The sequence below is a fragment of the Streptomyces sp. NPDC002742 genome (assembly GCF_042888885.1).
Taxonomy (GTDB): Bacteria; Actinomycetota; Actinomycetes; order Streptomycetales; family Streptomycetaceae; genus Streptomyces.
Genome location: NZ_JBIAQF010000038.1, coordinates 1 through 57,013 on the forward strand (window position 1 = coordinate 1; position 57,013 = coordinate 57,013).

The 57,013-nt window shown below is 71.1% G+C and carries 46 protein-coding genes and 3 pseudogenes; 16 read left to right on the top strand and 33 right to left on the bottom strand.

Annotated elements, in window-relative coordinates; genetic code table 11:
• Positions 1–180: 180 nt before the first annotated feature.
• The 5 genes and pseudogenes from ACFYW8_RS39945 to ACFYW8_RS39965 form a co-directional block, all read right to left on the bottom strand.
• Complete coding sequence (locus ACFYW8_RS39945; RefSeq protein WP_365878575.1) at positions 181–354, bottom strand: hypothetical protein; 174 nt, start codon at positions 352–354, stop codon at positions 181–183.
• 26 nt (positions 355–380) lie between these two features.
• Positions 381–737 carry a PRC-barrel domain-containing protein gene (locus tag ACFYW8_RS39950; RefSeq protein ID WP_365878677.1) on the bottom strand — a complete coding sequence of 119 codons (357 nt, stop codon included), beginning with the start codon at positions 735–737 and terminating at the stop codon, positions 381–383.
• Positions 738–848: 111 nt separating this feature from the next.
• A pseudogene (locus ACFYW8_RS39955) lies at positions 849–1,043 on the bottom strand (aminoglycoside phosphotransferase family protein); the annotation flags it as partial.
• A 105-nt stretch (positions 1,044–1,148) separates the two neighbouring features.
• Positions 1,149–1,595, bottom strand: a complete 447-nt coding sequence (locus ACFYW8_RS39960; RefSeq protein ID WP_389090678.1) for a GNAT family N-acetyltransferase — start codon at positions 1,593–1,595, stop codon at positions 1,149–1,151.
• 143 nt (positions 1,596–1,738) lie between these two features.
• Positions 1,739–2,665, bottom strand: a complete 927-nt coding sequence (locus ACFYW8_RS39965; protein ID WP_389090683.1) for a helix-turn-helix transcriptional regulator — start codon at positions 2,663–2,665, stop codon at positions 1,739–1,741.
• 699 nt (positions 2,666–3,364) lie between these two features.
• Between ACFYW8_RS39965 and ACFYW8_RS39970 the strand changes: the two genes are divergently transcribed.
• Together ACFYW8_RS39970 and ACFYW8_RS39975 are read left to right on the top strand one after the other, a co-directional pair.
• Positions 3,365–4,216 carry an aldo/keto reductase gene (locus tag ACFYW8_RS39970; RefSeq protein ID WP_365878679.1) on the top strand — a complete coding sequence of 284 codons (852 nt, stop codon included), beginning with the start codon at positions 3,365–3,367 and terminating at the stop codon, positions 4,214–4,216.
• Positions 4,217–4,248: 32 nt separating this feature from the next.
• A complete protein-coding gene (locus ACFYW8_RS39975; RefSeq protein ID WP_389090689.1) occupies positions 4,249–5,148 on the top strand; it encodes a DUF427 domain-containing protein in 900 nt (299 codons plus the stop codon).
• Here the strand turns inward: ACFYW8_RS39975 and ACFYW8_RS39980 are convergent.
• The 5 genes from ACFYW8_RS39980 to ACFYW8_RS40000 all read right to left on the bottom strand — a co-directional run bounded on the left by ACFYW8_RS39980 (position 5,073) and on the right by ACFYW8_RS40000 (position 11,948).
• Complete coding sequence (locus tag ACFYW8_RS39980) at positions 5,073–6,473, bottom strand: FAD-dependent oxidoreductase (protein ID WP_389090694.1); 1,401 nt, start codon at positions 6,471–6,473, stop codon at positions 5,073–5,075. The two genes, ACFYW8_RS39975 and ACFYW8_RS39980, sit on opposite strands and share 76 nt — an antisense overlap.
• 258 nt (positions 6,474–6,731) lie before the next feature.
• Positions 6,732–8,042, bottom strand: a complete 1,311-nt coding sequence (locus tag ACFYW8_RS39985; RefSeq protein ID WP_389090699.1) for a DUF6545 domain-containing protein — start codon at positions 8,040–8,042, stop codon at positions 6,732–6,734.
• 223 nt (positions 8,043–8,265) lie between these two features.
• Positions 8,266–9,444, bottom strand: coding sequence for an MAB_1171c family putative transporter (locus ACFYW8_RS39990; RefSeq protein WP_389090704.1), 1,179 nt, complete (start codon positions 9,442–9,444; stop codon positions 8,266–8,268).
• 3 nt (positions 9,445–9,447) lie between these two features.
• On the bottom strand, positions 9,448–10,002 hold the full coding sequence (locus ACFYW8_RS39995; RefSeq protein ID WP_389090708.1) for a toxin-antitoxin system, toxin component: 555 nt from the start codon (positions 10,000–10,002) through the stop codon (positions 9,448–9,450).
• Between the two features lie 377 nt (positions 10,003–10,379).
• Positions 10,380–11,948 carry an alpha/beta fold hydrolase gene (locus ACFYW8_RS40000; RefSeq protein WP_389090710.1) on the bottom strand — a complete coding sequence of 523 codons (1,569 nt, stop codon included), beginning with the start codon at positions 11,946–11,948 and terminating at the stop codon, positions 10,380–10,382.
• Positions 11,949–12,047: 99 nt separating this feature from the next.
• On the opposite strand from ACFYW8_RS40000, the gene ACFYW8_RS40005 reads away from it, so the two are divergent.
• Positions 12,048–12,962 carry a MerR family transcriptional regulator gene (locus ACFYW8_RS40005; RefSeq protein WP_365878587.1) on the top strand — a complete coding sequence of 305 codons (915 nt, stop codon included), beginning with the start codon at positions 12,048–12,050 and terminating at the stop codon, positions 12,960–12,962.
• Positions 12,963–13,060: 98 nt separating this feature from the next.
• Here ACFYW8_RS40005 and ACFYW8_RS40010 read toward each other — a convergent pair whose 3' ends face one another.
• From ACFYW8_RS40010 to ACFYW8_RS40020, 3 genes are all read right to left on the bottom strand, one after another.
• A complete protein-coding gene (locus tag ACFYW8_RS40010; RefSeq protein WP_389090716.1) occupies positions 13,061–13,618 on the bottom strand; it encodes a pyridoxamine 5'-phosphate oxidase family protein in 558 nt (185 codons plus the stop codon).
• 221 nt (positions 13,619–13,839) lie between these two features.
• Positions 13,840–14,097: a hypothetical protein gene (locus ACFYW8_RS40015; protein ID WP_365878590.1), complete on the bottom strand. Its 258-nt coding sequence runs from the start codon at positions 14,095–14,097 to the stop codon at positions 13,840–13,842.
• A 10-nt stretch (positions 14,098–14,107) separates the two neighbouring features.
• Complete coding sequence (locus tag ACFYW8_RS40020) at positions 14,108–14,347, bottom strand: hypothetical protein (protein ID WP_365878592.1); 240 nt, start codon at positions 14,345–14,347, stop codon at positions 14,108–14,110.
• A 336-nt stretch (positions 14,348–14,683) separates the two neighbouring features.
• On the opposite strand from ACFYW8_RS40020, the gene ACFYW8_RS40025 reads away from it, so the two are divergent.
• On the top strand, positions 14,684–15,451 hold the full coding sequence (locus tag ACFYW8_RS40025) for a hypothetical protein (RefSeq protein WP_389090724.1): 768 nt from the start codon (positions 14,684–14,686) through the stop codon (positions 15,449–15,451).
• A 235-nt stretch (positions 15,452–15,686) separates the two neighbouring features.
• Here the strand turns inward: ACFYW8_RS40025 and ACFYW8_RS40030 are convergent, their stop codons facing one another.
• Together ACFYW8_RS40030 and ACFYW8_RS40035 are read right to left on the bottom strand one after the other, a co-directional pair.
• Positions 15,687–16,946 carry an MFS transporter gene (locus ACFYW8_RS40030; RefSeq protein ID WP_389090727.1) on the bottom strand — a complete coding sequence of 420 codons (1,260 nt, stop codon included), beginning with the start codon at positions 16,944–16,946 and terminating at the stop codon, positions 15,687–15,689.
• A 172-nt stretch (positions 16,947–17,118) separates the two neighbouring features.
• Positions 17,119–17,270 (bottom strand): annotated as a pseudogene (locus ACFYW8_RS40035) (RNA polymerase subunit sigma-24); the annotation flags it as partial.
• 320 nt (positions 17,271–17,590) lie between these two features.
• On the opposite strand from ACFYW8_RS40035, the gene ACFYW8_RS40040 reads away from it, so the two are divergent.
• The 4 genes from ACFYW8_RS40040 to ACFYW8_RS40055 all read left to right on the top strand — a co-directional run bounded on the left by ACFYW8_RS40040 (position 17,591) and on the right by ACFYW8_RS40055 (position 21,503).
• Positions 17,591–18,430 carry a hypothetical protein gene (locus tag ACFYW8_RS40040; RefSeq protein ID WP_389090732.1) on the top strand — a complete coding sequence of 280 codons (840 nt, stop codon included), beginning with the start codon at positions 17,591–17,593 and terminating at the stop codon, positions 18,428–18,430.
• Between the two features lie 448 nt (positions 18,431–18,878).
• The gene (locus ACFYW8_RS40045; protein ID WP_389090736.1) at positions 18,879–19,931 is read left to right on the top strand and encodes a hypothetical protein; all 1,053 of its coding nucleotides are present in this window, start codon (positions 18,879–18,881) and stop codon (positions 19,929–19,931) included.
• A 178-nt stretch (positions 19,932–20,109) separates the two neighbouring features.
• A complete protein-coding gene (locus ACFYW8_RS40050) occupies positions 20,110–20,610 on the top strand; it encodes a GNAT family N-acetyltransferase (protein ID WP_389090740.1) in 501 nt (166 codons plus the stop codon).
• Positions 20,611–21,071: 461 nt separating this feature from the next.
• Entirely contained in the window at positions 21,072–21,503 is a 432-nt protein-coding gene (locus ACFYW8_RS40055) for a hypothetical protein (protein WP_365878604.1), read from the top strand.
• Between the two features lie 111 nt (positions 21,504–21,614).
• Here the strand turns inward: ACFYW8_RS40055 and ACFYW8_RS40060 are convergent, their stop codons facing one another.
• Positions 21,615–22,220 (bottom strand): hypothetical protein, encoded by a 606-nt coding sequence (locus ACFYW8_RS40060; protein ID WP_389090746.1) that lies wholly within the window; start codon positions 22,218–22,220, stop codon positions 21,615–21,617.
• A gap of 367 nt (positions 22,221–22,587) precedes the next feature.
• Complete coding sequence (locus ACFYW8_RS40065) at positions 22,588–23,550, bottom strand: NAD(P)H-dependent flavin oxidoreductase (protein ID WP_389090750.1); 963 nt, start codon at positions 23,548–23,550, stop codon at positions 22,588–22,590.
• A 222-nt stretch (positions 23,551–23,772) separates the two neighbouring features.
• Between ACFYW8_RS40065 and ACFYW8_RS40070 the strand changes: the two genes are divergently transcribed.
• Positions 23,773–23,898: a hypothetical protein gene (locus ACFYW8_RS40070; protein ID WP_389090754.1), complete on the top strand. Its 126-nt coding sequence runs from the start codon at positions 23,773–23,775 to the stop codon at positions 23,896–23,898.
• Between the two features lie 48 nt (positions 23,899–23,946).
• Entirely contained in the window at positions 23,947–24,738 is a 792-nt protein-coding gene (locus ACFYW8_RS40075) for an SMI1/KNR4 family protein (RefSeq protein ID WP_389090759.1), read from the top strand.
• A gap of 173 nt (positions 24,739–24,911) precedes the next feature.
• Here ACFYW8_RS40075 and ACFYW8_RS40080 read toward each other — a convergent pair whose 3' ends face one another.
• The gene (locus tag ACFYW8_RS40080) at positions 24,912–25,529 is read right to left on the bottom strand and encodes a TOPRIM nucleotidyl transferase/hydrolase domain-containing protein (protein WP_389090763.1); all 618 of its coding nucleotides are present in this window, start codon (positions 25,527–25,529) and stop codon (positions 24,912–24,914) included.
• A 556-nt stretch (positions 25,530–26,085) separates the two neighbouring features.
• Between ACFYW8_RS40080 and ACFYW8_RS40085 the strand changes: the two genes are divergently transcribed.
• Entirely contained in the window at positions 26,086–27,984 is a 1,899-nt protein-coding gene (locus tag ACFYW8_RS40085; RefSeq protein WP_389090766.1) for an N-acetylmuramoyl-L-alanine amidase, read from the top strand.
• A gap of 560 nt (positions 27,985–28,544) precedes the next feature.
• On the opposite strand, the gene ACFYW8_RS40090 is transcribed toward ACFYW8_RS40085, so the two are convergent.
• The 6 genes from ACFYW8_RS40090 to ACFYW8_RS40115 form a co-directional block, all read right to left on the bottom strand.
• On the bottom strand, positions 28,545–28,964 hold the full coding sequence (locus ACFYW8_RS40090) for a CBS domain-containing protein (protein WP_365878618.1): 420 nt from the start codon (positions 28,962–28,964) through the stop codon (positions 28,545–28,547).
• Between the two features lie 300 nt (positions 28,965–29,264).
• Positions 29,265–31,193, bottom strand: a complete 1,929-nt coding sequence (locus ACFYW8_RS40095) for a hypothetical protein (protein ID WP_389090884.1) — start codon at positions 31,191–31,193, stop codon at positions 29,265–29,267.
• 11 nt (positions 31,194–31,204) lie between these two features.
• On the bottom strand, positions 31,205–34,867 hold the full coding sequence (locus ACFYW8_RS40100; protein ID WP_389090774.1) for a DUF5682 family protein: 3,663 nt from the start codon (positions 34,865–34,867) through the stop codon (positions 31,205–31,207).
• A complete protein-coding gene (locus ACFYW8_RS40105; RefSeq protein ID WP_389090779.1) occupies positions 34,864–36,024 on the bottom strand; it encodes an AAA family ATPase in 1,161 nt (386 codons plus the stop codon). Before ACFYW8_RS40105 ends, ACFYW8_RS40100 begins: the two co-directional genes overlap by 4 nt.
• Positions 36,025–36,138: 114 nt before the next feature.
• Positions 36,139–41,052: a DNA-binding protein gene (locus ACFYW8_RS40110; RefSeq protein WP_389090783.1), complete on the bottom strand. Its 4,914-nt coding sequence runs from the start codon at positions 41,050–41,052 to the stop codon at positions 36,139–36,141.
• Positions 41,049–41,915 (bottom strand): DUF4132 domain-containing protein, encoded by an 867-nt coding sequence (locus ACFYW8_RS40115; protein WP_365878626.1) that lies wholly within the window; start codon positions 41,913–41,915, stop codon positions 41,049–41,051. The genes ACFYW8_RS40110 and ACFYW8_RS40115 overlap by 4 nt, the downstream gene beginning before the upstream one ends.
• A 247-nt stretch (positions 41,916–42,162) precedes the next feature.
• Between ACFYW8_RS40115 and ACFYW8_RS40120 the strand changes: the two genes are divergently transcribed.
• Positions 42,163–42,954: an inositol monophosphatase family protein gene (locus tag ACFYW8_RS40120; RefSeq protein ID WP_389090786.1), complete on the top strand. Its 792-nt coding sequence runs from the start codon at positions 42,163–42,165 to the stop codon at positions 42,952–42,954.
• 15 nt (positions 42,955–42,969) lie between these two features.
• On the opposite strand, the gene ACFYW8_RS40125 is transcribed toward ACFYW8_RS40120, so the two are convergent.
• From ACFYW8_RS40125 to ACFYW8_RS40145, 5 genes and pseudogenes are all read right to left on the bottom strand, one after another.
• The gene (locus tag ACFYW8_RS40125; RefSeq protein WP_389090789.1) at positions 42,970–43,542 is read right to left on the bottom strand and encodes a hypothetical protein; all 573 of its coding nucleotides are present in this window, start codon (positions 43,540–43,542) and stop codon (positions 42,970–42,972) included.
• Positions 43,543–43,704: 162 nt separating this feature from the next.
• Positions 43,705–43,830: pseudogene (locus tag ACFYW8_RS40130) on the bottom strand (cupin domain-containing protein); the annotation flags it as partial.
• The gene (locus tag ACFYW8_RS40135) at positions 43,787–44,224 is read right to left on the bottom strand and encodes a transposase (RefSeq protein ID WP_389090793.1); all 438 of its coding nucleotides are present in this window, start codon (positions 44,222–44,224) and stop codon (positions 43,787–43,789) included. The pseudogene ACFYW8_RS40130 and the gene ACFYW8_RS40135, both read right to left, overlap by 44 nt.
• Positions 44,179–44,922, bottom strand: coding sequence for a helix-turn-helix domain-containing protein (locus ACFYW8_RS40140; protein WP_389090797.1), 744 nt, complete (start codon positions 44,920–44,922; stop codon positions 44,179–44,181). Before ACFYW8_RS40140 ends, ACFYW8_RS40135 begins: the two co-directional genes overlap by 46 nt.
• A 277-nt stretch (positions 44,923–45,199) precedes the next feature.
• On the bottom strand, positions 45,200–46,111 hold the full coding sequence (locus tag ACFYW8_RS40145; RefSeq protein WP_389090800.1) for an SDR family oxidoreductase: 912 nt from the start codon (positions 46,109–46,111) through the stop codon (positions 45,200–45,202).
• A gap of 397 nt (positions 46,112–46,508) precedes the next feature.
• Here ACFYW8_RS40145 and ACFYW8_RS40150 point away from each other — a divergent pair, with 397 nt between their 5' ends.
• Together ACFYW8_RS40150 and ACFYW8_RS40155 are read left to right on the top strand one after the other, a co-directional pair.
• Entirely contained in the window at positions 46,509–47,084 is a 576-nt protein-coding gene (locus ACFYW8_RS40150; protein ID WP_389090805.1) for a TetR family transcriptional regulator, read from the top strand.
• A 511-nt stretch (positions 47,085–47,595) separates the two neighbouring features.
• Positions 47,596–49,995 (top strand): beta-L-arabinofuranosidase domain-containing protein, encoded by a 2,400-nt coding sequence (locus ACFYW8_RS40155; protein ID WP_389090810.1) that lies wholly within the window; start codon positions 47,596–47,598, stop codon positions 49,993–49,995.
• 681 nt (positions 49,996–50,676) lie between these two features.
• Here ACFYW8_RS40155 and ACFYW8_RS40160 read toward each other — a convergent pair.
• On the bottom strand, positions 50,677–51,183 hold the full coding sequence (locus ACFYW8_RS40160; RefSeq protein ID WP_389090815.1) for a DUF6584 family protein: 507 nt from the start codon (positions 51,181–51,183) through the stop codon (positions 50,677–50,679).
• Between the two features lie 150 nt (positions 51,184–51,333).
• On the opposite strand from ACFYW8_RS40160, the gene ACFYW8_RS40165 reads away from it, so the two are divergent.
• On the top strand, positions 51,334–51,807 hold the full coding sequence (locus ACFYW8_RS40165) for a GNAT family N-acetyltransferase (RefSeq protein WP_365878640.1): 474 nt from the start codon (positions 51,334–51,336) through the stop codon (positions 51,805–51,807).
• Positions 51,808–52,017: 210 nt separating this feature from the next.
• Here the strand turns inward: ACFYW8_RS40165 and ACFYW8_RS40170 are convergent, their stop codons facing one another.
• Complete coding sequence (locus ACFYW8_RS40170) at positions 52,018–53,394, bottom strand: serine hydrolase domain-containing protein (protein ID WP_389090823.1); 1,377 nt, start codon at positions 53,392–53,394, stop codon at positions 52,018–52,020.
• A 104-nt stretch (positions 53,395–53,498) separates the two neighbouring features.
• Here ACFYW8_RS40170 and ACFYW8_RS40175 point away from each other — a divergent pair, with 104 nt between their 5' ends.
• On the top strand, positions 53,499–54,194 hold the full coding sequence (locus tag ACFYW8_RS40175) for a TetR/AcrR family transcriptional regulator (RefSeq protein ID WP_389090827.1): 696 nt from the start codon (positions 53,499–53,501) through the stop codon (positions 54,192–54,194).
• 261 nt (positions 54,195–54,455) lie between these two features.
• On the opposite strand, the gene ACFYW8_RS40180 is transcribed toward ACFYW8_RS40175, so the two are convergent.
• Complete coding sequence (locus tag ACFYW8_RS40180; protein WP_389090831.1) at positions 54,456–55,088, bottom strand: glyoxalase; 633 nt, start codon at positions 55,086–55,088, stop codon at positions 54,456–54,458.
• Positions 55,089–55,185: 97 nt separating this feature from the next.
• Entirely contained in the window at positions 55,186–56,946 is a 1,761-nt protein-coding gene (locus ACFYW8_RS40185) for an ABC transporter ATP-binding protein (protein WP_389090836.1), read from the bottom strand.
• Between the last annotated feature and the right edge of the window lie 67 nt (positions 56,947–57,013).

Below are 57,013 nucleotides of genomic sequence, written 5' to 3' on the forward strand. Positions count from 1 at the left end.
TGCTCCGAGACGGCACCTTCTACGAACCCCGCCTCCCCGAAACCACCCCTGCATGACCAGCACGGCCTTGACGAAGGACATAGAGGCACCCCCCCCCGGGGCCGCCGGAGAAGGGGACCGGCCCCGAGCGCCCGATGCCGGGGCTCCGGTGCAGGAGCGCCCGATGCAGGACGTCCGGGCTCACCGGGCCGTGCGGTGCTTTCGTCCGCCGCGGCGGAAGCGCATGCCGGCGTAGGCCAGATCGGCGATCAGGACGAAGCAGCCGATGATGAACAGGTAGAACAGCCCGTGGGCGGCGAATCCGATGATGCCCAGCACGAGGGCCACGAGGATCAGGAACAGGAACAGGTTCATCGGCTCTCCCGGCGGCTTGCGGCGGATCAGCGACGGGCGAGACGGCGTTCGCCCTTGACGCCCGGTGTGTATTCGAGTGCGTAGTGTGCGAAGACTCCCGGCTCGTCCGTGGCGGGCAGCACGCCGTCCGTGTCGATGGCGGGGGCCCTCTTCACCAGGTTCTTGTCGTGAGCGACCTTCAGGTAGCCCGGCCCGACGGTCGCGCCGTCAAGGGGAACGAACACCAGGCGACGGCGCGTGGGCAGTCCCACGGTCACCGTGGCGAAGGAAGGACTGTCGGTCGCCGTGTCGACGTAGACGGACTCCAGGACCCCGATCTTGTGACCACCGGGATCCACCACGCTGTGACCACGCCATTCGCGGATGTCACCTGCCTCGAACATCATGAACCTCCACAGAGGAGGTACCCCCGATCGCCGGCCTGATGCCCTGGGTACCCCTGTCGACCCGCTGGAATCCGCGGCCGACGCTCCGGAGCGAGGCGGGACCGGAGCGAGGCGGGAGACGTAGTCGCCGTGGCGATTCGGATGGAGCCGCGGTGAAGCGATGCCCAGGCTCTCCGCGGCGTGCGGTAGCGCGGCCTCCCGGCGGGCCTGATCGGCGTCACAGCCGAAGAGGAGTTCCTTGACCGCCCACGAGGAGCCGCGTCCGGACAGCTTCCAGATCTGGCCCAGTGCGCCGCGGGTGACCAGGTCGCCCGACAGGTCGCGAGGCCGCTCGCGTGAGAATGCGGGCCAGTTCACAGGGCGAAGCCCAAGTCGGCCTACTTCTTCACCGGGAAGGTGCTTCGCCGGTCAGCGGTCGGCGAGATCGCGCACCATGAACACGTCCACCGGATCCTCTGCCTCAACCGTGAACCCGTGCCGCTCGTAAAGCCGTTGAGCCGGACTGCCCTGCAGCACGTTGAGTCGTATCGGGACACCAAGGCGATCACACCGCTTCAGCAGTTCGCTCAGCACACCCGAACCGATTCCGCTGCCCTGAAGATGTGGGGCGAGGTAGAAGTGTTCGAGCCAGTGGCCGTCCTCGGCCGCTCGCAGGGCCACGCAGCCGGCCAGCGTGCGACCGACCTCGATCACCCAGGTGTGGGCCGGGTCGAAGCCGTCCCGCAGCCGTTGCCGCACGCGGTGCGGGTCGTACCGCCCGAGCCTCTCCAGATCCGCCCGCAGCACCACGGCACGCAACTCCGCCACCGCCTCGACGTCTCGAAGCGACGCCGGCCGAAGATCCCAGTCCGCCATGATGATCACGCTACCGCGCGGGGGCTCCTCCCGGCGCGAGTCGCGGACGACCTGCCCGCCGTGGGCCTGCTGTCCTGCCGGCGGCGCGGTCGAGAAGGCCGGCTCCGGTACGCCGTCGTCGAGTTCGCCCCCCGTCGAGGATGTCAGTGCTGTCGGCGAATCGAGCCCGGGTCCGACGGCGCGGTGTGCGGTGCCGGCTCGGCTGCCGTCATGTCGAGCAGGAGCAGGGCGTCGTAGTCGGGGGTGCCGGGTTCGGCCGTGTAGACGCCGAGGCGTTGGCCGGGTGTGCCCTCCAGGTGCATGGACTGGGGGACAAGGCTGATCGTGCCGACGTGCGGGTGGCGGAATGTCTTGTGCCCGGTTTTGAGACCGGTCACCTCGTAGCGCTCCCAGAGCCCCGCGAACTCGGGGCTCTTGAGCAGGAGTTCGCCGACGAGGTTGGTCAGGTCGGGGGCGTCGGGCGCGGTGCCGGCCGTGGCGCGCAGCCGGGAGACGCAGGAACGCACCAGGGTGTCCCAGTCGGGGAACAGGCCGCGGGCGGCCGGGTGGAGGAAGAAGTAGCGGGCCAGGTTGCGCTGCTTGGCGGGCCAGTCCTCCAGGCCCGCGTACAGCGCGAGGCCGCCGGGGTTCCAGGCGAGGAGGTCCATGCTGCGGCTGACGACGTAGGCCGGGTTGGGGCGTATCGCTTCGAGCAGCAGTCCGAGGTGGGGGCGCACGGTCCGGCTCGGCGGGGGCGGCGGTTCGGGGGCGTACCGCGCGGCTCGGGCGGCCAGCTCGCGCAGGTGCTGGTGCTCCCGGTCGTCGAGCCGGAGGGCGCGGGCGAGGGAGTCCAGGACGGCGGGGCTGGGGCGGGTCTCCTTGCCGCGCTCCAGGCGTACGTAGTAGTCGATGCTGATCCCGGACAGCGTCGCGAGCTCCTCCCTGCGCAGCCCCGGAGTCCGGCGCAGCCCGGTGCCGACGGTGAGACCGACCTGCTCCGGTTTGGTCTGCGTGCGTCGGGCCCGCAGGAACCGGCCGAGTTCCACGCCCTCGCTTCCGCCGCTGCTGGTGGGGGTGCGCTCAGGTGCCATGGCTTCAGTGTCACACCGCGCCGACCTGCCCGGCGGCGTGATGGGGGGCCCTGCCATTACCCCCGGAGAGCCCGGCCTGCCACCGGGACGGAATCCGCGCGAGGGTGGATCCATGCCCCCGCGGAGCCCGTGAGCCCAGGGGCAGTGCGGGCCGGGAACCGGAATCAGTGCCCAGTACGCCCCAGCCCGCGAAAGCCGGGGCCGGAGCGGTGCCAGGACCCCCACAGCGGGCGCGGGCCGGGCGAGCGGGCCACAGTGGAACCGCTGGAAGGAGAGGAACCGGAGAGAGCGAATGCGCCATATCGAGCTGCGTGACCTGGATGTCTCCCGGATCGGGCCCCGTGCGATCCGGGATGCCCCACGGCTACACCGACTCCGGAACCGACGAGGAGGAGTCCATCCGTACGCTGCACAGGGCCCTGGAACTGGGGATGACTGACCGCGAGAGCGACAGCGACCGACCGTCAGTGCCACCACCGCCCCGCCACTGCGACCGGGGCAGCGACCAACCGTCAGTGCCACCACCGCCCCGCCACTGCGACCGGGGCAGCGACCAACCGTCAGTGCCACGGCCACCGCCCTGCCACTGCGACCGCTACCAGGGCCGCTGTCTTCGCGGTCCGGCCTGAGCGACCGCAGACCGGCCGACTCCCACGGCCCGACTCCCACGGCCCACCCGAACAGCAAGGAAAGATCTCCATGCAGACCGTCACTCTCAACAACGGTGTCCAGATGCCCATCCTCGGCTTCGGCGTCTACCAGATTCCGCCGGAGCAGACCGAGCAGGCAGTCACCGAAGCCCTCGCGGCGGGATACCGGCTGCTCGACACCGCCGCCGCCTACGGCAACGAGGAAGCCGTGGGCCGTGCCGTCAAGAAGAGCGGCATCCCGCGTGAGGACCTGTTCGTCACCACCAAACTGTGGGTCCAGGACGCACCGGCCGAGGAGAATGCCCAGCGTGCCTTCGACGCCTCTGTGCGCAAGCTCGGCCTGGACTACCTCGACCTGTACCTGATGCACCAGCCGTACGGCGACGTCTACGGCCAGTGGCGCGCCATGGAGGCTCTCAACCGTGAAGGCCGTGCCAAGGCGATCGGTGTCGCCAACTTCTACCCCGACCGTCTCGTCGACCTCGTCCTGAACAACGAGATCACGCCCGCGGTCAACCAGATCGAGACCCACCCCTTCTTCCAGCGCACCGCCGACCAGGACCTCATGCGCGAGCACGGTGTGCAGATCCAGTCGTGGGGCGGATTCGCCGAAGGCAAGAACGACCTGTTCACCGACGTGCTGCTGAGCGAGATCGGTGCCCAACATGGCAAGTCCGTCGCGCAGGTCGTTCTCCGGTGGCTGACCCAGCGCGGTGTCGTCGCGATCCCCAAGTCGGTCCGTGCCGAGCGCATGGCGGAGAACATCGACATCTTCGACTTCGCGCTCACCGACGACCAGATGGCCGCCATCGCCACCCTGGAGACCGGCACGTCGCTGTTCTTCGACCACCGCGACCCGAAGATGGTCACCTGGCTCGCCAAGCGACGCCCGACCGACTGAGGCGGTGAGCCCGAGCCGAAGGAGAGACAGTCATGACGACGTTCCCCACCGCGCGAGCCGTCCGGACAACCCCGGAGGGCCTCCTGTGGGAGCCCAGCGAACGCTGGGTGCGCGGCCGCACCGGCGAGGTCACCGTCGTGGACAGTCGACATGCCGTCCTCGTGTGGGAGCCGGCGGTACCGGTTCCGCTGTACGCGTTCCCTCGCGAGGAGATCCGCGAGGACCTGCTCCGCCCCGCGAAGAATCCCGCGACGGGCACGCACACCGGATCGCGGATCTTCTACGACCTCGAACTCGACGGCGAGCTCGTGGAGAACGCGGCGTGGACGTTCCCCGCCGCCGACCTGGCCGGCCATATCGCGTTCGAGTGGTTCCGGCGCGTCGGACGCGGTCTGGAGCACTGGTACGAGGAGGAGGAAGAGATCTTCATCCATCCTCGCGACCCGCACAAACGAGTGGACGCCATCCCCAGCAGCCGCCATGTCAGGGTCGAGATCGACGGCACACTCGTCGCCGACACCCACCGTCCGGTCCTGCTGTTCGAGACCGGGCTGCCGACGCGGTTCTACATTCCGCGCGAGGACGTCCGCCTGGACCTGTTCGTACCCACCGAACACAGCACCGGGTGTCCCTACAAGGGCACGGCCGAGTACTGGTCGAGGCGGGGTGGGGACGGCGTCCCGCCGAACGTCGTCTGGAGTTACCCGGAGCCGCTGCCCGCCGTGGGTGCGGTCAAGGGACTCCTCGCGTTCTACAACGAGGTCGTGGACATCACCCTGGACGGCGAAGCCCTGGAGCGTCCCGTCACACCGTTCACCAGGACGCCGGCGGAGCAGCCGCCGCCCGCCGCACCCGTTCAGGTGGCGACGGCCCCGCGTTCGTGCTCCGTCAGCGGCGGGCCTTCCAGAGACGGTTCCTTCCGGCCGAGGTAGACAAGGGCGAGCATGTCGGGCATCAGCAGCCGGGCCGGGGATCGTTCCATGCTCATCACGTCCAGCAGGATGCGCAGGGCGTGCGGGTTGCGTGAGCCGGCGTCGACCGCCCTGTCGACGAACGCCGCGAGGGTCTTTTCGAGGCGGGTGGGAGGCTGGTCGCTGGCGCCCGGGTAGAACACATCCTGGCCCACGGCCAGACTCCAGGCGTTCTCGACGGGACGCGCCGCGGCCTTTTGGATACGCCGAGCCGTGCCGGGTGCGCCGATGTGCCGCTGCCGCAGGACGTGGCGCAGGGCGATGACGCTCTGTGCGGCGGCGCTCAGCCCGTGGCCGTACACAGGGTTGTAGCCCGCGACCGCGTCACCGAGTACGGCGAAGCCGTCGGGCCAGCGGACGGCCTTCTCGTAGTAGCGCCGCCTGTTGGCTGTACTGCGGGTGGTGATGACGTCGGTTTCGGGCTCGGCGCCGGCCAGCAGTTCGCCGATGATGGGGTGAGGCAGGCTCAGGGCGAAAGGCAGGAATTCGTCGTTGTCGCTGCTGGGCTGTCCGCCGCGGGTTCCTGAGAGGGTCACGAGCCATCGGCCCTCTTCTATGGGGGTGATGATGCCGCCACGACCGGGGACTTGGCGGGGATCGGCCTGGACATTGACGATGGGGAAGCCGTCAGCGGTGCTGCCGGGTGCGCGGTACACCCGGCTGGCGTAGCCGGTGCCGGTATCGACGGACCGCTCCTCGATCGGTGGGAGTCCGAGATCCTTCAGCCAGGTGGGGGCACGGCTCGCCCGGCCGCTCGCGTCGATCACCAGGTCGGCCGGGATGGATCGCTCGGACCGATCCGCCCGGATGCTGACGCCGGTCACCCGCTCTCCGTCGCCCTGAAGGGCGAGCAGTTCGGTCTCCTGGAGGAGGGTGATGCGTTCGTCCCGCAGCACTCGGGCGCGTATCACGGCGTCGAGGAGGTCGCGGCTGCACAGCAGGTTGGTGTGGCGGCCATGGCTGAACCGGCGGAACCACTGGCCGGACGGCGCCTTGGACACCAAGTCGGCCATGATGCGAGGTGTGTTGGCGCCGCGGGCGACGAGCTGCGCGATGATGCCGGGCAGGAGGTCGTCGAGGGCCTTCACACCGCCGGACCACAGGATGTGGGCGTGGCGGGCCTGCGGCAGTCCCTTGCGGGGCTGTGGGCCGTCGGGAAGCACATCGCGTTCAATGATCCGAACGTCTGCGAAGTCGGCGAGCACGGCTGCGGCGAGCATGCCCGTCATCCCCCCACCGATCACCACCGCGGTGCGACGGGAGGCAGTTCTGGCAGACGATGGCATAGCGTGCACTCATTTCTCTTACGGGAGACGGCGAAAGTCGGAATTGCTCAGCCATACGAGACAGCGGCATCCGGCGCGACCGGGTCGCTCGGGTTTGCCGGGGCGGACGTGCCCGCAGGCCGATATGGCGTCCTAATCTTCAGTGAAAGAGGCGGAGTTGACCACCACGCGTCGCGCGTCGTCCAAGGGCCGGTGGACCGGGGGGCGTACCCGGTGGGGCGCCGGTGGCCGGTGAGGGGCACGCCGTCCCGCCGTTCGCTACTCCTGCCGGGTGGCCTGGACGGCGGCGTGGTGCCGTGCCTTGGCCACGATCGGCGACGACGACAACGCCCGCGAGAGACGCACCATCAGTTGCGGTCTCGAGAGAGACTGCAGCGCACCCGCTCTCGCCGGTACCTCGGCGCCGCCGTTGCGCAGAACGTGCACACGGGCCGCGGCCAGCATCGCAGCCTCGGCCACCAGCGCGGCCTGGTGGGCAACTTGTTCGGGTACGCCGTCAGTTGCGGGCGTCGTCGTCGGCGTCGTCGGCGTCTGCGGTCCTGCGCGGAAGGGCTGCGTGACCACACCGGCTGTCGACCGCAGAAACGTTCGTACTCCGGAAGTGCAGGCGGGGGTATATGACGCCACCGCCTCTGTGTACGCGGTCGTGCGCACCTGGTCATCGAGATAGGGCGAACAGGCCAGGAAGCCGTCCCAGATCGCGATCTCCTGTCGTGCCAGCCGCACGACGGGCGGATCCCACCAGCGGATGATCCCCTCTGCCGGCGCACGCAGCGTCCGCATCTCGCTCCACAGAGGCTTCAGCAGCCGGTAGCGCCTCCAGGCGCGGAGATTGTCAACCGCCGGCGGCCCGACCCTGGGTATGGCGAAGCCGCAGGCGCAGGTGATGCCGGCGAGCATGACCAGAGGAGGGGAAACATCGGTGGAGAGGAAATCCCAGTCGGCGCCCGCCCAGCGTGCTGCCATGGCCGTGTACTTGGCGACCTGGTAGCCCACGTCGAACGTCAGGCCGACGACGAGCAGGACCAAGCCCGCGCGGGTCACGCCGTGAACCTCGCGGAGCCAGCTCACGCTCATCACCGCGAGGGCGATGGTGGCGGCTGTGTGCGCGACCATGTACAGCAGAATCATTTCGCGCATGTAGGGCGTGGCGGCGTAGTAGGTGTCCAAATCCTGGGCCCGTTCCACGGGCACGTCCGCCTGGGCGAACAGGACCCAGATGCCGGCGATCACCATCCCGTACACGGCCAGTACGAGCCGGACGGCATGCCGTCGGGCATCCGGCGGCCCGCCCTTCCAATTGATCATCAGTATGAGGTAGGCCGCGCTGAGCGCGGTCATGCCCGAGTAGACGAGCGGGGCGCTGAAGTTCGCCACACCGGTCGTGTCGTTGACGAACCGGATCGTGGGTGGGGCGGACAGGATGCACGCCGAGGAGCCGGCCAGAAGGATCGCGCCGCTCGACGCGATGAGTGAGTCCCGCCAGGCTTTCGGGCCTGCCGACAGCTTCAACCCGGCGGCCAGCAGGAGGAGGACGCCGGGAACGTAGAAGACGATGCCGCTGTCCACTAGCCCGCCACTCCTTCGCGGGAGGCGGCCGGGCTCCGCCGTCCGGCCGGTGGTCGCGGCGCCGCGACCCGTCGCGGCGGGCGTGGTGGGGGCGGCGCGGCGGCACGGCACATACGACGGCCGGTGGCTCGCTGGGGCGGCCACCCTGATGGTCGGCCGGGAAGGACGGGGCGACTGCGTAACGCCGCGTGGAGAGTTGGGAGGGTGCGGAGAGCGGAGGGAGTCATGCCCGGTTTCCTTCGTCGACTTCGGCCGCGGCGCGGGCTGCCGCGACGATGGGGGACGACCTCAGAGCGCGTGCCACACCCATCAAGGTGGTCCGTGCCGCGAGACCGGCGCAGTGGTCGAACGCGTCGGCAGGGGCGCAGGTGCCGTCGGGCTGGGCGTGGACGGCAACAGTGATCATCGCGGCGAGGCCGATGCGTGAGGCGTCCTCGCTGCCATGGCCCGCGGACCGGGCCGCTGTCTGCGCGCGTGAGCGAACCCGGTCGTCGAGATGAGGGCGGACGAGGTTCAGTCCGTCCTGGATGCCGGCCTCACGCTGGGTGAGCCGTACGGAGCACGACGAATACCAAGGGATGGGGGCGACGAGCGGGCTGTTGGGGGAGGCACTGCTGAGTTCATGCCACAGGGGACCGAGCCGCCACCAGGTGACCACGCCGTGCCAGAGCCGGACCACCCGCGGGCCCAGCAGCGGCACGGTGAATCCGATGGCGGCGATCGTGGCGGCCAGACCTGCGAGGCCGGGGGCCAGGATGGTGCTCAGAACGTCCCAGTCCCCGCCGGTCCACCTCGCCGCCACCGCGATGATCTTCAGAGTGCTGAACGACAAGTTCAGCAGCCAGGCCGCGACGAGGAGCCACAACCCGGCCCGTAGCCAGCCGTGGACCTGCAGCGCCCAGCGCCAGCACATGGCCGTGGTTGTCACCGCGGCGGTCACATGGCCGAGCAGGTACAGCGCGATCATCTGCCCTATCCACGGCGTGGTGGCGTAGTAGGTGTCAAGATCTGTACGCCGCTCGACGGAGGCGTCTCCCATCATGAACAGGACGACGAGCAGCGTGATCAGGATGACGTAGCCGATCTGCCACCTTCGAGCCAGACGCCGCACATGGCCGGCCGGCCCGCCGCGCCAGTGAAGGATCAGCAACAAGCAGGAGGCGCTGTAGGCGCTGACGATCGCGTAGTCGAGGGGAGCGGCGAGATTCGGGATGCCGCTGGCGTGGTTCACGGCCGCGACAGTGGGTGGGGCGGCGAAAACGAATCCGGCGCCGCCCAGGAAGATGACCCAGCAAACCGACCGGATCAGCGGGTCACGCCAGGCGCGCACCAGATCAGGCATTTTAGCCGCGAGACCGCCCCACAGGGCGAGCGCGGGCAGGTAGTAGGGGGAGTCGACCACGGTTCAGGCCTTGGACCGGCGGTGTCCCAGTGAGGCCCCGATCCGGCCCGCGACCTGGGTCCGGTCCGCGGAGGGGCCGCCGGGCTCTCCCTCCAGCCAGATCCGCAGATGCGTCACCGCCCGCAGTGCGAAGGTTTCGGCTTCCTGCTCCGAGCGTTCGTGGAACTCGGTACGCGCGGCCATGGCCCGTACCGCCTGATGAAGGTCGGCCCGACCGTCCAGCGCTCGTGCCGCGGCGGAGACGCCCGCCGAGTGGTGGCCGCAATCCCCCTTGATCATGTGCCAGACCTCGTGGCAGATGATCGCAAGCTTGTGGACCGGCGCCGCACGTTTGTCGACGACGATGATGTCGTACTCCGGCATGTCGAGCCATAAGCCGGTGGCGGTGCGGTGCGGGAACTCTTCCTTGAGGAGGATGACCTGACGGCCCCTGATTTCGGACACCCTGTCGATGAGCGCGGCGAACAAGGTGTCCGGGGTCGTGGGAACGGGAAGTCCCAGTCCGTCGGTCAGTTGGCCGATCAGGTTTCGCATCTCCTTGGCTTTGCCTGTACGCACCGCTCTCCCCGCGAAGCTCAGCATGAGCACCGTGGCACGGCGCCTGTCGTTCCACCTGGCCGGAACACCCAACTGAAGGCGTTTGGGCTCGTGTCGATACCGGCGCAACCCCACAGTCACACGAACGGGACGCGCTCGAACACGTCCAACTCGGCACACAAATATCTCAAACCAGGTCCCCCTCTGCCACACCATGCCCCGCGAAGCGTAGAAGCTGAGGGGGGCTGAAATACCGATCAGACCGGAAATGGCCTGATCTTGCCCTGGTGCCCTGGTGCCCTGGTGCCCTGGTGCCCTGGTGCCCTGGTGCCCTGGTGCCCTGGTGCCCTGGCGCCGACGCCCGGTGAGGCGTCGGCGCCAGGGCGGTCGATGATGCCTCAACCCCTCAGGTGCCCGAGCACGGACCGCACCGCGCGTTCCACGGCGCGGCGCGCCTGCTCGGTGTGGTGCGTCGTCTCGAACCCGTGGTGGCCGAGGGGTACGTCGACCACCTCGACGTCGCCGCCGCACTCCTTGGCGGCGGCAAGGAACTCCTCGACAGTCGCCGCGATCTCCGCGCGCTCCAGTTCCACCCGGGTCAACACGATCGGCAGCCGTCCCGCGGTCCGTACAGCGACCGCCGGGCGGAACCGGGAGCCGACGAGTCCCCAGTTCGGCAGCGGTGCGAGGACCGGGTAGGTCGCGGCCACACACCGCAGCCACGGTGGGGGCGCCGCGAGCCAGTCCGCCGACAACAGCCCGCCGGCGGAGAAGAACCACAGGGCCACGCGGTCCGCGTCGACGCGCGGATCAGCCCGTACGAGGTCGACCGCTTCGGCGAGGTCATCGGCGGCCCGTCCGTAGTCGGAGAGATCGTGCAGCCCATGGTCCAGCGTCACGCCGACCGCTCCCGTACCCGCCACGTAGCGGGCGTAGCCCAGGAACCCCGGCCAGTCGCGTGGAGTCGGCCGCACGTCGGGGTGGACCGGGCCGCCGTGTACGAACACCACCGCCGGCCACGGACCTCCGGCCCGGGCGAGGCCGTCGGAGATGTCGGCGGAGCGGTTTTCGGCGCGGTTTTCGGTGCGGTCGTCGGGGAGGTGGAGATCGACCCGTCCGATCCGCTCGCGGTGCCGCTCCGGTACGTCGATCAGGAACGGACGAAGGTGCGCCGGTTGTTCGCGGACTGCCGCGGTCACCCGGTGTCCTTCACCCGCGGCGGCCCGGAGCAGTACGTCGGCCACTTCGCCGGGACGGGAGAGCATCGGCCAGTGCCCGGTGTCGAGCTCGAAGAAGCTGACCCGAGGCTCGGCGAGCACCTGGAAGCGGGGGTCCCCCAACCCCACCAGGCCCTCGACCATCGCGATGCTCGAACCGTTGCCGGTACACAGGACACCGGTCGTCGGCAGCGCGGACACCGCTCCCGACAGACGGAGCGGCTGGGTGAGCGTGCCCACCGGCTGTGGGACGGCGTTCTCCGCCAGCCGTGCCAGTGCGGCCGACGGGAGTCCGGCGACGCTGCCCCAGCGCTGCCAGCCCTCATGCGGCGGCGGAGGGATCAGCCGTTCGTCCTCGGCCGCACCGGCCCCGTGCGACAGCCGGTCGCGGATCGCCTCGTCGGGCATCAGGGTCAGGGCCCGGTCGCCGTGCCGGGGCATGCCCGCGTCCAGGTGGACGATCCGGGCGATCCGCCGCGGACGACGGTCGGCTGCGCCGAGTACGGGGTAGATGCCGTAGCAGTGACCGACCATCACCACCTCGGGCGCGTCCACCTCGTCGATCAGCCGCAGCAGGTCGTGGACATGCGTCTCCAGGTTCGTGTCAGGTCCCGCGGGCCGGCCGCGGCCGTCCATGCCGGTGAGCGTCACCGGATACGCCTCCGCCCCCGACTCCCTCAGCCGGGCAGCCACTTCCTGCCAGATCCAGCCGCCGGTGTGGGCGCCCGCCACCAGGATGAATGCCGTCATCGCCGTCTCCTCGCACACGGTGGTCCGCGGAGCCCGGCCGTACCGGTGCCCCGCGCTCGCCGGTACGGTAGGAACTCCCCCTGAGGGAGGTTCAAGTCCGTGTCCCCCGACAGCATCTGGAGCATCGGAGAGCTCGCCGAGCGCGCGGGCGTCACCGTCAAGACGGTCCGCTTCTATTCGGACCGGGGTCTTTTGCCCGAAGGTGCCCGCAGCACCGGCGGCCACCGCCGGTACGGGCCCGAGGCTCTCGACCGGCTCCACCTGATCCGCTCCCTGCGCACCCTCGACCTGCCGGTTCCCGACGTGGGACGGATCCTCGACCAGGAGGACACACTGGAGGACGTCGTCGCGGGGCAGCTGCGGCAGATCGGCTCGCGCCTCACCGCCCTCCGCTGGCAGGAGGCGGCCCTCCAACTGCTCCAGGACTGCGCCCCCGAGGAACGTGCCGCTCGGCTGCGGCTGATCGGTGACGTGTCCGTCCCGCCCAGCACGGCGCCACTGGCACGCTTCTGGCGGCGCTGGCTGCCGCCACGGCTCCCGGCCCGGCTTGTCTCCGCCATCGTCGACCACTCTGTTCCGCGGCTCCCCGAAGGCCCGACGCCGGCCCAGGTGCTGGCCTTCACCCGGCTGCACGCCTTCGTCTCTGCCCCCTGCCCCGGCACGGGTAACGGCCAGCCCGCGGCACACCGGCCCGACGGGGGCCGTCCCGCTGTTCTCTACGACGGTCTCGTCGAGGCGTACGCGCTGGCATCGCCGCAGTTGCGGGCGGAGCGGCCGCCGCACGCGGGCGAGGCACTCGACTGCTTCGTCTCCGCCTACGCCCGCTCACGCGGCGCGCGGGACACGCCCGCCTTTCGCCGCGGACTCAGCGGGGTGCTGGCCGCGGACCCCCGTATCGACCAATACTGGAAACTGACCGCCGAGATCACCGACTCGATGGAACCGACCCCCGGCGCCACCCACGACTGGCTCCGCGCCGCGCTCGACGACCAGACGGCCCGACCGGCGGACTGAAGAGGGCCCGACCGGCGGACCGAACCACGCCGCACGGTCGAACACCGGTCCGTCGGCCGGGCGTCCTCGGATCCGCCGGCCGCAGGGAGCCCCGTCGCTCAGAACGTCCACCGCGTATGGGTGTAGACCCCGTCGTCGCGACCGAAGCCGTACGCGGTGGCCGGGGCCACCGCGAACACCACCACGTCCCCTTTTCGGAACGCGTCCCCGATGCCGTGGAAGGTGCCCTCCGGCGAGGTGATGTGCGCCCCGTACTTCGCCTCGTACGCCGCGATCACCTTCTCCAGCGTCGCCGGATCGGCAACTGGCTCCGCCTTGCCCTCGATCACGAGGTCGAGCCCTTCGGTGAGCGAGTTCCCCCCGGTGGTCAGCGCGCAGTGGGCGTCATGAGCGAGGTTCTTCGCCTTCTGCTCCCCGGTACCGGTGGAGAAGTACAGCACCCCGTCGTGCCAGGCGGCGATCACGGGAGTGACGTGCAGTCGATCGTCGGGCCGCACCGTCGACAGCCAGAAGATCTCGGCGGCCTTCAGCAGCCGCTGGGCTTCGGCCCACTCGGTGACGGTGGCGCCCGCGGCACCCGGGCGGGGATTCAGCGCGGAGCTGTAGCGGGCATCGAGTTCGGCGGTGGGTTGCCTCGCGGATTCCTCGGTGGGCATGGTGGATCTCCCTTCCACTTCCTGACGGCGACTTCCTGACGGCGACTTCCTGATGAAGACCGGTCGCCCGCCCCGAAATCATCGCCGCGCCTGTTCGTTCATCTGTCCGCGCGTCCGGTCAGGATCAGTTCGTGAGGAACGCGGGGCGTGCGTCCGGGGTGAGGCGGGCCGGTGCGGTCGGGCCCGCACAGCGGCTTCGGGCGGGAAGGGCCACGGCCTGATCAGGAAGCGACCATGGCGTTCAGCCCGTAGTCCAGCTCCGAGCCGTCGACCAGCACCGCCTCGACCGTGCGTGTACGGGGGTCGATGTCGGCCACGATCCCCTCCCCGGCGTAGCGCGGGTAGCCCGTTTCGCCTGTCTCGCCGGTAGCTTCGACGACGGCCGATCGCACAGCCGAGTCCTGCGCGGAGACAGAGTCCTTGTTCTCGACGTATTCGGGGACCAGCAGGACGGTGAAGCGCTGAGACTCGGTAGTCATGCTCCGCAATCTAAGTGCCTCTCGCGGCGCCCGTCTCGTAGGCGCACGGCAGGTCTTCGCACACCGACTCCGGCGGCTGGAAGGCCGAGGCGTGACCTGAAAGGCCGTGCACCGGGCCACGGAATCGCTGGGGACGTTCGCCGCTGCCGCGCTCGCCCCGCCTGCGCTGCCCGCCCCACCCGGCACGCGGGTCCGCCGAGCGGGCGACGGCGGTGGGATGCGGCGCGTCATGGGGGAAGGCATCGATCATGCCGCCGACCTCCTCGCCGCCCGAACCCACGACAGTGTCCGCGCCATGGGACGGGTGCCCGTCGTACCAGCGGCGCGGCGTCGCGTCCGAGCGGCGGCAACCGTTTCCGCAGGCGGTTCGGCGACGCGCCGACCGTCGAGAACAGATGGGCGAATCGTGAAGCGCACGACAACGGAATCACGAACGCGCGAGACTTTGAGCGGTGATGGCCGCAGAGGGGGCTGGGCCAGGCGGCTTGCGGCCATCGCGGGGGTCTTCGTGCTCTGCGCGCTCCCCGCCGGACCGGCGGGTGCGACAGAGGATGATGGTCCCTCACCGGCCAGACCACCTCTGTTCGTGTCCGACTACGGCAACGACCGCGTGGTGAGAGTGCCGGCGAACGGGGACGGTCAGACCACACTCCCTCTCAACGGCGTAGTGCGCCCGACCGGTCTGGCGTGGGACGCCGCCCGCGAGCTCTACGTCTCCGACACGGGCAACAACAGAGTGGTGAAGCTGGAGGCGAAGGGCGGGGAGCGGTCCACCGTCCCCACCGTAGGCCTGTCACGCCCGCTGGGCCTCGCCGTCGACACCCGCGACAACCTCTACATCGCGGACAGTTTCAACGACCGCGTGGTGAAGGTCCCCTCCGATGGCAGCGGACAGACGACCGTCCCCACCACGGGACTGGTCCACCCCTGGGGCCTGGCCCTCGGCACCGGTGGGGACCTGTACATCTCCGACTTCGTCAACAACCGGGTCGTGAAGGTCGCCGCGGACGGCGGCGGTCAGACCACGGTCCCCACCGTCGGCCTGTCCCAACCGACCGGAGTGGCGCTGAACGCCGCCGGGGACCTCTACATCTCGGACAGCGGCAACAACCGCGTGGTGAAGGTGTCCGCGGGCAGCGGCACGCAGAGCACGGTGCCCACCACCGGTCTCGGCGGCCCGCTCGGCCTCGCCCTGGACGGCCGCGGCTGGCTCTACGTGGCCGATGGACTCAACAATCGGGTGGTACGGGTCCGGGAGGCCGACGGAGGACAGGACACGCTTGTCGCTTCCGGCCTCGACACCCCGACCGGTGTCGCGTTCCCGCCGGTCGACAAGCTGCCCGGCGAGCACTGACCACCACGACGCGGAAGAGCGGGCTGCTGAGGCTGCCGACCGGGTCGCGACGGGGTGGTGCGGGGTGGCGCGACCCGGTGGGCCGGGACGGGCCGGACGGAGCAGAGGCCGGGACCGGCGGCCCGGACCGTTGCGCTGAAGAGGGTTCGTCCCCACTCGCCGGGCGGCAGACGTCACGCAGGACCGGGGTGTCGACGCGGCCGCGTACGTCGCGGTGTGTCCGGTACGGGGGCGATCACGGGCTGGACAGACAGGGCGTCGACGCGGCGTCGGGGAAGGACCCGCCGCGCAGTTCCGGCGTCTTCGCGCCGACCAGGGCGACAGCGAACAGGCACAGGAGCCCGCCGCTGACGAGCGCGGTCGCCCCCGAGGCCCAGCCGGCGACCACACCGCCGCGCAGGTTGCCGAGGTTGGGGCCGGCGTGGCCGACGATCTGCTCGGCCGCCGTCACGCGGCCCAGCAGGGCGTCCGGCGTGTGTGTCTGCACGATCGTGCTGCGCGAGATCACCGAGACGGAGTCGGCGGCCCCGGCGAGGACGAGGAGTCCGAGTCCGGTCCACGGATCGTGGATCAGACCGAAGGCCGCGAGCGCCGCTCCCCAGATCGCCGCACCGCAGAGCATCACCGGCCCTGGACGCCCGAGCCGCGTGACCGTGCCGGACAGCGCGGACGCGGAGATGCCGCCGACGGCCATCGCGGACAGGAAGAGCCCCAGGGTGCGCGGACTGCCTCCGAATCGTTCGGCGTTGACCAGCGGGAAAAGGCTGGTCGGCATCGAGAGCACGGTGGCGGCCAGGTCGGTGATCAGGGCGCCACGGACCGCCCGGTGCCCGGCCAGGAAACGGAGGCCGTCCAGCACCCCGTGCAGTCCGGCCCGGGACGGTTCACCCGCGGGCGGCAGAGAGGGCAGGCCGAACGCGCCGTAGAACGCCAGCCCGAAGGAGAAGGTGTCGACGAGGTAGCAGGGCCCGATGCCGACCCAGCCGAGCAGGATGCCGCCGAGCGCCGGACCGGCGAGCATCATCGCCTGGCCGGTGACCTGCTGGAGCGCCAGCCCCGCCGCCACCTGGTCCTTCGGCAGCAGCCTCGGCACGAACACGCCCGCCGCGGGACCGCCGACCGCCGAACAGCATGACTGTGCGGCGACCAGGCCGAGCACGCCCACCACGGGAACGTGCCCGGTGAAACCCTGCACCGCGAGCAGCAGCGAGACGGCCGCCTGACCGACGGTGGCGAACAGGAAGATGCGCCGACGGTCGCCACGGTCCGCCCACGAGCCGGCGAACAGCCCGAACACCACCATGGGCAGCGCCTGCGCCAGCCCCACCGCGCCGGTCCAGACCGTGCTGTGCGTCATGTCCCAGACCTGGTACATGACGGTGACCATGGTCATGAAGCTGCCCAGCACGGAGACGGTCCGACCGATCAGCAGCCGTCTGAAGGCGGGAGACGTACTCAGCGGCCGAACGTCGATCAGGGTTCGGGCGAGACTCATGAGGGTCGGTGGGGTGCGCGGGGGTGGTTCACGTCGCGGAGAGTAGCGGGCGTGCCCTGGCCAGGGCGAATCGTTTTGACCGCAGCCGTCGCCGCTGGTTCCGCGCCGAGATCAGCGGTGGCGCACCGCGGCCCCGGTGCCGGAAGCACTCCCGGCAGACGGACGTACCGCGTCAGTCCGCCCGGCGGAGGGCCCGCCGCACCTCCCGGTCGCGGCCCAGGCGTCGGCCCAGGCGTCGGCGACCGGCCCGAGGCGGCCGGGCCTGTCAGGATTGAGCACCGTGCGGATGGCCTGGGTCCGCCCATCGACCACATCGGGGGCAAGGCCTCGACGAGTGAGTGTTTGAGTACCTGAGAAGTGCAGGACAAGGCAGCCATGGAGCGCTTGAGGGAGAGCGCCTGGAGCGGCTGCGAGAGCCGTTGTCAGAGGCAGTTGGCAAGATCGTGGCCATGAATGTCACTCCTGTAACTCCGCCACGGCCGCTCGATGTTGCCGCGGTTTTTCCTCAACTGGTCCCACTGGCACGCACGGCCACCCGGTTGCACCCCCGCCCCGGGGCGCCGACGTGGTACGACAGCTCGATCGGCGGGCCACTGCTGTGGCCCGCCGACGAAGCATGGCCCCACTGCGAAGGCCCTCATGAAGTGGACGGAATCAACCCGGCCCTGTCCCCGGCGGACGTGCGGCTGGAACGACGGATCCATGCCGCCTCACGCGGCAGGGAGCTGACCCCGCAGGAACGAGAGACCCTCCAGCGCATCCGGCCCCCTCGGAAGTATCCGGTGAGGCTGGCGGTCCAGCCGTGCGACGGCCCCATGGCGATGCTGCCCGTCGCGCAACTGTACGCACGGGATGTGCCCGATCTGCGCACGCCTGAAGGAACGGACCTGCTCCAGGTCCTGTGGTGCCCCTTCGACCATCCGATCATGCCCAGGACCGCACTGTTCTGGCGGTCGGCAGCCACCATCACCGACATCCTCAGCACACCCCCCGAACCACCCGCGATGCAGTTCGACAGCTACCTGCCCGAGCCGTGCCTGCTCCACCCGGAACAGATCACCGAATACCCCGACCACCTGGAACTGAGTACGGAACTGCAGGAGCAGCTGAGGCAGTGGAACGTGCCACAGGCGGACGAAGAAGATATGTACCCGCAGACGTACTACGACTGTGTGCTGTCCAACGCACCCGGCTGGAAGGTCGGCGGCTGGCCCGCCTGGGACTCCACCGACCTCACCCCGCAGCACTGCACTGAATGCGGCACGAGGATGGAAGTCCTGCTGACCATCGCCACGTTCGAAGAAGGGGACGACGAAGGGCGCAGCTGGTCCCCGTACGAGAACCCAGTTGCTGAACCGTCCCCCGGCTTGGCTCACTTCGACACCAACCAGCCCACCGCGGTCCAGATCGGCAGAGGCTACAGGCAGCACCTCTACATCTGCCCGGCGGCGCCCGAGCATCCGCACATCGAATTGATGACGTGATCCATCGCCCCCTTGTGAGTTCGGAAGGTCGGCTTGCCGCCGGCGCAGGTGACGCACTCCGCGAGCGACCTGGGACGGGAACAATCGAGTGGCGGCGACCAAAGGCTTGGTCTGCAGTCCGGCGGGTCCGGCTTCCATGAGCGAGACCCGGACCAGGTCGCGAGGTCCCGTCGGCGGCGGCCTCCTCGTGGTAGTCAGTGGCTACACCCCTTGAGACGAGGCAGCCCGGCTTCCCGTGACCTGAACGAACGCGGCCCGCGTCTCGTCATCGTCGGCCTGCGACGGCCGACGGAGCGCGTACGGTCGAGGAGCTTCGAGGGCGGCCGGGGCCGGTCGCTGCCCGACGCCACCGCCACGAGGGTCCGAGGGGGTAAGTCCCGCTCCCTCGGCCGCAGTTGTGCCGATGCCGGAGGTGGCGTTGTCAGTGCCCGACCGCATACTGACGCCCATGCAGATGACCGAGGACTCACTCAGACGCGCCTGGCACCGGACGGCCGCAGGATCAGACCTGCTCGACGACGCCATGCTCCCGGCCACCGGCACATCGGGGGACCAGTACGCACAGCGGGTAGGTGATCCAGGTGGCTTGTTCCTCGTTCTGGACACCGACGGCACCGTGCGCGGCTACCGCAGTCCCCACCAGGAGATATTCGCGACCCAGGATCTCGACCAGGTGCTGTACTTCGCCGCCGAGGAAGCGGTCCGTCATCTCGCCGAGTACATCGCGGCCCGCTCCCCGGGGCACGGTCCGGTCGCCAACCTCGTCACCGGACAGGCCGAGATGCTCGACGGGATCAACCCCGCGTGGGGGCGTAGATTCCGCAGCGGTGGCATGGACGCGACGAAGCCCGCGCGGCCGTGCGGACGTGACCCGCTGGAACGTCTCGCCTGGCTCGCCCACAGCTGGCGGGACCAGGATCCCTACACCAACCTCGAATTCTTCCGCGGCGAGGGGATCAGCGCCGAAAGGATCGCCCTCCTCTACGGAGCCGACCCCGAACAGATCGCCGCCGGGACACGCCTGTCCGACCTGCGCGGCGCGGACGATCCCGGTCGCGACCCCTGGGAATCCGCCTGGGAGTCTTTCTGCTTCGGGCAGTCGGGCGAGTGGGCCTTCGTGATGTACCACGACACACCGAGTGGCGCCGAGGGCGACAGCGCGGCTCTCTCACGGCTCGGGGTAACGGAGACGGTGCGGTTGAGCGCCTGCGCCGCGAAGGCGCTCTACACGTTCACGTACATACGCGACGGCCGGCTCGTGGCCGACGACCGGGGCAGTCCGGAACTGATCTGGTACGACCGGGGCCGCACCCCCTACTACCGGGGTGGCCGGCTCGACTTCCTCAACCAGGCCATACGCCGTGCGGAGCTGGACCACCCGGAACTGACCAGCACGTTCGCCCTGTACTTCCACGCTCTGGACGACGCGCTCGGCCTTCAACTGCCGCAGAGGGACATCCAGGAAGGAACGGTCCGGGCAGCACGATGGGCACCGCGGTGACCCAGGCCGGGGATGAGACGGGCGGGTCGGCAGGCGACGGGTGCTTCGCACTGTCGGCGGCTTCGGCGCCCTTGGCGGTGTTCGACCGGTGCTGGTGACACGTCTGTTCACCGCGACGGCGGCCCGCCGCGATGGGGCGGTCCTCACCGTGGTCGGTATGGGTGGCTAGCCTGCCGGGATGTCACCGTTGCAGCTTTCCCCGCTCCGGTTCTCCCCGGAGGAGGTCACCGAAGTCGTGGGCCTCTACATGAGCAACCCGGAGTACTGCCGTGCCACGGGCGAGTACGACCCTGAGCGTGTCCCGGCCGACAGGGTCGAGGCCGATCTGCGGGAGGAAGCGGAGACCGCGGGCTGCGAGGTCCTGCTCGCCCGCGAGGGGCAGGACCGGATCGTCGGCTTGGTGTGCCTGCTCGACCGTCATCCCACCGACGGACACCCGTGGATCGGGCTGCTGCTGGTGCACGGGAGTCTGCGCCGGCACGGGGTCGGCCGACGGCTGGCCGGGCTGATGGAGGAACGCTTCCGCCGCGAGGGGAGGGAGGGCGTCCGGCTGGCTGTCCTGGAGAACAACCCTGCCGCCCTGGCCTTCTGGAGATCCCTGGGCTGGCAGGAGATCGACCGCCGTCCGGACCGCCGGCACCAGCGACCCTGCATCGTCATGCACAAGCAACTGGTCTGAGGGTCGGGTCGTCCTCGCCGTCCTCGCCCAACTCAAAGGCTGACGGGCGCTGTCGGAGGCGTCGCGAGCCGTGGAATTGAGTACGGATACTCACGACGGAGGGCGGGGCGGGCTCCTAGTATGAACTCGATCTTGGAGCGGGGGACGCAGAGGTGGGGGAGGGACTTGTGGGCGAGGACGCGTCAAGGAAGGCCGGACAGTGCCGGTCCGGGCGGCGCGGCAGGGGTGCTCTGACGGCGGCTCTGGTCGTCCTGGCGACGGTGTCGCTCGGCGCCTGCGGTACGGAGCGGGGGGCGACGGGGGCGGCCGGCGGGACCACGCCGCACGAGGGGACCAGCACCACGTCGGCGTCCGGAACGACGCCAGGGCCGGTAATGACGCCGGGGACCGGAACTGCGCCTGCGACAGGTACAACGCCGGGGACCGGGGTCACCCCTGGCTCTCCCGCGGGGTCTCCCTACGTGGAACCGGGAGCCGGCGACGGCGCCCCTCACTACCGGGAGAACAACGGCTTCCGGATCGCGGGTCAGATGTCCGCGGCGAGCGCCAAGGACGCCCAGCGCGAGGCCGCTCGCATCGAACCGGTGCTCAAGCGGCTGTGGCAGCACAAGACGTGGGATCCGAAGACGGTCCGTGCCGCGATGCTCAAGCTCGGTTACCAGGAGGAGCGTTTCGACGCCAACTGGAAGCTGATCGGCGGGACACTGCTGGTCAAGCCGATGGACGCCCGTTTCGAGAACGGCAAGGAGGTCACTCCCGAGGGCGCTCGGGTGGGCCTGCGCGTCCATGACGACGCCTGCGTCACGGCGTTCGTGCAGAAGACCAACTATCAGGTGTCGGCCAACGGCCCCTATCCGGAGGCGGGTTGCTTCGAGCCGCAGGCCGGTCACTGAGAGCCGACGGCCGAGCGCTCTGGCTCGTCGCGATGTCGGCCGAGTGCGAACGGGTCCGTCCGATCGCCTCGATGGCTTGCCCCCTGGTGGGGCAGGTGCGCCGTACGCGCGTCATGGCCGCAGGCCCGCCTGCCTGAGCGTCACCTCGGACAGATCGGCGATGACCTGCTCGTCTCCGCGCCGCCAGGCGTCGGCGAGGCCACCCGGCGGGGCGGGGACCGTGGCGAGATCGCGTTGCCGTCCGGTCAGGGCGCGCAGGGCGAGCAGGTCGGCGCCTCCGGGGGCGTCCAGGAGACGCCGGGTGGTGGCGCTGCGCCGGATCCAGTGCAGGCGCGGCGGCAGCCACAAGAGCAGCACGAAGGCCACCGAGAGGACGATCAGGGCGACCGCCGCCAGTGTGGCCACGCGGCCCACCAGGTCCTCCAGCGACTGTCCGGCGTCGGAGAGACCGGTGGCGGCGTCGGCCGCGGACAGGAGCGGCTTCTTCAGAGAGCCACCGACGAACGGCACCTTCGAGGCCGCGTCGCCGGCGTCACCGAGGCCGCCGGCGAGGCTGTTGCCCGCGCTCTGGGCCTTCCTGCCCGGCTCGGCCAGCAGCAGGATCGCGTCGCGGACGGCCAGGGCGAACCAGACCGCGGCCGCGATCAGGGCCACGGCGATCAGGTCGGCGAGAACCTGACGGCTCCGACGCGCAGGGGTCTGGGCGTAAAGGCGCATGGGCGTGCTCCTGTTCCGTCGATGCCGTGGACCGGCCCAGCCACGTGAGGTGCGGCGGTCGTGATGCCGAGGCTCGGCCGGTCGCGTGCGTACCTGGGAGTGGAAGAGGGTGTCGAGGCGCGGGTGTCCACGGCCCGTGAGCTGAGTCGAAGTGGTCCGAGCGGTGTGGTGCCGGATGCCTACGGGTTGTCACGGGGTGGGTCGGAACGGTTCTTCGGGTCATGGTGGCATTCCGTCGGAGCGCCTACCCGTCTTTCCCGAAGTTGTGCACACGCATGGCGCTGGACGAGGGAGAGACGCTCCTGGCCGTGGCGGACGGGATTCCCGGCCACGGCGTCCCGCTCCCGGCCACGGCGTCCCGCTCCGGTCAGTGCCGTCCCGCTCGGGCCAGGGCGTGGCCGGCCTCAGAGGCAAGGGCGGCGACGAGCTCGGCCGCGGGTGGCAGGTCGGTGACGAGGTCGACGGCCTCGCCCGCCCATACCGGCAGGGCGGGCACCTCGCCGCGTGCCACATCGGCCTCGTAGGCCCTGCGGGTCGCCGAGGGGTCCGCGGCGAGCTCCGCTTCCCGGCCCCTCCACCGGTCGAGGTACGGGTGGTCCAGTGTGCGAGCCGAGTACTTCGACGGCCATCGCGAGCTTCGGACGATGTCGAGGACGCGGTTGCGCTCCGTGTCCTGCCCGCGTCCCTCGACGAGCGCCCTGGCGGTCGCGGGATCGACGAGGGCCTCGGCCGTTGCCTGGAAACGGGTGCCGACGAGCGCCCCGGCCGCCCCCAGGGCCAGGACGGCGGCCACGCCCCGGCCGTCGGCGATCCCACCGGCCGCCAGCACCGGCACTGTCCGGGCCAGGTCCACCACGACCGGTACGAAGGGGAGCGTGGATCGCCCGTGCAGGGCGCCGTGCCCCCCGCTCTCCGTGCCCTGCGCGACGATGACCTCGGCGCCCAGGTCCACCGCCCGCTCGGCCTCCTCCAGATCGGTGACCTGGATGATGACCGCCGCACCGGCGGCACGGACCCGTTCGACGTACGGGCTCGGATCCCCGAAGGAGAACATCACAGCTCCGGGGCCGTATTCAAGAGCCTGCTCGACCACCTCCGCATTGGTGGCCCAGGCCTGGAACCCGACGCCCCAAGGCTTTCCGGCACCCGCCGCGATCGGCAGCTCCCGCGCCAGCCAATCCGGGTCGCCGCCCCCTGCGCCCACCAGGCCGAGGCCGCCGCCGCACGAGACGGCGGCGGCCAGCTCGCCGCCGGCCGATCCGCCCATCGGGGCCAGGGCGATCGGGTGCCGGACACCGAACAACTTCGTGAACGCCGTCGACAAGGTCATGACGGTCATCGTCGCGGTGCTCCGTACGCGCGGGGAAGTGGGCGGGCGCGCCCGGTGCGGCCTTCGCGAGGGGCGGGTCATCCGGGGGCAGGGAGTGCCACGGCTTCGGCGGCACCCTGGGAGCGGACGGCCGGCGCGCGCCGTTCTGGCCGTACGCCGTGGGACTGCTGCTCGCCCCGGCCATGGCCCGGGTGCTGCCGACTCCTCGCCGGCAAGGGCGCCGTGGGTGACCTGGCCTCAGTCTTCGGACTGCTCGGCCCGGCCGCCCTGTTGGTCTCGACCGCGCCGGTGCCCCTCGCCCGCCGCGCGCCGAAGGCGCTGGGCCATCAGGCTGCCGGACAGCTCTGAGGCAGCCTGCCCTGTCGCTGTTCGCCGACCTGGTGCAGGGTGGAGGTCATGCTCGCCGATCATCAGGAGTACGAGGTAGTCGTCACGGCCGTGGCTCCGGCGGGAGCCGCCGTCCACGCGGACGGACACGACGGTTTCATCGATCAGGCGAAACATCCCTCATGGCGGTCGGACACACCTCGTCCCGTGGTCGGCGACCGCATGCGAGCGGTGGTGCTGGACTCCTCCAGGACCCCAGCACGCTTCAGCGCCCTGCCGGGCGACCTACGGATCGCCCGGAGTCTGCGTCACACCGAACCGCTCTCGCGCCTCTGTCCGCCCCCCGGAGGCGGTCGAACCGTGAAGTGGGCAGCCGTGGAGAAGGAGTTGGGCGTCGAGCTGCCTGCCGACTACAAGCGGCTCGTTGAGACGTACGGGGGAGGGGTCTTCGCGGGTGCGCTCTGGCTGCTGGAACCGGGCTGCCCGGATCCGCTGTACGACATGGTCATCCAGACCGCGGAACGCGGGGAGATCCTCGCCGAACTCTGGGAATCAGGCGAGGACAAGCCGTCAGAACTCCACGAGGGCAATGCCGGACTGGTGCCCTGGGGGTACGCGGAAGGCGGAGGACACTACCTCTACTGGCTGGTCCGGCCCGGTGTCGAGCCCGAGGAATGGACCATCATCCTCAATGAGGGACGCGGCCCGCTCTGGGAGACCTATCCGATGTCGTGCAGCCAGTTCCTCCTCGAGGTGGTTGCCGGCACGACGACGTCGTTCTACTTCACCGACCTGGACGACATCGTCACGCCGGACGACAGGACTCGCTTCGAGCCCAACTCGCGGATCCTCAGCCAGTAGTCGAACAACTCGCCCGACTGGTGGCACTGTTCGCCGCGACGGAGCCGACGAGCGCCTGACGCCGGGCGAGTTGCGGGACTGCTCCCGAAGGGCGGTGCCGGACGCTCCGCTGCGGCCGCCGTCGGATTCCCGCGCTCGACGGAGTTCTTGTGCCGGAACGATGTCCTTCGTGGTCAGAGGCTCATGAGCAAGTCGTCGAGCGGGGCGGGTACGCGGTCGGGGGTGAGGGCCTCGACAAGGACGCGGCCATACTGGATCTTGCGTCCCTTCTTCGTGCCGAGGAAGCGCCGCAACTGCTGCTGCGGGGTGCGGCCCCGCTGCGCGGGCTGGCGCAGGAAGGTCCGCAGGGCTCGAAGGTCTCCCTCGGCCCGGACGAGCTCCTCGACGCGGGTCACGCCCAGCGCGCGGATGAGCTCGTCCTCCAGATCCGCCGCGCAGACGAAGAACCCCTGCTCATCCGCACCGGCCCGCTCCAAGCCGCGGGCGTAGTAGCCACGTTCCGCCTCGTCGCACAGTCCCGTGAGACGGAGGCCCAGGCCGGGTGGCCCGAGGAGGCGGGCGAAGCGCCCTGCGCTCATCGCTCCGCCCATCGCCAGGACGCAGACGCCTTCGGCTTCCAGATGCCGGCCCCGGTCGCAGGCCAGTGCGTTGACCGCCGCTACATCGCTCGGACCTTCGAGCAGAACGGCCACCCGGACGGACAGCCGCGCAGCCAGCTCGTGCGCGAGGTCACCGGGACCACCGGCGGCCCACGCGGTCACCGCTTCCCGGAACGACTCCATGTCAGTCACGAAGGCGAGTCTGATCTCTTCCTTGCCGGCTCGGTAGCGAATTTCCGTCGGAGCGCCGACCCCCCGGTGAACAGTTGGACCCCGAGGACCGGCCCGCCGGCCGCGACCACGTTCGGCCACGACCGCGCGGCAGGTAGGCAGAGCCGTCCCCCGGTCAGCGCCCACAACTCGTCGTCCACGATCCGCGATCCACGGCCGAGTGCTCACACCCTCCCGAACGGCCGAATCGTCACATGGGTCACGCCGGACGAGGGCACTTCAACAAGATCGTCTTACGAGCCCAAAGGGCTGTTTGCGCTGCTGAGTTCGCCTGCATATAGTTCCAACGCGCCTCATCCGTAAGGATTTTGACGCCTCGGCAGAAGGTGCGGTACCGCGAACGGCGGGTCCTTTCGGGACCGTGAGCCATACGGCGATCTCGGCACTTTCCTCATGTTCTCGCCGTGACGCGGCCTCGGCTCGGCCGTCCGGCAGACAACACCGCTCACTCTTTCCCAGTGGTTCTGGAGTACGGAAAAACGTGAAGACGAAGAAGACAACGGTCAGGGCCTCTTGCATGCTTGTGTCGCGGTATCGGCTGATCGGTCTGGCCGCCGCGAGTGTGCTGACCGCGGGAGCCCTGACCGCCGTGGTACCGGCGACCGCACAGGCCGGGACCGCCGCGCCGTCAGGGCCGAACGCGCGGCAACATGCCTTCGCGACGGCGGCTGCCAAGTACCGTATACCCGCCGAGGTGTTGCTCGCCGTGGCGTATCAGGAGTCGGCGTGGGACGCCCACTCCGGCCGGATGAGCACCAGCGGCGGCTACGGCCCGATGCACCTCACCGATGTCACCCCCGCGATCCTGGCCGGCGGTCCGGCCGGGGCGGTGGGGCGGGCGGACCTCGCCGCGATGGCGAAGGACCCCTCCCTGCACACGCTGCAGGCGGCGGCGAAGCTCACCGGCCTGTCCCGCGCCCGACTGCGTGACGACCCCGCGGCCAACATCGAGGGAGGTGCCGCGCTGCTCGCCTCGTACCAGCAGGCTTTGACCGGCGGCCGGTCGTCCGACGCCGGCCAGTGGTACGGAGCGGTGGCCCGCTACAGCGGCTCGTCTCAGAAGCGGAGCGCCACGGCGTTCGCCGACCGCGTCTACGCCACCATCAGGATCGGGGCCGCGCGCACCACCCTCGACGGCCAGCGGGTGTCGATGAGCGCCGACCGGAAAGTCCGCCTCGCGACCGGGCAGTCGAGCCGGCTCTCCCTGACCGGCGTCACGGCGGCCGACGCGACGGAGTGCCCGCCGGAGGTCTCGTGCACGTTCCTGCCCGCGGCGTCGTCCAACGGCCAGGTCTCCAACCGGCCCGACAACGGCATCAGGATCGACACCATCGTCATCCATGACACCGAGTCGCCGTACGAGTCCGCCATCTCGACGTTCCAGACGCCGGGTGGCGGCGCCGCGCACTACGTGATGCGGTCCTCGGACGGCGCGGTGACGCAGATGGTGCCCACCAAGGACATCGCCTTCCACGCCGGCAACTACTCGACGAACCTGCACTCCATCGGCATCGAGCACGAGGGTTACGCCGCGCACGGAGGCACCTGGTACACCGAGGCGCAGTACGAGGCCACGGCGTCTTTGGTGCGGTACCTCTCGGACCGCTTCGGCATACCGCTGGACCGTGAGCACATCATCGGCCACGACAATGTCGCCGGCCCCAACTCCAGCCTCGTCGCGGGCATGCACTGGGACCCGGGCACCTCCTGGGACTGGGAGCACCTCATGAGCCTGCTCGGCACTCCGGTGGCGGGAGAGCGCGGGGTCGGGCCGGTCGGCTCGGCGGTGACGATCACCCCCGGCTTCGCCGAGAACCAGCAGACCCTGCAGATCTGCCCCGGCGACGACCCCACCGGAGCCACTCCCGCCTGTACCGCTCAGCAGCAGTCCTCCAACTTCGTCTTCCTGCGCACCGCGCCCGGCGACACCGCCCCGCTCTTCGGTGACCAGGCCATTCACAAGGGTGGCCCGGGCACCGACCGGATCAGCGACTGGGGATCCACCGCCCAGGCGGGACAGCAGTTCGTGGTGGCCGACGTCGACGGCGACTGGACCGCCATCTGGTACAGCGGCACGAAGGTCTGGTTCTACAACCCGGACGGCGTCAACACCACTCCCGCGTACGGCGTGACGCTGGTCTCGGCCGCGGGCACCGCGGCGGTGGCCGTCTACGGCTCCAGCTACCCCGACCGGGCGGAGTACCCCGCCGGACTGTCCCCCTCGACGCAGGCACCCATCAGCTGGTACACCGTCCCCGCCGGTCAGGCGTACGTCGCCACCCGGCCGCCGGCCAACACCGACGACTACTTCACGTCCGGGGCGGTCGTCGTCGGTGCCAAGCAGATGTACACCATCCAGTACAACCACCGGGTAGCGCTGGTCTACTCCGCGGATGTGACCGCGAGCGCCTCGTGACCTCGAGCTGCGGCGCAGCGCGCTGACCCGCCGGATACGCCTCTGAGGAACAGGAAGGGGCCTCCGCCTCCGGGCGGATTCGAGAGGTCGTCGCCACATGTGGCCGCGTCGATCGAGCCGTGAGCGGTTTGTGTGGTCTGTGCGGTTCATGTATGACGCTCGGCCGGGTTTCCCGGCCGAGCGTCTTGCGTGAAGGCAAGTCCGCGTCATCCTGCCCCGGGCCCCATACGAGAACGACCCGTACTGGGAGCGGAGCGCAAGGTCTTCGCGATCGGGGACAGACTCGGTGCCGCCGCTCTTCCGCGCCCCGCACCGGTCCTGCCGGCAGCCGCACCGTGCCGTGCCGTCGCCCCGCGTCGCGTCGCGGCGTTCGGGCAGCACCACAGGTCACGCGTCGACTTCCTCGTCCAGGTGGTGCGTCCGCCCCGGCAGAGCGGCTGACCGCCGGGGCACCACGGGGTCCGACAGGAAGCCACCGGGCCCCGTCTCCCACCGGCCCCACCGGCCCCGCCGGGCTGCGCGGAGGCGTCGGGCAGGGAGCCGCTCGCCTCATGCGCTCGTCACTCGTTGGGCGCGGCGGTGGTGATGGCGGACAGAACGGAGTCGGGTTCGTTCTCCACTGCGATGTCGCCGAGCGTGACGATGCCGACCGGGCGGCCGTCGTCGACGACGGGAATGCGCCGGACGGCGCGCTGGCGCATGAGGGTGACCGCCCGGTCGATGTCGTCGTCGGGCGAGACCGTGACCAGTACGTCGCTGCAAGCCTGCGCCGCGGTCACGTGGTCGATGTTCCCGCCCCGGCACATCACGCGGACGACGAGATCCCGGTCGGTGACGACCCCGCGCAGGCGTCCCCCGTCGGTGACCAGCACGGCGCCGATCCCCTCGTCGCGCATGTACCGGGCGACGTCCGTCACGGGAGTCCGGGGCAGGACCGACCGAGGCGGCCTGGTCATCACGTCACGCACTGCCTCAGCCATGACATCGCCTTTCGCCCTGAAAGCAAGTTCCTTCGAGACCGTCCGCCACGTCGACCCCTGGCAACCTCAGCCACCGTCACGCGGGTCCACCGGGCGGCCGGCGCCTCACCGAGCGTATGCCCGCCCCTGGGCATGACAGTCGGCCCAGTGGATGACCGGCTTTTCACGGCGCCACCGCACAACCGTCCGCCGCAGTCCGTCGGCACGCGCCCCGGCGTGGTCCCCACCGGCGCAGTGTTGCCGCCTCCGGCGCCGACGGCCCCAAGCCGGGTCCGCCATCAGGAGCCATGGGCCGGGTGATCAGTAACTCGCCGTCCCCGGCTGCCAGGTGGCCCGTATCAACGCGCGTTCGACGCCCGTCAGATAGACGGCCGCGGCGAGCCACGCCCGTGCGTAACCGTCCGGGTCGGCGTCACCGGTGCGGCCGAAGACGTCGCGGGTGCGTCGGTCGGCCTCCGCCGTGAGGTCGGCCGACAAGGCCGCGGCCGTGTGGAAGCCGCCGCGTCGCATGGCGGCCCCGTCCCCGGTCCGGTCGCCGTCGCGCGCGGGTTGGGCGACGGCTCTGCGGCCACCCGACACGGCGATCTCGATCAGCCGCCGCAGCCGCCACAAGGGAGCCTCCGCCAGCGGGTCCGCCGGGACGCTGCCCCCTTCGTCCAGGGTGGGCGCGGCGGGTAGGACGTCCGTCGGCGGGAGGTGCGCGCCCTCCAGGCGGTCATAGCCCAGGTCGGCGCGGCCCTGCCAGTCCGCGGGCAGTCGCAGCGTCGCCTCGGTGTCCGGGAGCGGGGCGACCGCGAGGGGGCGGAGTGTGGCGGCGCGGTCCGGGTCGAGGCGGCCGATCACGCGGAGCCGCAGCCCCGGCCGGGACGCGAGCCTGCGGAGGTTCGCCGTGTGGGCGAGGCCGGGGTGGCTGTTGGACGGGGCCAGCCGGATGTGGATGCCTTCCGTGTCCGGCCGGCCGGGCGGCAGTTCCCGGGCGGTCAGATACTCGCCGACCGCTCCGACGACGACCAGGTCGCAGCCGATCAGCTCGCGCGCCGCCTGTTCCGCCCGCTCCGGGTCGGCGCCGGGTGTCACGGCGAGCCGTTCGGCGACGGCCTCGGTCAGTGGGCGGGCGAACAGTGCGGCGAGCGGGCCCGATGTCCACGACCGACCGGTGAGCGGGGTCGCCCGTACCCCCTTGCCGGAACCGAGGCGGCCGTCGGAGGAGACCGTCGCGCCGGAGATCAGCAGCCCGCCACGGGCTAGTTGGCCGTGATCGAGGCTTCCCGATCCGAGGGCGACGGGGGCCGTGGCCGCTCCCTGGGCACGGGCCGGGCCGCCGGGCTTGACGTCGGCGACGGAGAACCAGCGTCCGTCGTCGGAGACGAGATGGGTGACGACACCGCCGTAGCCGGTGGTGGCGATCACCGGTTCCCGGCACACCCCGTGAACCCGCAGGCTGCCGCCCGGCCGGTAACTACGGCGGGCGGTGCCGATCAGAGCCGGATCCGGGTCGGCCGCGGCCAACAGGGCGGTGGTGAGCAGCAGTTCCCGCACGTTCGCGATGAGGTCGGCCAGCCGGTGGCCGTCGTGACGGGCACGCGCGCCACGCAGCGTACGTACGACTCGGAGCGCGGCCGCCTCGGCGCGGTGCAGCCCTGCCAGGCGGGCCGTGTGCGCGGCTCGCAGCAACTCGGCCTGGGGGACCGCGCCCGCGGCGGGCACTCCGGCGGCGAGAACGGCCGCTGCAGCCGTCCACAGTCCGGACGCCGCGGCCAGCTGGGCATCGGTGAGGGGGACTGTCCCCCCGGGCTCCGCGGGGGTCCCGGCGGCGAGCGGGACGGTGGTCCGGGTCGTGGCGGGAGCGCTGCGGGCCGTGCCTGCCGCGGCCTCGGTGCCCTCCTGTTGCGCCCCGTCGCCGTCGCCGTCGGTGGAGGAGCCCGCTTCGCTGTCCGCGTCGCCCAGTGGACAGGCGCCAAGGACGGCGGCCCGGTGCAGGCACCGGGGAGCGAGCAGGCAACTGCACACCACCTGGTCCGCTTCGGTGACGGTGCCCGAGGGACCGGGCCTGAGCGTGACCTCCGCGTCCTCACCGCACCGCACGCGCCGGACGGCGCCGTCGGTGACGACCGGAACGGTCGCGTACGACTCGATCGCGGCGTCCAGCTTCTTGCGCAGCCTGGTGGTCAGGCCCTGCACGGCGGCGGCGACCACATCGGGTACCGCAGGGGGCAGTTCGGCGTTCATCGGTGACGATGTCAACGGGTCTCTCCGCGGAGACGGTCGCCCACCCAGCGGGCGAGGGCGAGGGGACTGAGCGCGGCGACGGGCATGCCGGCCGCGACGAGTTGCTGGGCGACGGGCACCGAATAGCGCGGGGTGCCCGTGTCGTCCAGGGCGGCGCATCCCATCAGGTGCACCCCGGAGCCGGCCAGGGCCCGTACCTCGCCGAGGAGCCCGCCCAGCGGGTAGCCCTCCTCGAAGTCGCTCACCACCGCCACGAGGGTCCGGCTGGGCACGGTGACCAGGGAACGCGCGTGGGCCAGCCCGGCCGCGATATGGGTGCCGCCGCCGACCCGCACCTCCAGGAGCAGCGAGAGCGGGTCCGCGACCCGGTCCGTCAGGTCGATCACGTCCGTCGAGAACGCGAGGAAGTGCGTGGACAGGGTGGGGACGCCGCCCAGGACCGCCGCGGTCAGAGCCGACCAGATGACGGAGGCCTCCATCGAACCGGACACATCGACCACGAGGATCAGGCGCCAGTCCGCCTCCTTGCGTGAGCGGGTGCTGAACACCGGCCGCTCCGGTACGACCAGGGTCCGTCCGTCGACCGTCCGGCGTGTGTGGGCGAGGTTGGCCCGCAGGGTGCGCGGCAGGTCGAGCCGGCCCCCGGGCCGCCTGGTGGGGCGTGGTGTCGCGAGCCCGGTGAGGGCCGGGCGCATCCGGGTGTCGAGTTCCTTGGCGAGTTCGTCCACCAGACGGCGTACGAGGGGGCGCAGTCCGGCCAGTCGCTGTTCGGGCATTCCACCGGCCAGGGACAGGACGGAGGTGAGCAGGTCGACCGAGGGGCGGACGGCTGCGGGGTCGAGCTCGGCCAGTACGTCGTAGCGTCCCTGGTCCGCGGCGCGTGCCAGCACCTCCTCACGCCCTTCCGCGCCGAACAGCGCCTCCAGTTCCTCGGCCCATTCGCGGGCCGTCGGGAAGGACGCGTCCCGGCCGCCGCCCTGCCCCTGGGCGCCGCCTTCCCGGCCGAGGTCCGAGGAGCCCTCACCGCGGCCGGTGCCGTACAGCTCGTCGAGCGCGTGCGCGTATCGGCGGGCGCCCTGCGGGAGTCTGTCGCTCTCCCGGCCGAGAAGCAGCCGCCAGCGGTCGGTGGGAGTGATCTGGAGAGGTGCGGACGGGGCGGACGGGGTCGTGGAGGCGGGCGTCCGCGCGGAGCGCTGTACGGCGGAGAGCGCGGATGCGGGGCGCTCGGGATCGTCCGGGACTGTGGGGAGCGGGGAATCCGCGGGCGGCGCAGCGTTCGTCCCGGTCGGCAGACGCAGCTCGCGGAGGGCCGCGCGGCCTGCCGCGTCCGCGGCCGTCCACAGGGCGAGGAGTCGTGGCGAGGCGCTGAGCGACAGGTCGAGGCGGTCGCCGAGGCGCTCGGTCACGGTGTGCAGGAGACGGTGGCGGCCTGCCGGGGTGAGCGTGTCGAAGCCTCCGCGCAGGGCGGGCAGCCGGTCGAGGAAGTCCTGGTCGGTGAGCCTGTCGACGCGGTCGAGGAGTGGGTCCAGCGCCGTGGGCGTCGACTGGAGGAGCGCGGCCGCACCGCTGAGAAGGCCGCCGAGCCGACGGCCCAGCGCATGCCGCGCCTCCGGTCCGGTGGCCGTGTCGATCCAGCCCGCCGCCCGGGCCCCGAGCGTGGCGGCGTCGTCGAGGTCGAGCAGGACACGTGCAGCCAGCGCCGCGCCCTGGACCATCGGGGAGGCCGTGCGAGCGAGCGTGCCGAGGGCGTCGTCCATCCGCAGTCCGAGGCGGTGTTCACCGGCTCGTGAGGCCAGCTCGACGAGCGCGGCCGCGTCCTCCGGCCGGTCACTGCCCGCCAACCCGGGCAGGGCGCGGACCGCCGACTCCAGAAGGTCGGTGGCCAGTTCGGCGGCGGCCTGTCGGCCGGCCGGGGTGGTGCCGGGCAGATGGCCGCGGCACAGTGCCTCCAACAGGTCCAGTGCGGTGAGGAGTTCGGGCAGTGTGGCCGTGGCGGGGAGCAGGGTGGCGGCATCGGTGAGCCGCTCGGACACCAGCGCGGGCAGATCGCAGCGGGCGGCCGCACCGAGCGCCGCGAGGACAAGGGCGCAAGTGGGCCCGCCGTCCGCCGACTCCCTGCGGAAGGTCTCCCGCAGGGTGCCCTCGGCGGCCAGGGCCGCGGTCACGCCCCGTATCCCGGCCAGGTCCAGCCGTACGGGGACGGCCGGCGTCCACGACACCCGCCACCGGGTGGTCAGGGCGGCCGCGTCGCCCGTGCCGGCCACCGCCACGGCCTCGCCGTAGCCCGCGCCGCACACGGCGAGGCGCTGGAGCAGGACTTCGCGGCGCCCGTCCAGAGCGGAGCGGAGCGGGTCGAGCCGTACCTCGCGCGACACGGGGTCGTCCGGGCCGGGCAGCCGCAGTGCGGCGACCTCCGCCTCCACACACGGGCCCAGACCGGAGCGCGGGGTGCCCGGCGCGATCCGGCCCCGGTCGGTGCCGACCAGGACCACTTCGAGGGCCCGCGCGAGGGCTCGGCCGCGGCCGAGCGGTTCGCCCTGGCCCATCACGCTCGTCAGCGCTTCGACGACCTCGCCCCGACCCGGCGCCGCGAGTCCGCGCACCCGGGCGAGATCGCCCGCCATCCGCAGTGTCTCGGCGGCCTCGCCCGTTCCGGCGGTGTGCCCGGCCGCGCGGAGTTCGCGGCACACGTCGGTGACCGCTCGCGCGGCCGCGCCCTGCACCCGCTCGGGATCGCCGCCGGCCGTGAACACCGCCTGCTGCCAGCGCGGGTCCCGGATGCCGGCCGGGTAGCCGGAACGGGAGTCCAGCAGATCGAAGGCGTAGGGGACGAGGGAGGTGACGACGACCGGGTGCTCCTCGACGGCGCTGTGACCGGCCGCCCGCGAAACCGTATCGGCGCCATCCGGTCCCGGTCCCCGGACCGGGAGGGGAGCCGTGGCGGGCGGCAGGGCGGCCACCGTCAGCGCCGGGGCGTGGAACGCGCCGACGACGGCCGCGACCCGCCGCCCGTCACCCGTGGCGCGGGCGATCGTCCCGCGCATGTGGGCCTCACGGGCCAGGTCCACCGCCGGTACTCCGCCCGCGGTCTCGGCGTCGCTGCGCAGCGCCCAGCCGACGCCGAGGGCGGCGCGGCGGATCGCCTCGGGGGCGGATCCCGGGGCGAGGACCTCCACACAGCGGTCCCACAGATCGTCCCCGTCACGGCCGGTCCCGGCTGCGGCGAGCGCGTTCCCGAAGGAGACGGGAGCGGCCGAGGCCACCTCGGCGACCGCGGTCCGGGTGTCACCCGAGGGGACGGGACCGTCCGCTTTCCACCGCGGATCGGACATGGGCAGATCGCAGCACACGACTTCCGCGCCCCGCTCGCGTGCCCAGCGCACGGCGGCCAGCTCGGGGGAGAAGTCGGCGAACGGATAGAAGCCGAGCCGCCCGTTCTCACCGGCCCCGGCGAGCGCGACCGGTGCGACGGTGCCCGGCGCGGCCAGATGGGTCAGCCACGGCTGGAAGTCGGCGGGCAGCTCCACACACACGACCTCCGCCCCGTACGTGTCGAGCAGGGCGGGCAGCGCCGCGGCCAGTGCCGGGCTGTGGTGACGTACACCCAGAACGTACGGTGCCACGGACTCGGCGAGGGCGGTGACGGCCGCCCGTGGATCCTGGGTGTGCGTCACCGGAGGTTCTCCCGCAGGTCCCAGAGTCGGCGCCACAGACCGGAGCCGTCCTCGGCGCGGCGGCGCACCGGACCGTCCCAGTAGCCGAGCAGACGCGCGTGGTCGGCCGGGTCGTCCTTGCGGACCACGCCCAGCAGGTGACCGGGTACCAGATCGAGGGAGTCGGCCCCGGGAAGATAGGCGGCGGCCACCCCGAGGGAGACGGCGACCTGCACGGCTTCGGCCGTCGACATCACCGTGCCGGGCCGCTCCACGTCCCAGCCCTCCGCGGACCGCCCGGCGCGCAGGTCACGGAAGACGGTGACCAGCACATCGAGCACCGCGTCGTCGACGCCGAAGACGGCGCCCGCCCGCTCGACGGCCGCTACGGCCTGCCGCCGTACGAGCTCGGTCTCGGCGTCGACGTCGGCGATCGGGTGCACGGTCTCGAAGTTGAAGCGGCGCTTGAGTGCGGCCGACATCTCCGAGACACCGCGGTCGCGCAGGTTGGCGGTGGCGATGACGGTGAATCCGGGAGCGGCCGAGACCTGGGAGTCGTCCGTGCCGGCCAGTTCGGGCACGCTCATCCGCCGGTCGGACAGGATCGACACCAGGGCATCCTGCACTTCGGGCAGACAGCGGGTGATCTCCTCCACGCGGGCCACCCGGCCGGCGCGCATGGCGGCCAGCACCGGGGAGTCGACCAGGGCCTGCGGCGTGGGGCCCTGCGCGAGCAGCAGGGCGTAGTTCCACCCGTAGCGCATGGCGTCCTCGGTGGTGCCCGCGGTGCCCTGCACGGTCAGCGCGCTGGTGCCGCAGACGGCGGCGGACAGCAGCTCGGAGAGCATCGACTTGGCTGTGCCCGGCTCGCCGACCAGCAGGAGACCGCGCTCTCCGGCGAGGGTGACCACGCACCGTTCCACCAGGGCGCGTTCACCGACGAACTTGGGGGCGATCACCAGACGGTCCGGCAGTGCCGTGTGCCGCTCGGCGAGCTTGAGCGCCTCGCCACCGCTGCCGCAGACGAAGGTGATCGCGGAGCGGGGTGTCAGTCGCCAGCCGGGCGGGCGGGGGCCCGTGTCATGGGCGGCGAGGAAGGCGAGTTCGGTGGCGTGGCGCTCTTCGGCGGGCAGGGTCTGCCGGGCCGGAAGGGCCGTCGCCGTGTCGGTCGGGGGCATGCGTTCGTCCTTGTCCGGTGGGTCGGTCTGTGGTCGTGGCAGGGGCGCCGGGGGCGCCGGCCGGTCGGGGCCGGCGCCCGGGAGGCAGGCCGGTGGAGGCGCCCCGGAGGTACGTCAGCGGCGGCGTCCCCGCCGCACCTTGAGCTCCTCGAACCGGGGCCCGCCGCCCTCCTGGACCAGTCGCCAGGCCCTGCGGTACAGGTCCGCGGCCGGCTCGGCCGGCACGATCACGCCCAGCAGCGCGTCGTCGCCGCTCAGCAGGCCCTCGAACAGCGGCCGTTTCCAGTGCTCCAGCGGAACGCGCGGAGCCTTGGGGTCCACCCAGCCACCGGGCAGGAAGAGCGAACGTCCGGCCCTGGCGCGGGTGGCCTCCACCACCAGGTCGGTGGCGGACAGTTCGGCTCGGGCCGCCTTGAGACGAGCGGGCTTCCAGCCCGTCCACCGGGCCGTCATCCGGTCGGTCGGGTCGGGCATGGCGAGCAGCATCAGGTAGAGCGTGGCGGCGTCCTCGCCGAGGCCGTACTCCTTGGCGGCCTCGGTCACCAGATCCGGCACCGAGCGGCCCGGGTCCTGCGGCCACCAGGTGCCGTCCTCGCCCCGCTCGCCCGCCTGCGGGTCGCCCGGATCGGCGAGCAGGGCCGCGAAGCGGGAGGAGCGGGCCAGGAGCAGGGCCATTTCGACCTGGTAGGGGCGCCCGCCGTCGGCGCGCAAGGCGGGCAGGTACGGGTCCTGGCCCGCCTCGTCGAGCAGGGCGACCCGGATGGCGGGGGACGGCTGGTCGTCGTGGGTGGCGAGGACGACGGCGCCGTACCGCTCGAAGCCCCTGCCGACCTCGGTGGGCGCGCCCGCGGTCTTCCGGAAGCCGGGCAGACTGACGTACTGCCCGAGGTCGAGCATCAGTCCGGGGTGGGCCAGCCGCTCACGCACCGCGCCGAGCGCGTCCGGCAGCGAGGCGCGGATCGCGTCGCCGGCGGGCAGACGGTGGGCGAGCCAGGCGGCGAGGCCGATGGCGCCGACGAGCGTCGCTCCGTCGAATCCGGCAGCCTCCTTGTCGACGGGCTTGACCCGGTCGCTTTCGACCGCCCACTCCAGGTCCCGGGTGAGCCGGGGCTCACCGGCCGGGTTCAGCAGTGCGGGCAGCGCCTGGCCGGCGGTCCACTGACCGTGCTTGAACGCGCGTACCGCGTCGCTGAGCAACTCCTCGGGTACGGCAGCCCGCCGGCCCATCCTGCTGTTCCAGACCTCGGCCGCGGCGGCCCAGTCCGGTCCCTCGGTCCACAGCCGGGCGGGTTCGGCCGGCAGCAGCGCGGCGACGACCTCGGCACGGATCGACGGATCGACATGGCGCAGCTCGTCCTTGGCGACCGCCGCCGGAGCGGCCTTCACCCCGATGGCATCGCGTGCCTGCGGAGTCAGGAACGTGCGCTCGTAGACCTCGACCTGCGGCAGACCGGCCACGATCAGCCGGGCCATGGTCTCGGTGACGCCCGTCCGGCGCGCGAACTCCTCGGCGGCCCGCGGGAACCAGGGCGCCGGTCCGCGTGCCGCCAGCTCCGTGAGCAACGCGCCTACGCGGCCCTCGTGCCCGTCCTCGCCCAGTGGGGCCGACGCCCGGAGTGTGTAGGGTTCCGGGGCCTCGAAACGCCCGGTCGGATCGTGGAAGTACCCGCTGAACACGCAGCCGTCGTCACCTTCCGAGACGCGCCCCACCACGGCGATGAAGGAACCCCCGCCCAGGGGCAGCAGTCCGTTCCACGCACCCTCACGCCACTCACCCGACGGGGTACGCAGTGGACCGTCATCCAGGAGCAGGTCCACCTTGCGCCAGCGCGAGGGCTCGGTGGTCGGCACCAGGCCCAGGGCGTCGAACTGGGCGAGCAGCGAGTGCAGGGCCTTCCGGTGATCGTCGGGGGTGGTGCAGGCCGCCGTCCGGAAGGCGAGGGCGGTCACGCGGTCGAGCAGCGTCGCCAGGCCGGGCTGGCCGACGGGGAACCGGCGTCCGTCGGCGTGGAGACGCGCGGCCGGTCCTTCCATCCCGGCGTCGCCGGGGAGCCGGGCCGCCCGCTTCAGCTCGCGCAGGGCCCGGAACACGGTGTCGGTCTCCGTGTCACGGTTCCACCAGGAGCGGGTGGATCCGCCGAGACCGTTCATCGCGTCGAGGAGAACGGCGTCCGGCGGCCCGGCCGGACCCTCGTCCTGGGCGCCGCCGTCGAGAGCGCGGGTGAGCCGGTCGGCCGCCGCGTCCAGGACGGCCTGCTGGTCGGCCGCGTGGCGCACGACCCCGGCGATGCCCGCGATCAGTGCGGTGTGGGTGACCGGAAGGAGGGAACGGATCGTGTCGGGCAGCGCTTCCTTGTTCTCGTGGGCCGCGCCGGCCAGCAGGGCCGCCGCCGTGTCCCGGTCGATGTGCCGCAGCGCCGCGGAGCCCTCCGGGTCGCGGGCTGTCAGGCACTCCCAGTACTGCACCGGCGGCAGGAGCAGTGAACCCGCGCCGAAGGCACCGGGCGCACGGTCGGTCTTGGCCACCGAGGTGGTGACACCGTCGGTGTCCACGATGGCGAGCTGCCAGCTGTTGTGGACGACGGCCCGCGCCTCGGCGGCTCCGGGGAAGACGACGAGCGTGGCGGGACGGCCCGCGTCCGCGGGCACGGTGACGGTGTGTCCGGACAGATCCTGGGCGCGCATGGAGCCGTCGGGCAGCCGCACCACGCGCAGACCGACCCGCCCGTCCGCGGGCTCGGAGGCCGGCGTGACGCCGGTGGTCGGCGAGGGGCGCAGCCGGCCGTCCTCCAAACTGCTGCCCTCGGGGGTGTCACGCAGCGCGTCCGCGAGGAAGGCGGGTCGGCTCATGCGGCCCCGCTCGCCCGTCGCCGGGTCGAACTCGTACCAGCCGTGCGCCTGATGGTCCTCGCCTTCCGCGTGCCACACCCAGTACGAGACGCCGTCGCACAGCAGGTGCCGCTCCTGGGGCACGGTGGTGTCCCCGGCATGCAGGACACCGCCGCCGGTGGTCCGGCCGCCGCCCGGCAGGGGCAGCGTGATCGGCATGTCGCCCCGGTACCAGTCCATCTTGGTACCCCGGGTCTTCCGGGCGCCTTCCATGGTCTGGGGGCGGTCGGCGCGGGTGTGCCAGTAGCCGCGCAGGCCGTCGGTGCGGTCGTTCCAGTAGACGAGGAGCTCTCCGTCCACATGGTGGAAGCCGGGGTCGCCCCAGCTGCTGTTCGCCGGGATCCGCAGGTCGTGGGTGAGGAGGGTGCCCTCGGCGCCGATGACCCGGGCCTGGGTGGTGCCGGCGACGATGAGATCGGGCCAGGCGTCGGCGACGATCACGTTCTCGATGTCGGCCTTGGGAACGAGGGAGGCGACCGCGTCCTCCCAGGCGGGCCAGCCGAGTTCGTCGAAGAGCCCGGCCCGCAGGGTGCGCGCCAGTACCGGCGCGAGATCGGTTCCGGCGGCCTCCCGCACCTCGTCCTCGGCCAGTGCCAGCGCCTCGGCGGGCAGCCACTTCAGCCGGGAGAGCGCTTCGGGCAGCTGGGGCAGACCGACCGCGGTGAACCGCCGTACGACGGTGCGCACCCAGTCCGCGAGCAGTGGGCTTCCGCCCGGCGACGCCGCCAGGAGCCTGATCGCCCGCAGTGCGTGGGCGTCGTCGCCGAACCGGTCGGCGCCGCGCCGGAAAGCGTCGTGGAAGCGGGTGTCGGCGGCCAGCGACACCAGGTCACGGTGCCCCTCGCCGGGGGCCCACTGCGTCAGCGGCAGAGCCTTGTTCTTCTGCGGGGTGGCCACCGGGATGTCCAGGGACAGCAGCAGGTCGATCAGGTCCACGTCGTATATGACCTTCAACGCGCCACCGGAATCGCCGAGTTCGGTGCGCAGCCGGTCCGCCGTCCGTTCCACCAGCGGGTACAGCTCAGTCATGCGAGTGGCGGCGTGCCACGAGCGGGCCCGCTCCCGGTAGGCCAGGAACCGCTCCAGCCAGCCCGCCGTACCGTCGTGCGGCCGTCGGTCCTGGGGCAGGGAGGCATCCCACAGTCCGGCCGTGGCGCCGGAGGCCTCCAGCAGCCCGAGCCACATCACCGGCATCTCTGTGTCGTGGCCCGCGGGGATCAGATCGAGCAGGGTGCCCCGCACGCGCGGCACGCGCTCGGCCAGCGCCACCAGCGCCGTACGGTGTCCCTTCCACCAGCCGGCCGGCGCGCGCAAGGTCGCCGGCAGACCGAGGAGTTCGGACAGGTACTCCTGTTCGGCGAGGTCCGCGTCCTGCCCGGCCGCCCGGGCCAGCCTGCGCAGGTCGTTCGCCGTCTGCGCCGACGGCGGCAGCCCGCCCGCCGTCCGGCGCAGGCACAGACGGGTGAAGCGCCGCAGCGCCTCCTCGGCCGGCACGCGCGCGGCCAACTCCCTGGCGTAGGCCGACAGCACCTTCACCGGGAGCGCCCCGGCCAGCGCGAACTCCAGGAACACGGCGTCCAGCCGCTCCTCCTGGACCGTCAGCCCGTGCTCCGCCTCGGCCTTGCGGGCGCGGGTGAACAACTGGGCCGCGTAGGTGGCGTTCTCCTCCGCGAGGAACACGCGCCCGGCCTGCTCGTAGAACGTCGGCAGGAAGTGCGGCACCGAGCCCGCCAGCCGCTCGCCGAGCTCCACGAATGCGTCCAGCGCGGCCTTCGGACGGGACTTGGCCTGCCGGGCCGCCCGCTCCAGATCCGGTACGACCCCCAGCGCGTGATGACCGTCCTTCGGGTGGTGCACCAGCACCCACTCCGGAAAGCCCAGGGACTGGCGCGGCCCGAACCCGACCACGGCGGGCTCGGCGTCCTGCTCCAGGCCGAGAAATCCGGCGGCCAGGTCCTCCGCCGCCCCCAGTTCGCCGGCGACCAGCCGCACCACCACCCGGTCGTCCAGGCCCGGGTGACGGTACGTCCGCGCCGTCAGGGGCACCCCCCGCTCCCCGGCGTCATCCGTGTCGGGCGGCAGCACCGCGCCCGCCGCCAGCAGTTCCTCGTACGACGACACCCGCGTTCCCCCGCTCATGCGTTCTTGCCCTCCTCGATGACGCGGCCGGCGTACAAAGCCGCGGCCATCCGCATCCCCTCCGACCAGGCGACCGGCCCCACCTCGCGCAGCGGCAGCGCGCGGCCGTCCTGGTCCTGCCAGGTGAGGGAGCCGGTCTCGACCTTGTCCTCCCAGTACGGCTCCCCGATCCACACCGAGGCCTCGACGGTGCGTCCGCCGTCCCGCACCCGGGCGGTCGCGTAACCACCCGAGACGCGGTAGCCCAGCGAACTGGCGCGCGCTGCGAGCGCGAAGCGGGAGCGGAACGAGCCCCCGCTGAAGTCCCGCACCTCGGTCGACTTGGCGTCGAGGTCCTCGGGCCGCCGCCACATCGCCCGGTGGATCTGCTCGACGCGCTGGACCATGCCCAGTTCAGCCGCGAATTCCCGCAGATCGTCGAGGTCCGGCAGCAGCACCGGGTGGGGCAGAGTGACCGTGCGCGGGGCCATCCGGACGGTCTCGCCGTCCAGGTTCACCAGTCTCAGCTCGCCGGCTTCGGTGGCGCCGCGCAGGAACCCCACCTCGTCCGGGTCGTCGCCGACCACGGCCAGATCGCGCAGCGCGCACTGCCAGGCCTCGTCGGGCCAGACCCGGGCCACCAGTCCGGTGGGCACGGGCAGCGACGACACCATCCACGCGTCGACCTGCGCCACACACGCCGTGGCATGCCGGTCCAGCCACTCGGCGAACCTTCGCAGCCGGTCCACCTCAGGGTGATCCTTGAGCGCGCGCGGGAGCGACTTCAACTGCCGCCCCGCCGACCGGCCCGAGGTGGCACGTGCCGCCACCCGCCCCTCCACAAGGGCGACTTCATACCCGTCACCCGCTGACAGCCAACCCACGAGCCACAGCCTTCCGCGTCAAGAACTCAAGATTGAGAGCACAGTTCACCCAGGTCAGTCCAGTCCCGGGCCGAGTGCGACCATGAGCTGAACGCTAGCTGCGGCCACTGACAATCGGTCCCGGCGCCCCCACAGGTCCCACCCGGCGCACCGAAGCCCGTGCCGGTCCGCGGGGAGCCCGTCGCGCTCGCGTGGCGATTCGGTGGCCGCGGGCCGGCCCGCTGATTCCCTCGATATCCTGCGTGATGTGATCGACTCCTCTGCGAGCCTCGACGATGCCGGGGTCGCCATAGCCGCGGCCCGCGCCGGCGCGGGCGTGGTGCGCACCATGTACGGGCGACGGCTCACGCGCATCGACAAGGGTGGCGGAGACTTCGCGACCACCGCCGACGTGGAGGCCGAGAAGGCGATCCTCAACGTCCTTCGTGCCGCCCGGCCCGACGACGCGGTGCTCGGCGAAGAAGGTGGGCGACGGGGTCCCGCGGAGGCCCCGCGCCAGTGGTTGGTGGATCCCCTGTGCGGCACGCTGAACTACGCGGTCGGCAACATGCTGGTGGCGGTCAACGTGGCACTCCGCGGTGGTGCCGCGGCGGCGGCCGATCCGTTCAGCGGCGAGGTCTTCTTCACCGACGGGGAACAGGCCTGGGTGCGGCACGACGGTGCCGATGTCCGACTGGCGCCCACGTCCGCCGGCCGTCTCGTCGACGTCAATCTGGACCCGCCGTTCACCAGCGCGCCCGGCTTCCGTGCGGTGAACCTGCTGGCACGGCCCGACTTCGTGGAACGTTTCCGGCCTCGGGTCGTGTCCACGACTCTGGCGCTGGCCTGGGTAGCCGCCGGTAAACGCGCCGCCTACGTGACGGACGGCGGCGATCTGTCCGCGAGTGTGCACTTCGCCGCAGGCATCGCCTTGTGCCGGGCCGCCGGCTGCGTGGTCACCGGGATCGACGGTAACCCGGTCGGGCAGGCAGGCGTCGGACTCGTGGCGGCCGCCGACACCGAAACCCACCGGCTGCTCATGTCCATGATCCGCGACTGAGGCGGGTACGCGGATTCAGATGCCACGAGCGTCCGCGAGAATGCAGGCCTGCTCCATCATGCGTGTCGGTTCACGTCCGCCGGCCCAGGCGTCGTTGAAGGCGGGCACCGATTCCACGTGGGGGCCGAACCGTCTGCGGATCGCTTCGAGCAGTACCTCCAGCGCCTGAGCCTCCAGACGCCGGTCGCCGCCGGTTTCCATCCGGATGGCGCCCTGCGAACACAGGCTCCCGTCCTCGTCTCTCAGCGCTCCCGCGCACCAGCCCACTTCCCGCAGTCGCAGGGAGGCACGGTGCAGGAGCGCGGCGATGGGTGTGGCGTACGGGTTGGGCGCCGGGAGCGGTGCGCCGGGAGCCATCGGGGCCCCGATGCGGGACCAGTCGACGGGGGCGGTATCGATGTGCGCGGCGTTGACCTCGTACGCGACGGCCGCCAGGGCGAGCCGGGCGTCCATGTCCTTCTTGACCGCGGCCATGCGGACCTCCAGACCGTCGACGGGAGCCCGCACCGGCCGTGCGCCGACGGGCGGGGCGTCGGCGGGGGGCTCGGCGTGGGCTTGTCCGGTGGCGGTGTGCGCGGAGGGCTGCATGATGGATGGATTCCTCGCGCGTGGGTGCGCCCAGCTCCGCCATACGGGGGTACTCGCAGGACGCGCTGCGGTGTTCAGGGGCTGGACCGAAGCAGGATCCTCGTGGAGTGCCGCTCCGGCGTCACGGCGCCGGAGCGGCTCTTGTCAGGCTCCCTCGGACCGTCAGCCCTTGATGGTGGCGAGGGCTGCGGCGTACTGCTCGTCACTGACAGGCTCCAGCCAGCTGGTGCAGTCGCCGTCGCCGTCACCGACCACCAGGGCGAGGTGCGCCATGAGGGTGGTGTCGGTCGAGTCTGGCCGGTAGATCGTCCAGGTCGGAGGTGGTGAACTTCCACTGGAACGGCTGTGCCGTGGCGTTGCAGCGGTCTTCGAATGCTCGGAGCCGGTCCCCGGCCTGGGCGAGGTCGGTGAAGTCGTTGGGCGAGACGACCTTGCGCTGCACGACGGAGAAGTAGATCTCCACTTGGTTCAGCCAGGAGGCGTGCACCGGGGTGTGCACCAGGACCGCGTTCGGGAACGCGCTGGTGAGGCGGTCGGCGGCCTTCTGCCCGTGGTGGGAGGAGCCGTTGTCGACGATCCAGAACACGCGCTCGGCGCCGGCGTACGGCTCCTGGGCCATGACCTGGGCGACCAGGTTCATGAACGGCTCGATGCCGGTGCGCGCCTCGGTGCGGCCGAACACCTTCGCGCGGTGGACGTCGTAGGCAAGCCAGGTAGGCCGGCGCGCCGCCCAGCCCGTAGGTGTGGTTCACCCGCCTGGCGCGGGCCGCTCCGGGGGCCAGGGAGCCCGGTTGGCCTTGGCGCGGGGCCGGTGATGGCGCGCGCCGTCAGTTCGGCGGCCAGTTCGGGGCACGACCAGCGCGACGGCGGGATGCCGGTCTCGGCCGGCAACTGGCAGGCCAGGGCCTTGGTCTCGGCGGCGTGCACCGGGGTGGACCGGGCAGGGCGCCCGGGGCGTCTGGCGTCGGCCAGGGCCAGCAGGCCGCCATGGGAGAACCGGCCTCGCCACCGACCCACCGTGTCCAGGTGCAGGCCCGTCGCCCGGGCGATCCGGGCATTGGAGTGGCCCCGCGCCGCGTGCAGCACCACCAGGCCCGGATCCGCGCCTGGTGAGGGGGCTTGTGACCGAAGGCCGCCTTCTTCAGGCGCTGCCTTTGCGAGGCAGTCGGGGATACCGGGCAGGCGGCGGCAACGGGCAAGGCAGGCAAACCGATCAGCAGAAGTGGATCTTGCCTGCGGGAGTCTGCAGCACCCCCGCCACGACGACCGGTCAGGATGGACGCATGCCCACCGTGCCGGAGTCGACCAAGTCCCTCCCGCGCCCAGAAGCTGACCGCCCGCGCCTCCTGGCCCCAGCTCGCGGGCCTGGACGTCCGTCACCGCGGCAGTTCGCCTACGTCGACGGCGAACTGCCGCGGTGACGACGAACCGTCAAGTGATGAGAATCTGCGGTCTGTTCCTCACCCCTGCTCACGGTCCTCAGATCGTCGAACCCTGAAGTAAGCGGGAAAGCTCACCAAGGGCCGCCGCATCAACTTCTTGGCCGCTTCCAGTTCCACATCCACGACAGCCGGTCCCGGCCAGGGACTGCGGCCTCTGCACAACCCGGACGCCCCCGAGGACACCGACGACGGGAGTTCGGACAGGTGTGAGGGGGTCAGGAGGCCGGCGTGGTCAAGTAGTCGCCGTGCTCCAGGTCATCGAGCAGTGCCGGATGGGTAGGAGACCAGCCGAGCAGCCCTCGTGTGTGAGCACTGGAGACGGGCGCGTCGAAGCCGTAGACCCTGGCCATGAACGGGCTGACGTAGTGCCCGGCAGCCTGGTCGGGGGTCAGTGAGACCGTCGGCAGGTCCAGGCCCCGGGCGATCGTCTGCGCGATGCTCTTCATGGTGACGCCGCTTTCGGCCGCTCCGTGCAGCACACTGCCCGAAGGAGCCTTCTCCAGTGCCAGGCGGAAGAGGACCGCGGCGTCGAGCCGGTGCACTGCGGGCCACCGGTTGGTGCCGTCGCCGACGTAGGCTGAGACGCCGGTCTTTCGTGCGGTGGCGATGAGCATGGGGATGAAGCCGTGGTCTTCAGGGCCATGGACGGTAGGAGCGAGGCGGACCACGTTCGCGCGTACTCCCCGGGCGGCGAAGTCCAGACAGGCTCGCTCGCCCGCGATGCGGAAGGCGGCGATCCCGGCCGTGTCGGGCTCGTCCTTCTCGGTGGTCTCCCGGCCGGCGGGCATGACCAGCGTGCCCGAGGTGATGACGAGCGGCTTGCCCGAGTGTTCCAACGGCCGGCCGAGGGCCTCGATTGCGGTCCGGTCGCGCCTCATCATGTCGTCGAGGTCGGAGAAGTCTCCGCCGTAGGCCATGTGCAGGACGCCGTCGGCGGCTTCGGCGCCGCGACGCAGGCTGTCGTGGTCGTCCAGGGAACCGCGGTGTGGTGTGGCGCCCAGCGACTCCAGCCGGGCGGCGGCGGCATCCGAGCGTGCCAGGCCAGTGACGTCGTGGCCGGCCGCGACGAGTTCGGCGACGACAGCGGGGCCGGTCTGGCCAGAACCACCAGTGACAAAGATATGCATGAAACGCTCTCTCTGTGGGTGTGTGCACCGGGGCCGCTGAACGGGTCCGGCGTGGGTGAGGCAGGAATGGCCTGCCTTCGACGGCAACGGCGCAGCGACGCGTCGCATTCGCGTCCTGTCAGGGCCTGCGAGGCGGCCGGCGCTCGGACTTCGACGGCCGCCGCGCGGCCGCTACCAGGCGGCGGTTCGGCGAAATTCGGTGAGCGGTGCCCAACGGAGATCTTGATCGCCTCGACGGCGTTCGGGCCGAAAGGTCGGGGTCGCTGCCACCAGCGACGAAAACTTCCCATTTAACGACAGTCACTGGCGCTAAGTAGCGCCAGTGACTGACCTTACGTAGCGCCAGTCACTGGCGTCAAGGAGCGTCAGTCACCGGCGCATGCGGTATCTTCGAGGGGTGCCACGAAGCGGAGCGGAAGCGCGCCGCCGCCTTCAGGAGGCGGCTCTGGAGCTGTACCGGGAACGCGGGTTCGATCAGACCACCACTGCTGAGATCGCCGCCCGGGCAGGAGTCAACGAGCGCACGTTCTTCCGGCACTTCCCGGACAAACGCGAGGTGCTCTTCGGTGGCGAAGCCGACCTGCGTGCCGCCCTGACGCAGGAGGTCGCCGACGCCCCCGACGGCCTGCAGCCGCTCGGCATTCTGCTGTGCGCCTTCCGGAAAGCTGGACGAATCCTTGAGGACAACCGCCCGTTCTCCGAGCCGCGGCTAGCGGTCATCGCCAAGACCCCAGCCCTCCGGGAACGCGACTTGGCCAAGGCCGCATCCCTCACCGAAGCCATAGCGGAGGCGCTACGTCAGCGCGATGTCCCCGACCGGCTGGCCGGTCTGGCCGCACGAACCGGCTGGGCCACCTTCCACCACGCCGCCCAAGCCTGGATCGACGACCCCTCGCAGAGCTTGGACGCACATCTCCTCCAAGCCTTCGACGATCTGCACGCCCTCTCCGCGACCGCCCCACCGGAGCAGTAGCCCCTACCTCGCCATGCCCGAAATCTGGCCGATCGCTACTCGCGACAACGGCTCCGGAGTCAACCTCTGAAGGGCTTCCGGAGCCGACCGCTGAGGGCTTGCAGAGAATTAACATGTTGCTTCCCGGATCCGGGCTCTAAGACGCCGCAACGGGCCATCAGGTCCTGACCGCTTGGCGCCGACACGGATTCGCGCGCATCCGTCGTCACTGTCACCGGCGACAGAGTGTGGTGGATTCGCCGCTGAACGAGGATGCCGCAGCGCGTCCGAAGCGTGACTGTGCGGGTGCTCTTCGCGTGGTGCGCGTGAACTCTGGACAGGCGGACCGGGCCGTGCTGTCATGTCCGCGGCACTATTTCCAACGTTGTAGAAGACCGCGGCGCTTCCCACCGCTTTCCGCCTTCACGCCGCCGAACCGCCGCTGGATGATCCGGCGTTGTCCGGCGTTGTCCGGCGCGAGACAACGTTGTCGCACAGCGAGCCGACCCCTCTCGGAAGGCAGGTCATCTGTATGTCGATCAGCAGGCGGAAAATCCTCGGTATGGGCTCCAGCGCCTTGGGAGCGGCGGCTCTCGGAGTCGCTTTCGCGGGAGCCGCGGCCGCGGTTCCCCAACCGCGAGCCGAAACGCAGGTGCCCGACAGATTCCAGAAGCTGCCGCCCGGCAGTGTGGTCGCCCGTGGCTGGCTCGCCGGCCAACTCCGTTTGCAGCTCGCCGGATTGTGCGGCACGTACGAAAATGTCTCGCACTTCCTCGATCTCGCCACCACCGGCTGGGTTCATCCCGAGCACAACGCCTGGGAGGAGGTGCCGTACTGGCTGCGCGGCTACATACCGCTGGCGATCGCCACAGGTGACGCGCACGCGCTGGCCCGCTCGCGGGAGTGGGTGGACGGGATCCTCGCAACCCAGCAGAGCGACGGCTTCTTCGGACCGGGCGCCTTACGCACCGCACTCAACGGAGGCCCGGACTTCTGGCCTTTCCTGCCGCTCCTGCAAGCCCTGCGGACACACGAGGAGTACACCCACGATCAGCGGGTCGTGCCGTTCCTGGTCCGTTTCCTTCGTTACATGAACGCCCAGGGGCCGGGTGCGTTCAACACCAGCTGGGTGTCATACCGTTGGGGCGACGGTCTCGACATCGTCGTGTGGCTCCACCGCCGAACCGGCGAGGCGTTCCTGCTCGATCTCGCCGCCAAGATGCACACCTACGGCGTCGACTGGACCGGCGCCACCCCGAGCCGGCACAACGTGAACATCGCCCAGGGCTTCCGGGAGCCCGCTCAGTACGCCCAGTTGACCGGCTCCGCCGAGCTCACCCGGGCCACCTACCGTGCCTACGACACCGTCATGGGCACCTACGGGCGTTTCCCCGGTGGCGGCTTGGCCGGCGACGAGAACGTCCGGCCCGGTTTCACGGACCCCCGGCAGGGCTTCGAGACCTGCGGCATCGTCGAATTCATGGCCAGCCACGAGTTGTTGACCCGGATCACCGGCGATCCGGTGTGGGCGGACCGCTGCGAGGACCTGGCCTTCAACATGCTCCCGGCCTCGCTCGATCCCGACGGCAAGGCCGTTCACTACATCACCGGCGCCAACAGCATCGACCTCGACAACCGTCCCAAGACACAAGGGCAGTTCCAGAACGGCTTCGCCATGCAGTCCTTCCAGGCCGGCGTCGACCAGTACTGGTGCTGCCCGCACAACTACGGTATGGGCTGGCCGTACTTCACCGAGGAACTCTGGCTCGCCAGTGCCGACGGCGGTCTGGCCGCCGCCCTCTACGCCCCGAGCACGGTCCGGGCCACGGTCGCGGGCGGAGTGACGGTCACCGTCACCGAGGAAACGGGCTATCCCTTCGAGGACACGGTCACCTTCACCATCTCCACGCCCCGTCCCGTGTCCTTCCCTCTTCAGCTGCGCGTGCCGGGCTGGTGCAAAGGGCCGCGGCTGCAGGTCGACGGCACTCCAGCAGCGGCCTCGGACGGCCCGTCCTGGGCGCGGGTGGAGCGCACCTGGCGCGACGGCGACATCGTCCGCCTGCAATTGCCTCAGCAGGCCCGGCTGCGCGCCTGGCCCGGCCAGCACGGCGCGGTCAGCGTCGAGAGAGGCCCGCTCGCCTACTCCTTGAAGATCGGCGAACGCTACGACCGCTACGCGGGAGATGCCATGTTCCCCGCGTACGAGGTCCACGCGACCACCGCATGGAACTACGGTCTCCTTCCCGAGACCCAGCTGATCCCCGCACAGACCAGTGCCGTCGTGCCGGACCAGCCGTTCACCCCGGGTACGACGCCTCTTCGCATCTCGGCGCAAGCCCGGAGGATCCAGGAGTGGGTCGCGGACGACGAACACGTCGTCGCACCGCTCCAGGACTGTCCCGCCCGCAGCGAGGCTCCGGTGGAGACGGTCACCCTCATCCCCATGGGGGCCGCTCGCCTTCGTATCACGTCGTTCCCCACGGCGGCACCCGACGGCCGCCCCTGGACGCCGGAACCACCGTTCCGCAGGCTCGCCAACAAGAACAGCGGGAAGGTCCTCGCCGTCGACGGGATGTCCACCGAGAACAGCGCACGCGTCGTGCAGTTCGACAATACGGGGACGGGTGACCACGCCTGGCAGCTGGTCGACAGGGGTGACGGCTGGTATCTGATCCGAAACGGCAACAGCGGCAAGGTACTTGGCGTCGACCGCATGTCCGTGGAGAACAGCGCGATCGTTGTGCAATTCGAGGACAACGGAACAGACGATCACCTGTGGACACTGGTCGACGACGGCGCCGGCTGGTATCGCATCCGCAACAAGAACAGCGGCAAAGTCCTCGGCGTGGACCGGATGTCCACCGACAACAGCGCGCAGGTGGTCCAGTTCGACGACAACGGAACCGCCGACCACCTGTGGCGGTTCCTGTGATCGGCTGAGCCGGGCGCGGCGATGGACCGGCGGTCGTGTCCACCGGCCGCCGAACTCGTCCACCGCTCCGCCGGACCACCGTCGACGCGGTCCTCTCGGTCGCGTTCCGGCAACCGGCTTCCGATCATCCCGGCGGACCTTCTACTCTCGGAGCAGGTGAAGTCGGGCTCTCGCCCATGCCGCAGGCTCCCGGACCCCGAGCCGTGACTCACTTGTGAGGCCAGCTGGAGCCGCATCGCCGACTGCGCGGCTCCAGCCTCGCGCCCTCCAGGACGTGCAGGCGAGGCAACCCCCGCAGCCCCGCGCCACCGTCCGGAGGGCACTCGCGCGAGGACGACCGGGGGGAGCCTCGGTCCCTCGCGCGTCCGGCCGCCGCCGCGCCGCGCGGCGGCGGCCGGACCGGCGAAGCGTCCGCCGGTGGGCACGGCCGTTCACGGACCGGATCATTCCCCTGCCCGGCCCCCCGACGTCACAGCGACGGCGACGGCGGCACTGGGCATACCGGCTTCAGCGGCGGCCTCTGACGCCTGCCCGGGATGCGGGCCTCGTCTGCTCCGTGAGCGGGACCGCCGCGAAGTCGGTGCCCTCGGTGCGCGGTTCGTCCGTGACCGAGTGCCGGACGGCCAGGACGCTCCGAACCCGGACTCTGCGTGGCTCCCTCGTGGTCGGGGGCGACTCGAGTCAATCGAAGAGCGCGACGAGCCCGTTCACCCAGACAGCGAAGAACGCGAGGACCACCACCAGGCATCCGGTCGCGACCAAGGCGTCGGTGATGGCGCTGCCCTTGCCGACTGTCCTCCGGCTGGACGGCACCGTGTCCCAATCGACGGGGTGTCCCATGGCGTCGGAGCAGTCTGCTCGCACGGCTTCCAGCTGTTGTCTGGCGAAGGCCGATGTGGCAAGAGACTCGGGCCCCTGCCAGGCGAGCGCACGCATGCGCTTCGGGGCGGTGTCGTACCTCGCCTCGAAGACCGAGGTCTCGGATGCGTCCCGGTCCTGTTCGAGGTACATCCAGCGGCCCGCCTCCGCGGGCTCTCCGTACAACCGGTAGGTCTCGCCCAGGCGGCGGCGAAGTGTCAGGTCGTTCGGAAAGGACGACACGAGCCCGCGCAGGCGCTGGCGTGCGACGGGGACCCGGCCCGCGGCCAGGTCCGCGTCGACTCGGGCGAGAGTCTCTGTCAGGGACATGAGCGCATCATCGGGTATCGCGGTGACCGTCGTCGACCTGATTTGCTGTCACCACCGGCTCGCCCCGTGGTCAACGCCCGGTGAGATCTGCTGAACCCCGCTGAGACGGGGCTTCGGTGTTGTCCGGTGCGGTGCTGACCGGCGTCTGCCATGATCGTCTTCATGGGGATGGACATAGTGTCGGCCGATGTGGCCGACTTCCACCAGGTCTTGATGGATCACCCCCGCTACTGGGGCGAACGCGACCTGCGCTCCCTGCACCTTCTCGCATTGGTGCAGGAGTTCGGTTCCATGTGTTTGGTCGCTCGTGCCGAGGACGGAATCCGCGGGTACGTCTTCGGGTTCGTCACTCCGGACGGCACCGGCTATGTGCATCTGATCGCCACACGGGACGACGCACGTGGAACCGGCCTCGGGCGCCGAATGTACACGGCGTTCGCCGAAGCGGCGGAGTGTCACGGTGCACGACGGTTGAAGGCGATCACGTCGGTCGGGAACACCGGCTCGATCGCCTTCCACCGCAGCCTCGGCTTCGACATGAGGATCGTCGACGACTACAACGGGCCCGGCCGGACCATGGCCGTCTTCCACCGGGCCCTGCCGCTGGACGTTTCGGTGCCCTGACCGGTCAGCCGTCACCGGTGCCGAGCGGGCGGTTCATGGGAGACGCGGACCGGCGCGCATGCGGTGGAGGCCGGCCGTGTGTGCCGGCACGCGGGAGCGGATCGCGTCGGCTCCGAGGCGGGGGACGGGTCATGACGGCACGTCGGCCGCCCCCGGTCCGGGGCGCGGCAGGGGCGGCCCCTCAAGGGGTCCGCCCCTGCCGGCGTCGGCTCAGGACGTTCGCGGGCCCCGGCCGAACAGCCGGCCGGCGAGGTCGACGCCGGTGACCGTGCCGTTGGCGTCGCGGGAGAAGTAGCCGCGCTGCCCTTCGAGGCCGCCCTCGGTGATGACGTAGTCGTTCCCGTCGCCGGGAAGGAAGCCGATGTTCGCGGCCGGGTAGTCCGGGGGCATGTCCTCGTCCGATGCCTCGCGGATCTCCGGTTTGATCCCGACCTCCAGGGTGAGGCGGGTGCCGTCGGTGGCGATGTCGAGGTTCAGGGCGTCGATCTCGTAGTGGCCGACGACTTGCTGGGCCTGTGCTTCGTCGTACGGGAGCGGCTCCACCGTCTTTTCGACGTAACCGAGGTAGTGCTCCAGAGTCCACCGCACGATGGACTGGTTGAAGGGATAGCCGTCCGGACCGACGTTGGCCAGGGAGACCACCGCGAAGTCGCGCTCGGGCACGATGAGCAACTCGGCGAACTGGCCGTTGCCCGATCCGCCGCTGCCGATCCCGTGGAGTCCGTCGAAGTCGTGCAGGAACCAGCAGATGCCGAAGCCGTCGCCGAGCGTACTGCCGCGCATTTCGACGGTCTGCTCCCGCATGCGGTGCAGGTCCGCGGCGGGCAGTACGCCGTCGCCGTCGCCGAGTTGAAACCGTGCCCAGCGCAGCAGATCGCTCACCGAGGAGGCGAGGCCGCCGCCGGGGTTGTCGCCGCGCGCACCCTCCTTGAACGCGTTCCAGGGCCGGGCGACTCGCAGTGCCCCGTCCGCGTCGCGGTTGTAGCCCACGGCGAACTTGCGGATCATCACCTCCGCCAGTCCGTACACGGTGTCCTCCAGGCCCACCGGCTCCAGGACGAGTGAGGCCATGGCCTGCTCGAAGGGAAGGCCTGTGACCTTCTCGACGATCCGGCCGGCCAGGTTGTAGCCGGCCTGGCTGTACGAGGCGCGGGCTCCGGGCGGAGCGATCAGCGGAAGTCCGGGCAGCTTCGCCACCAGCCCGGCCAGGGAACGGTCACCCGCGCCGTCGTCGATCAGGTTCCAGTCCAGGCCCGCGGTGTGGTTCAGCAGGTTCAGGACGGTGATCCGCGCCGCGGCCTGCTCGTCGGCCAGTCTCAGTTCGGGCACGTAGTGCCGCACGGGCGCGTTCAGGTCCACCCTTCCCTGGGCGACAAGGCACATCAGCGCGGTGGCTGTGAAGGTCTTGGACACCGACGCCAGAGGGAAGAGGGTGTTCTCGTCGACCGGCAGCGGGTTGGCGAGGCTGGTCACACCGTGCGAGGCGTGGATCTCCCGGCCGCCCAGCAGCACTCCGACGGCTGCGCCCGGAACGCCGAACTCCGTGGCCTGCGACGTGACGAACTCCGACAACTTGTCCTGCGACATGGCTCCCCCTTCCGACGCTTGAACTAAGTACGAGCAGCAGCGTACGACTCACTTGAACAAAGTGCAAGACTCGTCATGAACTAAGTTCAAGTACCATGGTGGCCATGCCGCGAGACACGCTGACCGCAGACCGGATCATTCGTGCGGCCATCGAGCTGCTCGACGAAGAGGGGCTGGACGGCCTCAATATGCGGAGCCTGGCGCAACGCCTCGGCTCGGCCGCCACGGCCGTCTACTGGCACATCAAGAACAAGGACGACCTGGTCCGGCTCGCCAGCGACGCTGTCTGGACCGAGGTCGAGGCACCCGACCTCGACGCGACCGACTGGCGCACGGCGGCCGCCGCCCACGCTGTCGGCGTGCACGCGATGCTCACCCGGCACCCCTGGCTCGTCCAGGCGTTCGGCAGTCACCTCCTGTACGGACCCGCCCAGGCCGGCAACAACGACGTCAGCCTGGCCATCTACGAGAAGGCGGGGTTCGCCGCCGCCGACGCGGACCGGGCGGCCGGTGCCGCGCTCGCCTTCGTGCTCGGCAGCGCGCTCGGCCCCGCCGCGCAGGTTTCCCTGAACCGTCGGCTGAACAGGAGCGGCGCGGACGCCGAGCGACTGATGGCCGACGCCATGGAACGTGCCACCGAAACCGCCATGCGATTCCCGCACCTGCGTACACGCCTCGACACCACGGCCGCGGCGGAGTACGCCGGAGGGCCCGACAACGCCTTCGAGTTCGGCCTCCAGTCCCTCCTCGACGGTTTCGAGGCCCGGCTCGCCGCCGGCGGCGAGCGGCCGGGCCGGTGACGCGCGGCAGGACGCGGGTGGGCCATCCGCGTCAGGTCTGACCCCCGGGACTCCCGGCAGCGGCCCTCACGTCTGCGGGGTCCGGGCGCGCAACCGGCCGAGTGACTACGGCTGGTCAGGGAGTGGCCGGGACGGCGAGCGTTGGGCCGGCTCCTGTTTCGGGATGCGGGCGACGCCGGTTCGGTGCGGTGGCTGACGTCGCGCGGGACTTGCCGCGCCGGGTCCGGCGGGTCGGGGCGGAGGGAGGGGCGGGGGCGCCGGTCAGGGCTGTGTGGGGGTCGAGGAGAAGGCTTCCCAGGTGAAGCCGTCCGGGTCGGTGAACGCCGTGGTGGAGCTGGTGACGGCGACCCGGTGTGATCCGCTGCCGTCGTCGGGGACGCCGAGGTCCTTGGCCAGGCCCGGGCGCTTGTAGAGTGCGAGTTTGACCTGGTTCGCATCGCCTGGGGCGAATTCGGCGTATTTGCCGCCGAAGCTCTTGGTGACGGTCAGGCCCTGCTCGACGTAGAACCGCTTGCTGGCCTTCACGTCCTCGACGCCGAGCAGGAGCACCGTTTCGTCGATGGCTCCGGTGGCCGGGCCGGTGTCCTTCTTCGCCGAGGTCGCGATCTTCCAGATCGTTCCGTCCGGGGCCTGTACGACGCCGCCGTAGCCCCACAGGGACTTCGACGCGGGCTTCAGTGATGTGGCGCCGGCCATGAGGGCGGTGTCGATGAGGCTGGTGACGTCGGCCGGCTGGGACACGGTGAGACCCAGGGTGAATCCGCGGAAGCCGGTCGTGGGCGCCTCCGAGGCACGCAGGCGCAGCTGGGAGCCGAGTTTGAAGGTGGCGTCGTAGAAGTTCTGGGCGGCGGCGGAGTCGTCCACCTCAAGGGTGACGGATGCGATGGAGGTCATGCGGATCACGCTAGCCGCGGCCGGGTGACGGTGGCTTCTTCGATCCTGCTCGATCCGGTCACCGGGTGATTCGCCCGCCATGCCGTCCCGCCTTTCCTCAGTGTCCGGTGACTGCCTGGCTGGCGATGAGCTGCCGGTAGGGGGCACAGCGCGCGAGGAGCGTGGGGTGGTTGCCGGTGTCGGTGACGGTTCCCTGGTTGAGCATGATCACGTGGTGGGCGTGCTGGACGGTGGAGAGGCGGTGCGCGACGACGATGACGGCGCGCGTTGTCGCCAGGTTTTCGATGATGGTGCGGAAGCGTTGTTCGTTGAGCCCGTCGAGTTGGCTGGTGGGTTCGTCGAGGAGGACGATTTCGGCGTCGGAGAGCAGGGCGCGTGCGAGTGCCATGCGTTGCCTCTGGCCGCCGGAGAGGTCCGTTTCGCGGCCCAGGTGGGTGTCGAGGCCCTGGGGGAGGCGGGCGATGTCTTCGGTGAGTCCGACGGCGTCCAGGGCGGTGGCGAGCTCGGTTTCGGTGGCCTGGGTGGTGCGGCCGAGCTGGAGGTTTTCACGGGCGGTGGCTTCGAGGAGCGTGAAGGTCTGGTCGACGTAGGTGATGCGGGCGCGCAGAGCGTTCAGGGGCCAGTGCCGGGTGTCGTGGCCGAGGACGGTGATGGTGCCGGAGGAGGGCCGTATGAAGCGGTCGATGAGGGCGAGAGTGGTGGTCTTGCCGGCTCCTGAAGGGCCCACCACGGCGGTGAGTCCGGTGCGGGCGGTGGTGAACGAGATGCCGTGCAGCGTGGGGTGGCCGGCTCCGGCGTGGGTGTAGGAGACGGAGTCGAAGGTGACGGCGGGTGCGTCGGGCAGCGGTGTGGGGGCGGCCTGTTCGTGGTCTGCGGGGTCGTTCTCCGGCGGGAGGAGCAGCAGGTCGTTGCAGCGGTCGCGGGCGGCGAGGCCCGACTGCAGCCGGCCGAGGCCGGTGGCCAGTGTGTTGACGGACGGGATGGCCTGCAGCAGGTAGAGGAGGAACGCGGCGAAGGCGGCGGCCTTGATGTCGCCGGCGGCGAGGCGGGCGCCTCCGGTGAGGATCACGGCGATCATGGCGAGCTGGTTGCCGAGGGTCAGCACGGCGGGGATGAGGGTGCCCAGGCGGGCGCCTTCCAGGGAGATGGAGCGCAGCCGTTCCGCGTCCGCGGCCAGAGCGCGGGTGGCCAGCGGCTCTGCCCGGTTGGCCTTGATGGTGGTGAGGGCCTCCAGGTTCGCGGTGAAGCGCTGGGCGATGTGCCCGACGGCGTTCTGCTGGCCGGTCACGTTGGCCCGCATGCGGCGCAGCACGAGCATCACCATGAGGGTCAGGCCGGTCAGGGAGACAAGGGTGACCAGGGTCAGGACCCAGTCGATCCACACCATCACGGCCAGGGTCGCTGCGATGGTCACGGTGGCAAGGGGCAACTGGGTGGCCACGTCCACGACTTGGCGCAGCAACAGGGCGTCGGAGGTGATCCGGGCGGCCAGTTCCCCGGTGCCCTGGGTCCGGACGACGGGCAGGGGCAGTCGTAGCGCGTGTTCCATCAGGGCGATGCGCAGCCGGTAGGCCATGCGTTCGCCGATGCGGGCGAGCAGGAAGCCGGAGCAGGCCTGGGTGAGCGCGCCGGCGGTGGCGGCCGCGCACATCAGTGTGATGTGGCCGGTGAGCGGGTGGTGGTCGGAGAAGTCGGTGATGACGTCCCGCAGGAACAGGGGGAGGGCGAGGGTGGCGACGGTCGCGGCGAGTGCGAGGAGCAGGGCGGCGGTGAGTGGGCCGGGTTCGGCGGTCAGTTCATGGCGCAGCCGCAGTGGGCCCGTTGTGCGGGGAGCGGGGGGAGGAGGCTCGTCGGCCACGGGGAACCTCTCTGGATGGCGGGGGAGCGTCGTACTTGGGCGCGCACCTGGCGTAGGGAGGGGCTGT

Excerpts from the sequence above, each read along its gene's own strand:
- ACFYW8_RS40065 (WP_389090750.1), bottom strand. The coding sequence starts at position 23,550 with ATGACCTTGTCGACGGCGTTCACGAAGTTGTTCGGTGTCCGGCACCCG.
- ACFYW8_RS39945 (WP_365878575.1), bottom strand. The coding sequence starts at position 354 with ATGAACCTGTTCCTGTTCCTGATCCTCGTGGCCCTCGTGCTGGGCATC.
- ACFYW8_RS39970 (WP_365878679.1), top strand. The coding sequence starts at position 3,365 with ATGCAGACCGTCACTCTCAACAACGGTGTCCAGATGCCCATCCTCGGC.
- ACFYW8_RS40090 (WP_365878618.1), bottom strand. The coding sequence starts at position 28,964 with ATGGCTGAGGCAGTGCGTGACGTGATGACCAGGCCGCCTCGGTCGGTC.
- ACFYW8_RS40050 (WP_389090740.1), top strand. The coding sequence starts at position 20,110 with ATGTCACCGTTGCAGCTTTCCCCGCTCCGGTTCTCCCCGGAGGAGGTC.
- ACFYW8_RS40020 (WP_365878592.1), bottom strand. The coding sequence starts at position 14,347 with ATGATCGATGCCTTCCCCCATGACGCGCCGCATCCCACCGCCGTCGCC.
- ACFYW8_RS40110 (WP_389090783.1), bottom strand. The coding sequence starts at position 41,052 with ATGAGCGGGGGAACGCGGGTGTCGTCGTACGAGGAACTGCTGGCGGCG.
- ACFYW8_RS40180 (WP_389090831.1), bottom strand. The coding sequence starts at position 55,088 with ATGACCTCCATCGCATCCGTCACCCTTGAGGTGGACGACTCCGCCGCC.
- ACFYW8_RS39975 (WP_389090689.1), top strand. The coding sequence starts at position 4,249 with ATGACGACGTTCCCCACCGCGCGAGCCGTCCGGACAACCCCGGAGGGC.
- ACFYW8_RS39950 (WP_365878677.1), bottom strand. The coding sequence starts at position 737 with ATGTTCGAGGCAGGTGACATCCGCGAATGGCGTGGTCACAGCGTGGTG.
- ACFYW8_RS40060 (WP_389090746.1), bottom strand. The coding sequence starts at position 22,220 with ATGCGCCTTTACGCCCAGACCCCTGCGCGTCGGAGCCGTCAGGTTCTC.
- ACFYW8_RS40160 (WP_389090815.1), bottom strand. The coding sequence starts at position 51,183 with ATGTCCCTGACAGAGACTCTCGCCCGAGTCGACGCGGACCTGGCCGCG.
- ACFYW8_RS40030 (WP_389090727.1), bottom strand. The coding sequence starts at position 16,946 with ATGAGTCTCGCCCGAACCCTGATCGACGTTCGGCCGCTGAGTACGTCT.
- ACFYW8_RS39965 (WP_389090683.1), bottom strand. The coding sequence starts at position 2,665 with ATGGCACCTGAGCGCACCCCCACCAGCAGCGGCGGAAGCGAGGGCGTG.
- ACFYW8_RS40165 (WP_365878640.1), top strand. The coding sequence starts at position 51,334 with ATGATCGTCTTCATGGGGATGGACATAGTGTCGGCCGATGTGGCCGAC.
- ACFYW8_RS40085 (WP_389090766.1), top strand. The coding sequence starts at position 26,086 with ATGCTTGTGTCGCGGTATCGGCTGATCGGTCTGGCCGCCGCGAGTGTG.
- ACFYW8_RS40045 (WP_389090736.1), top strand. The coding sequence starts at position 18,879 with ATGCAGATGACCGAGGACTCACTCAGACGCGCCTGGCACCGGACGGCC.
- ACFYW8_RS40125 (WP_389090789.1), bottom strand. The coding sequence starts at position 43,542 with ATGCAGCCCTCCGCGCACACCGCCACCGGACAAGCCCACGCCGAGCCC.
- ACFYW8_RS40010 (WP_389090716.1), bottom strand. The coding sequence starts at position 13,618 with ATGCCCACCGAGGAATCCGCGAGGCAACCCACCGCCGAACTCGATGCC.
- ACFYW8_RS40000 (WP_389090710.1), bottom strand. The coding sequence starts at position 11,948 with ATGACGGCATTCATCCTGGTGGCGGGCGCCCACACCGGCGGCTGGATC.
- ACFYW8_RS40175 (WP_389090827.1), top strand. The coding sequence starts at position 53,499 with ATGCCGCGAGACACGCTGACCGCAGACCGGATCATTCGTGCGGCCATC.
- ACFYW8_RS40075 (WP_389090759.1), top strand. The coding sequence starts at position 23,947 with ATGCTCGCCGATCATCAGGAGTACGAGGTAGTCGTCACGGCCGTGGCT.
- ACFYW8_RS39980 (WP_389090694.1), bottom strand. The coding sequence starts at position 6,473 with ATGCCATCGTCTGCCAGAACTGCCTCCCGTCGCACCGCGGTGGTGATC.
- ACFYW8_RS40155 (WP_389090810.1), top strand. The coding sequence starts at position 47,596 with ATGTCGATCAGCAGGCGGAAAATCCTCGGTATGGGCTCCAGCGCCTTG.
- ACFYW8_RS40170 (WP_389090823.1), bottom strand. The coding sequence starts at position 53,394 with ATGTCGCAGGACAAGTTGTCGGAGTTCGTCACGTCGCAGGCCACGGAG.
- ACFYW8_RS40015 (WP_365878590.1), bottom strand. The coding sequence starts at position 14,097 with ATGACTACCGAGTCTCAGCGCTTCACCGTCCTGCTGGTCCCCGAATAC.
- ACFYW8_RS40095 (WP_389090884.1), bottom strand. The coding sequence starts at position 31,193 with ATGAACGCCGAACTGCCCCCTGCGGTACCCGATGTGGTCGCCGCCGCC.
- ACFYW8_RS40145 (WP_389090800.1), bottom strand. The coding sequence starts at position 46,111 with ATGCATATCTTTGTCACTGGTGGTTCTGGCCAGACCGGCCCCGCTGTC.
- ACFYW8_RS40105 (WP_389090779.1), bottom strand. The coding sequence starts at position 36,024 with ATGCCCCCGACCGACACGGCGACGGCCCTTCCGGCCCGGCAGACCCTG.
- ACFYW8_RS39960 (WP_389090678.1), bottom strand. The coding sequence starts at position 1,595 with ATGGCGGACTGGGATCTTCGGCCGGCGTCGCTTCGAGACGTCGAGGCG.